General features: G+C 61.6%; 58 protein-coding genes and 2 other RNA genes (2 of these 60 only partly in view). 41 read left to right on the top strand and 19 right to left on the bottom strand.

Annotated features, from left to right (window positions below; all coding sequences use genetic code 11):
* The 6 genes from efp to IEV88_RS08545 all read right to left on the bottom strand — a co-directional run.
* Nucleotides 1–39, bottom strand: the 5' portion of a protein-coding gene (gene efp, locus IEV88_RS08570) for an elongation factor P (RefSeq protein WP_188158844.1). Its footprint begins 525 nt before the window's first position; the window shows 39 of its 564 coding nt (coding positions 1–39); it begins with the start codon at nt 37–39; the stop codon falls past the left edge of the window.
* A gap of 391 nt (nt 40–430) precedes the next feature.
* Nucleotides 431–1504 carry a GIN domain-containing protein gene (locus tag IEV88_RS08565; RefSeq protein WP_188158845.1) on the bottom strand — a complete coding sequence of 358 codons (1074 nt, stop codon included), beginning with the start codon at nt 1502–1504 and terminating at the stop codon, nt 431–433.
* A 139-nt stretch (nt 1505–1643) separates the two neighbouring features.
* The gene (locus IEV88_RS08560; protein ID WP_188158846.1) at nt 1644–2387 is read right to left on the bottom strand and encodes a YebC/PmpR family DNA-binding transcriptional regulator; all 744 of its coding nucleotides are present in this window, start codon (nt 2385–2387) and stop codon (nt 1644–1646) included.
* A 95-nt stretch (nt 2388–2482) separates the two neighbouring features.
* Nucleotides 2483–2842, bottom strand: coding sequence for a hypothetical protein (locus tag IEV88_RS08555; RefSeq protein WP_188158847.1), 360 nt, complete (start codon nt 2840–2842; stop codon nt 2483–2485).
* 80 nt (nt 2843–2922) lie between these two features.
* Nucleotides 2923–3879 carry a LysR family transcriptional regulator gene (locus IEV88_RS08550; RefSeq protein WP_188158848.1) on the bottom strand — a complete coding sequence of 319 codons (957 nt, stop codon included), beginning with the start codon at nt 3877–3879 and terminating at the stop codon, nt 2923–2925.
* A gap of 123 nt (nt 3880–4002) precedes the next feature.
* Nucleotides 4003–4827, bottom strand: a complete 825-nt coding sequence (locus IEV88_RS08545) for a TIGR00282 family metallophosphoesterase (RefSeq protein WP_188158849.1) — start codon at nt 4825–4827, stop codon at nt 4003–4005.
* A gap of 143 nt (nt 4828–4970) precedes the next feature.
* On the opposite strand from IEV88_RS08545, the gene IEV88_RS08540 reads away from it, so the two are divergent.
* Both IEV88_RS08540 and IEV88_RS08535 read left to right on the top strand, forming a co-directional pair.
* Nucleotides 4971–6746 carry a DUF885 domain-containing protein gene (locus IEV88_RS08540; protein ID WP_188158850.1) on the top strand — a complete coding sequence of 592 codons (1776 nt, stop codon included), beginning with the start codon at nt 4971–4973 and terminating at the stop codon, nt 6744–6746.
* A gap of 54 nt (nt 6747–6800) precedes the next feature.
* A complete protein-coding gene (locus tag IEV88_RS08535; protein WP_188158851.1) occupies nt 6801–8060 on the top strand; it encodes a TraB/GumN family protein in 1260 nt (419 codons plus the stop codon).
* Here the strand turns inward: IEV88_RS08535 and IEV88_RS08530 are convergent.
* The 4 genes from IEV88_RS08530 to IEV88_RS08515 form a co-directional block, all read right to left on the bottom strand.
* A complete protein-coding gene (locus tag IEV88_RS08530; protein WP_188158852.1) occupies nt 8057–8650 on the bottom strand; it encodes a 5-formyltetrahydrofolate cyclo-ligase in 594 nt (197 codons plus the stop codon). The genes IEV88_RS08535 and IEV88_RS08530 overlap by 4 nt on opposite strands.
* A gap of 15 nt (nt 8651–8665) precedes the next feature.
* Nucleotides 8666–8820: non-coding RNA, 6S RNA (gene ssrS / locus IEV88_RS08525), on the bottom strand.
* Nucleotides 8821–8826: 6 nt separating this feature from the next.
* Nucleotides 8827–9159, bottom strand: a complete 333-nt coding sequence (locus IEV88_RS08520) for a cell division protein ZapA (protein ID WP_188158853.1) — start codon at nt 9157–9159, stop codon at nt 8827–8829.
* Nucleotides 9159–9440, bottom strand: coding sequence for a hypothetical protein (locus tag IEV88_RS08515; protein WP_188158854.1), 282 nt, complete (start codon nt 9438–9440; stop codon nt 9159–9161). The genes IEV88_RS08520 and IEV88_RS08515 overlap by 1 nt, the downstream gene beginning before the upstream one ends.
* A 220-nt stretch (nt 9441–9660) precedes the next feature.
* Between IEV88_RS08515 and tkt the strand changes: the two genes are divergently transcribed.
* The 14 genes from tkt to IEV88_RS08445 all read left to right on the top strand — a co-directional run bounded on the left by tkt (nt 9661) and on the right by IEV88_RS08445 (nt 22309).
* Nucleotides 9661–11619, top strand: coding sequence for a transketolase (gene tkt, locus IEV88_RS08510; RefSeq protein WP_188159237.1), 1959 nt, complete (start codon nt 9661–9663; stop codon nt 11617–11619).
* Between the two features lie 11 nt (nt 11620–11630).
* The gene (gap, locus tag IEV88_RS08505; RefSeq protein WP_188158855.1) at nt 11631–12638 is read left to right on the top strand and encodes a type I glyceraldehyde-3-phosphate dehydrogenase; all 1008 of its coding nucleotides are present in this window, start codon (nt 11631–11633) and stop codon (nt 12636–12638) included.
* Between the two features lie 8 nt (nt 12639–12646).
* Nucleotides 12647–13165, top strand: a complete 519-nt coding sequence (locus IEV88_RS08500) for a hypothetical protein (RefSeq protein WP_188158856.1) — start codon at nt 12647–12649, stop codon at nt 13163–13165.
* A gap of 84 nt (nt 13166–13249) precedes the next feature.
* Nucleotides 13250–14086, top strand: coding sequence for an RraA family protein (locus IEV88_RS08495; RefSeq protein ID WP_188158857.1), 837 nt, complete (start codon nt 13250–13252; stop codon nt 14084–14086).
* Between the two features lie 147 nt (nt 14087–14233).
* Nucleotides 14234–15430 (top strand): phosphoglycerate kinase, encoded by a 1197-nt coding sequence (locus IEV88_RS08490; RefSeq protein WP_188158858.1) that lies wholly within the window; start codon nt 14234–14236, stop codon nt 15428–15430.
* Between the two features lie 289 nt (nt 15431–15719).
* Nucleotides 15720–16613 carry a fructose bisphosphate aldolase gene (locus tag IEV88_RS08485; protein WP_188158859.1) on the top strand — a complete coding sequence of 298 codons (894 nt, stop codon included), beginning with the start codon at nt 15720–15722 and terminating at the stop codon, nt 16611–16613.
* Between the two features lie 20 nt (nt 16614–16633).
* Nucleotides 16634–17032: an MAPEG family protein gene (locus tag IEV88_RS08480; protein WP_188158860.1), complete on the top strand. Its 399-nt coding sequence runs from the start codon at nt 16634–16636 to the stop codon at nt 17030–17032.
* A gap of 64 nt (nt 17033–17096) precedes the next feature.
* Nucleotides 17097–17744: a thiamine phosphate synthase gene (gene thiE, locus IEV88_RS08475; protein ID WP_188158861.1), complete on the top strand. Its 648-nt coding sequence runs from the start codon at nt 17097–17099 to the stop codon at nt 17742–17744.
* 91 nt (nt 17745–17835) lie between these two features.
* Nucleotides 17836–19053, top strand: coding sequence for a tetratricopeptide repeat protein (locus IEV88_RS08470; RefSeq protein WP_188158862.1), 1218 nt, complete (start codon nt 17836–17838; stop codon nt 19051–19053).
* A gap of 77 nt (nt 19054–19130) precedes the next feature.
* The gene (gene ruvC / locus IEV88_RS08465; RefSeq protein ID WP_188158863.1) at nt 19131–19649 is read left to right on the top strand and encodes a crossover junction endodeoxyribonuclease RuvC; all 519 of its coding nucleotides are present in this window, start codon (nt 19131–19133) and stop codon (nt 19647–19649) included.
* Entirely contained in the window at nt 19646–20305 is a 660-nt protein-coding gene (gene ruvA, locus IEV88_RS08460) for a Holliday junction branch migration protein RuvA (protein WP_188158864.1), read from the top strand. Before ruvC ends, ruvA begins: the two co-directional genes overlap by 4 nt.
* Nucleotides 20302–21348, top strand: coding sequence for a Holliday junction branch migration DNA helicase RuvB (gene ruvB / locus IEV88_RS08455; protein WP_188158865.1), 1047 nt, complete (start codon nt 20302–20304; stop codon nt 21346–21348). The genes ruvA and ruvB overlap by 4 nt, the downstream gene beginning before the upstream one ends.
* Before the next feature lie 53 nt (nt 21349–21401).
* Nucleotides 21402–21884: an HD domain-containing protein gene (locus tag IEV88_RS08450; protein ID WP_188158866.1), complete on the top strand. Its 483-nt coding sequence runs from the start codon at nt 21402–21404 to the stop codon at nt 21882–21884.
* Complete coding sequence (locus tag IEV88_RS08445; RefSeq protein WP_206711230.1) at nt 21881–22309, top strand: DUF3052 family protein; 429 nt, start codon at nt 21881–21883, stop codon at nt 22307–22309. Before IEV88_RS08450 ends, IEV88_RS08445 begins: the two co-directional genes overlap by 4 nt.
* Here the strand turns inward: IEV88_RS08445 and IEV88_RS08440 are convergent.
* A complete protein-coding gene (locus IEV88_RS08440) occupies nt 22306–22854 on the bottom strand; it encodes a PH domain-containing protein (RefSeq protein WP_188158867.1) in 549 nt (182 codons plus the stop codon). The two genes, IEV88_RS08445 and IEV88_RS08440, sit on opposite strands and share 4 nt — an antisense overlap.
* Nucleotides 22855–22955: 101 nt before the next feature.
* On the opposite strand from IEV88_RS08440, the gene ybgC reads away from it, so the two are divergent.
* The 16 genes from ybgC (at nt 22956) to IEV88_RS08360 (ending at nt 39086) form a co-directional block, all read left to right on the top strand.
* Nucleotides 22956–23381, top strand: a complete 426-nt coding sequence (ybgC, locus tag IEV88_RS08435) for a tol-pal system-associated acyl-CoA thioesterase (protein WP_194420139.1) — start codon at nt 22956–22958, stop codon at nt 23379–23381.
* A 174-nt stretch (nt 23382–23555) separates the two neighbouring features.
* A complete protein-coding gene (gene tolQ, locus IEV88_RS08430) occupies nt 23556–24275 on the top strand; it encodes a protein TolQ (protein ID WP_188158868.1) in 720 nt (239 codons plus the stop codon).
* Nucleotides 24276–24692 (top strand): ExbD/TolR family protein, encoded by a 417-nt coding sequence (locus IEV88_RS08425; protein ID WP_188158869.1) that lies wholly within the window; start codon nt 24276–24278, stop codon nt 24690–24692.
* A gap of 27 nt (nt 24693–24719) precedes the next feature.
* Entirely contained in the window at nt 24720–25628 is a 909-nt protein-coding gene (gene tolA, locus IEV88_RS08420; protein ID WP_188158870.1) for a cell envelope integrity protein TolA, read from the top strand.
* Nucleotides 25629–25748: 120 nt separating this feature from the next.
* On the top strand, nt 25749–27071 hold the full coding sequence (tolB, locus tag IEV88_RS08415) for a Tol-Pal system beta propeller repeat protein TolB (protein WP_229731439.1): 1323 nt from the start codon (nt 25749–25751) through the stop codon (nt 27069–27071).
* A 175-nt stretch (nt 27072–27246) separates the two neighbouring features.
* Nucleotides 27247–27774, top strand: a complete 528-nt coding sequence (gene pal / locus IEV88_RS08410) for a peptidoglycan-associated lipoprotein Pal (RefSeq protein ID WP_188158872.1) — start codon at nt 27247–27249, stop codon at nt 27772–27774.
* 163 nt (nt 27775–27937) lie between these two features.
* Entirely contained in the window at nt 27938–29032 is a 1095-nt protein-coding gene (ybgF, locus tag IEV88_RS08405; RefSeq protein ID WP_188158873.1) for a tol-pal system protein YbgF, read from the top strand.
* The gene (gene tilS / locus IEV88_RS08400; RefSeq protein ID WP_188158874.1) at nt 29026–30360 is read left to right on the top strand and encodes a tRNA lysidine(34) synthetase TilS; all 1335 of its coding nucleotides are present in this window, start codon (nt 29026–29028) and stop codon (nt 30358–30360) included. Before ybgF ends, tilS begins: the two co-directional genes overlap by 7 nt.
* A 65-nt stretch (nt 30361–30425) precedes the next feature.
* Nucleotides 30426–32357 carry an ATP-dependent zinc metalloprotease FtsH gene (gene ftsH, locus IEV88_RS08395; RefSeq protein ID WP_188158875.1) on the top strand — a complete coding sequence of 644 codons (1932 nt, stop codon included), beginning with the start codon at nt 30426–30428 and terminating at the stop codon, nt 32355–32357.
* Nucleotides 32358–32423: 66 nt separating this feature from the next.
* Entirely contained in the window at nt 32424–33224 is an 801-nt protein-coding gene (gene folP, locus IEV88_RS08390; protein WP_206711232.1) for a dihydropteroate synthase, read from the top strand.
* A gap of 192 nt (nt 33225–33416) precedes the next feature.
* Nucleotides 33417–34787: a phosphoglucosamine mutase gene (gene glmM / locus IEV88_RS08385; RefSeq protein WP_188158876.1), complete on the top strand. Its 1371-nt coding sequence runs from the start codon at nt 33417–33419 to the stop codon at nt 34785–34787.
* A gap of 45 nt (nt 34788–34832) precedes the next feature.
* Nucleotides 34833–35360 carry a hypothetical protein gene (locus IEV88_RS08380; protein WP_188158877.1) on the top strand — a complete coding sequence of 176 codons (528 nt, stop codon included), beginning with the start codon at nt 34833–34835 and terminating at the stop codon, nt 35358–35360.
* A complete protein-coding gene (gene thiD / locus IEV88_RS08375) occupies nt 35357–36163 on the top strand; it encodes a bifunctional hydroxymethylpyrimidine kinase/phosphomethylpyrimidine kinase (RefSeq protein WP_188158878.1) in 807 nt (268 codons plus the stop codon). The genes IEV88_RS08380 and thiD overlap by 4 nt, the downstream gene beginning before the upstream one ends.
* Nucleotides 36164–36212: 49 nt before the next feature.
* Nucleotides 36213–37508, top strand: coding sequence for an MFS transporter (locus tag IEV88_RS08370; RefSeq protein ID WP_188158879.1), 1296 nt, complete (start codon nt 36213–36215; stop codon nt 37506–37508).
* An 81-nt stretch (nt 37509–37589) separates the two neighbouring features.
* Nucleotides 37590–38852 carry an MFS transporter gene (locus tag IEV88_RS08365; protein WP_188158880.1) on the top strand — a complete coding sequence of 421 codons (1263 nt, stop codon included), beginning with the start codon at nt 37590–37592 and terminating at the stop codon, nt 38850–38852.
* 78 nt (nt 38853–38930) lie between these two features.
* Nucleotides 38931–39086, top strand: coding sequence for a hypothetical protein (locus IEV88_RS08360; protein ID WP_188158881.1), 156 nt, complete (start codon nt 38931–38933; stop codon nt 39084–39086).
* A gap of 2 nt (nt 39087–39088) precedes the next feature.
* Here IEV88_RS08360 and IEV88_RS08355 read toward each other — a convergent pair whose 3' ends face one another.
* The gene (locus IEV88_RS08355) at nt 39089–40513 is read right to left on the bottom strand and encodes a coniferyl aldehyde dehydrogenase (protein WP_188158882.1); all 1425 of its coding nucleotides are present in this window, start codon (nt 40511–40513) and stop codon (nt 39089–39091) included.
* On the bottom strand, nt 40510–41388 hold the full coding sequence (locus IEV88_RS08350) for a crotonase/enoyl-CoA hydratase family protein (RefSeq protein ID WP_188158883.1): 879 nt from the start codon (nt 41386–41388) through the stop codon (nt 40510–40512). The genes IEV88_RS08355 and IEV88_RS08350 overlap by 4 nt, the downstream gene beginning before the upstream one ends.
* Nucleotides 41389–41492: 104 nt before the next feature.
* Here IEV88_RS08350 and IEV88_RS08345 point away from each other — a divergent pair, with 104 nt between their 5' ends.
* Nucleotides 41493–42134: a lysoplasmalogenase gene (locus tag IEV88_RS08345; RefSeq protein ID WP_188158884.1), complete on the top strand. Its 642-nt coding sequence runs from the start codon at nt 41493–41495 to the stop codon at nt 42132–42134.
* A gap of 9 nt (nt 42135–42143) precedes the next feature.
* Here IEV88_RS08345 and IEV88_RS08340 read toward each other — a convergent pair whose 3' ends face one another.
* On the bottom strand, nt 42144–42671 hold the full coding sequence (locus IEV88_RS08340) for a dihydrofolate reductase (protein WP_188158885.1): 528 nt from the start codon (nt 42669–42671) through the stop codon (nt 42144–42146).
* Between the two features lie 41 nt (nt 42672–42712).
* Nucleotides 42713–43507 (bottom strand): thymidylate synthase, encoded by a 795-nt coding sequence (locus tag IEV88_RS08335; RefSeq protein ID WP_188159241.1) that lies wholly within the window; start codon nt 43505–43507, stop codon nt 42713–42715.
* Nucleotides 43508–43655: 148 nt separating this feature from the next.
* Here IEV88_RS08335 and IEV88_RS08330 point away from each other — a divergent pair, with 148 nt between their 5' ends.
* Nucleotides 43656–44744: a hypothetical protein gene (locus IEV88_RS08330; protein WP_188158886.1), complete on the top strand. Its 1089-nt coding sequence runs from the start codon at nt 43656–43658 to the stop codon at nt 44742–44744.
* Here IEV88_RS08330 and IEV88_RS08325 read toward each other — a convergent pair.
* The gene (locus tag IEV88_RS08325) at nt 44741–45049 is read right to left on the bottom strand and encodes a helix-turn-helix transcriptional regulator (RefSeq protein WP_188158887.1); all 309 of its coding nucleotides are present in this window, start codon (nt 45047–45049) and stop codon (nt 44741–44743) included. The genes IEV88_RS08330 and IEV88_RS08325 overlap by 4 nt on opposite strands.
* An 89-nt stretch (nt 45050–45138) precedes the next feature.
* On the opposite strand from IEV88_RS08325, the gene ssrA reads away from it, so the two are divergent.
* From ssrA to IEV88_RS08310, 3 genes are all read left to right on the top strand, one after another.
* Nucleotides 45139–45521, top strand: a transfer-messenger RNA (tmRNA) gene (gene ssrA / locus IEV88_RS08320).
* A 423-nt stretch (nt 45522–45944) separates the two neighbouring features.
* Entirely contained in the window at nt 45945–47543 is a 1599-nt protein-coding gene (locus IEV88_RS08315; RefSeq protein ID WP_188158888.1) for a vWA domain-containing protein, read from the top strand.
* A gap of 179 nt (nt 47544–47722) precedes the next feature.
* Entirely contained in the window at nt 47723–49783 is a 2061-nt protein-coding gene (locus IEV88_RS08310) for a glycoside hydrolase family 43 protein (protein ID WP_188158889.1), read from the top strand.
* Nucleotides 49784–49795: 12 nt separating this feature from the next.
* On the opposite strand, the gene IEV88_RS08305 is transcribed toward IEV88_RS08310, so the two are convergent.
* The 3 genes from IEV88_RS08305 to ald form a co-directional block, all read right to left on the bottom strand.
* The gene (locus IEV88_RS08305; RefSeq protein ID WP_188158890.1) at nt 49796–51034 is read right to left on the bottom strand and encodes an SGNH/GDSL hydrolase family protein; all 1239 of its coding nucleotides are present in this window, start codon (nt 51032–51034) and stop codon (nt 49796–49798) included.
* Nucleotides 51035–51118: 84 nt separating this feature from the next.
* Complete coding sequence (locus IEV88_RS08300) at nt 51119–51943, bottom strand: ferredoxin--NADP reductase (protein WP_188158891.1); 825 nt, start codon at nt 51941–51943, stop codon at nt 51119–51121.
* Between the two features lie 162 nt (nt 51944–52105).
* Nucleotides 52106–53218 (bottom strand): alanine dehydrogenase, encoded by a 1113-nt coding sequence (gene ald, locus IEV88_RS08295; RefSeq protein ID WP_188158892.1) that lies wholly within the window; start codon nt 53216–53218, stop codon nt 52106–52108.
* A gap of 271 nt (nt 53219–53489) precedes the next feature.
* On the opposite strand from ald, the gene IEV88_RS08290 reads away from it, so the two are divergent.
* The 4 genes in view from IEV88_RS08290 to IEV88_RS08275 are tightly spaced (at most 4 nt apart) and all read left to right on the top strand, a layout consistent with a single transcriptional unit that may run on beyond the window.
* Nucleotides 53490–55022: an MmgE/PrpD family protein gene (locus tag IEV88_RS08290; protein WP_188158893.1), complete on the top strand. Its 1533-nt coding sequence runs from the start codon at nt 53490–53492 to the stop codon at nt 55020–55022.
* Between the two features lie 4 nt (nt 55023–55026).
* On the top strand, nt 55027–55218 hold the full coding sequence (locus IEV88_RS08285; RefSeq protein ID WP_188158894.1) for a hypothetical protein: 192 nt from the start codon (nt 55027–55029) through the stop codon (nt 55216–55218).
* The gene (locus IEV88_RS08280) at nt 55215–55379 is read left to right on the top strand and encodes a hypothetical protein (protein ID WP_188158895.1); all 165 of its coding nucleotides are present in this window, start codon (nt 55215–55217) and stop codon (nt 55377–55379) included. The genes IEV88_RS08285 and IEV88_RS08280 overlap by 4 nt, the downstream gene beginning before the upstream one ends.
* Nucleotides 55376–55412, top strand: partial view of a hypothetical protein gene (locus IEV88_RS08275; protein ID WP_206711233.1) — the 5' portion only. It continues 200 nt past the right edge of the window; 37 of the gene's 237 nt are visible here — the first part of the coding sequence; it begins with the start codon at nt 55376–55378; its stop codon lies off the right edge, out of view. Before IEV88_RS08280 ends, IEV88_RS08275 begins: the two co-directional genes overlap by 4 nt.

The raw sequence follows: 55412 nt of genomic DNA, 5'->3' as shown, positions 1-55412 counted from the left end.
GACGTTGCCGGGACGTACTTCGTTGCCGTTGATCTTCATGCTTTTTCCTGCTGCTGTCGTGGTTTACGGACGGGCCAGGCTGATGCCGGCCATGCCTAAACGGTGCGCGTGCTTGTGGCATGTTGCCCATTTCCTTGCAACAGAAACAATCCGGTGCCCGCGCGCAGGGTTCGTTGCCATAATGTTGCAGAATTGTTGCATTGCAGCGACGATTCTGTCTTGTTTTTCATCCTGACATGGGGTGTATTGCCGTGACTAAAAACTGTCACATTATAACAATCAAGAAAGTGGCAGGCATATAAAGGGATGGGAAACGTCCACTAATCAGCCGGACCTGCAGCGACATCGCGCGGTCCGGCTTTTTCATTCGTGGCCACAAAAAACGCCGGGCAGGGCGCCCGGCTTTTTGGGGGATGATTCCGGGCGGCGATCAGTCGTCGATGACGATATTGCCGATGGTGATGTCCCCTGAGCCATTGGTCGAGACCTTGCCCGTATAATCGCGGATATAGACATCGCCGGACCCGCGGATCGACACGCTGGGATTGGAGGCGATGCCCCCGAAATCGAGATCGCCGGACCCGCTGATATTGACGCGCATATCGGCGGCATCGCCATCCTTGATGCTGACATCGCCATTGCCGACGATATCGACCTCCGTCGGGCCGTTGATGCTGCCGACGGAAATATCGCCCGACCCCCTGATCTTGACGGTCAGGCCGCCACTCACATCGCCGGCCTCGATATCGCCTGAGCCAGCGATGTCCAGATCCGCGCTCGCGCCGATTTCACCGAGGAAGACGTCGCCGGAGCCCCGGATATCGACTTCTGCCGGCCCGCTGACGCGGCGCACGGAGACATCGCCCGAGCCGGCGATGGCAATGGCCGCCGATCCTACGGTATCGAATTTCAGGCTGCCGGACCCGGCGATATTGCTGTTCATGCCGCCTGTCACATTCGCGAGCATCAGGTCCCCGGCACCGGAAATATTGATGTCGACATTGGCGAGGTTCCCGATCGTGCCTTCCATGTAAATCGTACTCTCGATCGTCAGGTCGCTGTCCAGATTACCAATGGTCACGAAGGCGGCGAGATCGTCGGCGACGAGATCGGTTCCGGCGGGCAGGGTGATCTGGATGACAGGATAATCAGTGAGGAAATTGCGGAAGGCCTTGCTGCCGTCGCGCTGCCAGTTCAACTGCCGCCAGATATCCTTGTGGTCAGGTTCGTCGCGGCTGTAGACCCGCACGGTCGCACCGTTCTTTTCGACGAGGACGGGCTCCTTGCCGCCGTTCCGGTCATCGATGGTGACGGACATGGCATCGCCGTCGCCAATCGTAACGCTGACGGTGCCGATGAAACCCTCCAGCATCACCCTGTCGAAACCGCTGAAGTCGCTGGTCTTCACCTCTGCCTGCGCGCATCCGATGCCGAGGACCGATACAAACAGGCCAGCGGAGATGGCCACCCTTGCCTGGCGGCCGATTGTTGGACGGTTAATCATTGCTCGCTCCTCCTTCGGAATATTTCCCCTCAGCAAACAGTATATAATCACCTTTTACCAGCAACTAAATATTTAGTAAATGAGGTTGCGGAAAAACCGGCCTGTCGGCGCTCGGCCGGCTTTGCCCAGAGACGTGAAATCAGGCGTATTTTTCGATGTCTTCGTCGGAGATGTCGAAATTGGCATACACGTTCTGAACGTCGTCGAGATCGTCCAGTGTGTTGACCAGCTTGAACACCGTGCCTGCCTTTTCGCCCTCGACCGGAACAAGGTTCTGCGGCCGCCAGATGAGCGCGGTGCCCTGGGCCTCGCCGAAGCGTTCTTCCAGAGCCCGCGAGACATCGTTGAGATCCTCGATGGCGGTATAGATTTCGTGGCCATCCCCGGAGGAGACGACATCGTCGGCACCGGCCTCGATCGCCGCTTCCATCATCTCGTCTTCGGTCGCGACATCGCCAGCATAGCGAATCTGGCCGACCCGGTCGAAGCCGAACGAAACCGCGCCGGTCTCGCCGAGATTGCCGCCATTCTTGGAGAAGGTCGAGCGCACGTCCGAGGCGGTGCGGTTGCGGTTGTCTGTCAGCGCCTCGACGATGATACCGACGCCCTCGGGCCCGAAGCCTTCATAGCGCACTTCTTCATAGTCATCGCCGCCGGCCTCGGCCGCCTTGTTGATGGCGCGCTCGATATTGTCCTTGGGCATGGACACTGCCTTGGCGTTGGCGACGGCAAGGCGCAGGCGCGGATTCATGTCCGGATCCGGCGTGCCCATCTTGGCAGCGACGGTGATTTCCTTCGACAATTTGGAGAACATCTTCGACCGCTTGGCGTCCTGGCGCCCCTTGCGATGCTGGATGTTTGCCCATTTAGAGTGACCGGCCATGACGATGTATCCTGCTGATGGCTGAAAGCTTCGACAAAAGTTTCAGCCATCTAGCGCGGCTTGGAGACCGGTTCAAGTGTGCGAGACCATATACCTTAGCGGCTGGCGATCGCCTTGATGAGGTAGACCGCAGAGACCAGGATGAAGAAGACGCACAGGTAACCGACCAGGGCCATACCGGTCAGGCCCATCAGATTGTTCCAGGCCAGGATCGTTTCCGATTCCCAGACGGTCACGTTGAAGCGACCGGGTGTCGACAGCCAGTTCCACAGATAGGTGACGATGGCGAGCAGCACGGTGCTCTCCATCACGGCACCGAAGACGTTGCCGTAATTGCCCATACGCAGGCCGGTGAAGACGCTGATCACCAGAACGGCGATCACCATGAAGATGTTGTTGAAGTCGAGCACCATGGAAATCGCGGTGCCAAGATCGTTCAGAATTTGAGACAGCATGATAATCCCCTCCTTGTTCCGCTCCCCTTACACGGCAGGTTAACCATACACTCCCGGCATTACCAGATATTCATAAAAAATTAACCAATTGCCCTCGAGCCGCCTTTGCTTTTCCCGGGCCTGGATTTTGCCGCGGGTCCGGTCTGGCAGTTCCTGGCCAGCGTATCGGCAAGATGGTCGATCAGGGCCCTCGTTCTGGCGGACAGGTGGCGCGTCGGCGGCCACAGGATATGCAACCCGACGCTGCCCCAGTCATGGTCCGAGAACAGCGAGATGAGCGAGCCGAACCGGAGGCTGTCCTCGACGATGAAGGAGGGCACCTTCAACAGGCCAAGACCCCGCGTCGATGCTTCGCGCATCAGGTCACCATTGTTGCAGAGCATCGATGGCTTGATGCGAAACCTGAAGTCCTCTCCGGAGGGGGACCGGCAGGACCAGTTCCCGGCGCTGGCATCGCCGGTATAGACGAACCCCGGCAGCCCATCGAGGTCGGCGGGTGAGGAAAGGGGCCCATATCTGTCGATAAAATCCGGGCTTGCCACCAATACGGTCTTGATACCGGTAATCTTGCGCCCGCGCAGGGAGGAGTCGGGCAGATTGCCGATACGGATGGCGAGGTCATAGCCCTCCTGCACCAGGTCGACACGACGGTCCGACAGGTCGATATCAAGGGTGATCTGGGGGTGCTTCCTCATGAAGTCGGAAAGATCGCCCGCCAGATGCGACAGGCCGAAGGACAGGGGCGCGGCGATGCGGATCGCGCCCGATAATTCGCCGCTGGCGCGGGTGATTTCGTTGTTGGCCTCCTCGACATCGCTGAGAATCCGCTCGGCATGGGCAAGATAGGCACGGCCGGTTTCCGTCAGCGCCATCTGTCGGGTGGTGCGGTTCATCAATTGCACGCCAAGACGGGCTTCGATATCCTTCAGGCGGCGGGAGACAGCGGACGGAGCAATGTTCAGGCGGTCGGCAGCATGGGTGATCCCGCCCGCACGAACGATCTCGGTGAAGATTTCCATATCTTCGAGCTGGCCCATGTCTGTTCTCCCAACGGCAATAAACGAGTGAAATCACACGTTATTCTTCGACTAATCCAAATCTAGTCGAGCTGCCGGAAAAAGAAACGCCTTATTTACCAAAACTGGCAAGACGCTGTCAGACTAACGTTCGACGGGTGCCGGTTGCTGTTCGATGAGGCGCCCGCCGACACGGATCGGCTCGGCATGGACCGCAAGCCCGGTCCGGTCATCGGTCACGACATAGACACCGCAGACAGTACCCTCGCCGGACGCGGGCTGCAGGCGGTTGCCCGGCAGCTTTGTCGTGAACCGGGCGACGGGTCCGTCCTTTTCCATGCCGATGACGCTGTCATAGTCGCCGCACATGCCCGCGTCGCACTGGAACGCCGTGCCGCGCGGGAAAATCTGGGTGTCGGCGGTAGGCACATGGGTGTGCGTGCCGACAACGAGGCTGACCCTGCCATCGAGGTACTGGCCCAGCGAATATTTCTCCGACGAGGCTTCGGCATGCATGTCGACGATGATGGCATCGGCCTCGCGGCCCAGCATCAGCCCTTCCATCTCGCGTTCCAGCGCCGGGACCGGGTCGTCCATCGGGTTCATGAAGCGCTGGCCATGCAGATGCACGACGAGAACGCTGCGTCCGTCGCCGGCTCCGTAAAGACCCGCGCCACGGCCGGGATTGGAGGCTGGAAAGTTCGCCGGGCGCAACAGGCGCCGCTCCCGGTCGAACATGTCGAGGCTGTCGCGCTGGTCATAGGCGTGGTTGCCGGTAGTGATGACATCGGCGCCAAGGTCGAAGATCTCCTCGCAAATTGCCTCGGTCACGCCAAAGCCGCCGGCGGCGTTTTCGGCGTTGACGACGATGAAATCGAGGGCGAGGCGGCGGCGCAGGCGTGGCAGGTGATCGGACAGGGCCTTGCGGCCGGAGCGGCCCATCACATCGCCGAAAAACGCTAGACGCATGAAAAGAAAATTCCTGCAGCTTGAGGTGAGCGCTATATGCGAGCGATCAGGGGCGAACGCAAGCGCCGTCTTTGGAAGCGGCCGCCCGCTTGACTTATGGCGGAGGGCATACGCACGATTACGCCTGAGTAGAGGAGAACCCAATGCAAATAGCCACCAGATCCCGTTCGCTAGCTCTGTCCCTTGGCGTTGCCGCCATCGCTTTGTGCGCTGCTGCGCCCGCGATTGCGCAGGAGGCTGATGAACGCTTCGAGCAGGTGATGGAGGCTCACTGGCAATGGTATCTGGAGCAGAACCCGGCCTATGCGACCATGCTGGGCGAGGATGTTGCCGGTGACGAGTTGGGCGATCCGTCCATCGCCGCCTATGATGCCGCCGTCGAGGACAGGAAGGCCTTTCTGGGCAAGCTTCAGGCGATCAACCCGGCCACGCTGAGCGACGACAATCAGCTGAATTACGCGCTGCTGACCCAGCAGCTGGAAGACGAGATCGAGGCGGGCGATTTTCCCGGCAAATATATCCTCATTTCCAATCGCGGCGGGCCGCATCTCGACATGACCGGCCTGCCGGACCTGCTGCCCTTCTTCGATGCCGATGATTTTGCGTCCTATGTCGCAAGGCTCGGCAAGATGGATGAGTATATCGAAACGGCGACAGAAACGATCCGTACCGGGATCGAAGGCGGCTGGACCCAGCCCTGCGCGTCGATGGAGGGCTATGAGGACTCCATCACGACCCATATCGTCGACGATGCCGCCGACAGCGTCTTCCTCGCCCCCTTCGCGGCCAAGCCAGCGACGATGGCGCAGGCGCGGTTCGACGAACTGAAGGCGCAGGCGAGCGATATTGTCGAGACCGAGATCATCCCGGCGCTGGAAGAGTTCGAGACCTTTTACCGGCAAGAATACCAGCCCGCCTGCCGCGAGATCGACGGGATCGGCTCGGTCGAAGGCGGGCAGGACTACTACGCCTATCTCGCCCGCAGCTTTACGACGACCGATGCGACGCCGGAGGAAATCCACCAGCGCGGTCTGTCGGAAGTCGCCCGTATTCGCGCCGAAATGGAGAAAGTGATCGAGGCGGCGGAGTTCGACGGCACGTTCGAGGAATGGCTCAATTTCCTGCGCACCGACCCGCAATTCTATCCGCAGACTGGCGACGAGCGCATGGTCGAGGCAGCCCGCATTGCCAAGAAGATGGATGGCGAAATGCCGAAACTCTTCGCGACGCTGCCAAGCCTGCCCTATGGTCTGAAGGAAATTCCCCTTGATATTGCGGAAAAGACGACCACGGCCTATTACCAGCCGGGGGCGGGCGACGGGACGCGGGCGGGCTTCTATTTCGTCAACACGACAAAGCTCGATACGCGGCCCCTCTATGAGCTGGAGGCGCTGACCCTGCACGAGGCAGTGCCGGGCCACCACCACCAGATCGCGCTGGCCCAACAGCTCGACATGCCGCCGTTCCGGCGCTTCACCTTCTTCACTGCTTTTGTGGAGGGCTGGGGGCTCTATGCCGAAAGTCTTGGCGAGGAGGCAGGCTTCTACGAAACGCCGTATACTAAGTTCGGCCAGCTCTCCTACGAGATGTGGCGCGCCTGCCGCCTCGTCGTTGACACCGGCATCCACGCCAAGGGCTGGACGCGCCAGCAGGCGATCGACTTCATGGCCGAGAACTCGGCCCTGTCGATGAACAACATCACCACCGAGGTCGACCGCTACATCACCTGGCCGGGTCAGGCGCTCGCCTACAAGACCGGCGAGCTGAAGATTAAGGAATTGCGGGCACTGGCCGAGGAAGAGCTGGGCGAGGATTTCGACATCCGCCTGTTCCATGACGCCGTGCTGGGAAATGGCGGCGTGCCGCTGTCAGTGCTGGAAGACCACATCAAGACCTGGATCGAGGAGCAAAAAAGCTAGCGACCGCGCACTGTTTAAGGCTTACTATAGGTTTGACGACAGTCTGAGGGGCATATGAAATTCATTCTCGGGGCCATCAAGTGGCTGTTCTTGGGCCTGCTTGGCCTGGTTGTCGTTCTGGCCGGCTGGCCCTGGATCGCGGTCCTTCAGGACAAGCTCAGCGAGGGCAGCGATGTCGCCTATCTCGAACGGAACGGGTTTTCGCTCGATCCATTGGCGGAGGCACCCGAATTCGCCTTCGACGACAGCTTCTACGATAACCGGCTGTTCCTGTTTGCCGAGATGCATGGCTATGGCGCGCCGCAGGATTTCGATTTCGCCCTGCTGCGTCATCTGAACGAGCGGGCAGGGGTGCGCTACTATCTTGCCGAACTGCCGCCCTCGGCGGCGTTTGCCTTCAACCACTATCTGGAAACCGGCGACGATGCGCAGGCACGACAGGTCTTCGACGATTTCGCCGCCCAGAAAGCCCAGTGGGGCAACAAGGAATTCTTCGCCAAGCTGGAGAAGATCAGGGCCCTGAACATGGCGCTGCCCGATGACCGGAAAATCTGGTTCATCGGCGTCGACTATCTCACCGAGACCGATTTCGCCGTCACGCAGGGCGACCTGCTGGCCGAGCAATTCGCCATGGCCGGTGAGGCGGGGTCATCATCGCGGCGCCTTGCCGTGATGGCGCTGCAGCAGGCCCTGCTGACCCAGACCATCGCGGCGAATGCACAGGGCGCCAGCCGGTATGGGGTCATTCTCGCCAATATCGAGACGGCCATGGCCAGTGACCTGCTGGCCGGTGAGAAGCTGTATGGCATGTGGGGGCTGTTTCACGGCATGGAAACAACCGTCAACGGATCTCGGCCCCTGGCGATGCGGCTGGCGGAATTGCCTGCCTTCCAGCCGGGCGTGGTCAGCCTGATGGCGCTTTATGCAGAGGGATCGTTAATGATGATGCCGTCGGCCTATCTGCCCGAACCGGCCCGCGGGCCGAACGGGGACGACTACGTGCTGCTGCCGGCAAACTACGACCAGACCTATCTGTACTATTTGCGCGGCATCCACCCGCTGAAAAAAGCCACCGGCGATGCGCCTGTAGGCGTTTTCAACCTCGATGGCGAGGGTACGCCCTATGCGCAAGGCGGCAAGCTGGTGCAGGCGCAAGGGATCATCACCATGATGACCGAGACCTTCGACATAGAGGGCAGCGCGAGCGAGGCGACCGATTACGCCGTCCTGTTTCAGGGGTCTGCGCCGCTGACACCGTGGGGCGGGACGGCCTATGATATTGCCGGGGCGCTTGAGCCGGCGCAGGCCGACTAACGCACCTTGATCGCTTCGCGTTCCGTGACGATCCAGTCAAGCGGCTGGTCGTGGCGGTCGACGGGGAATTTCTCCATCTCCTGATCGGCATAGGCATAGCCAACGGCAAGGACGTTCCGTTCACGGCGTAATTGATGTAGCGAGCGGTCGTAATAGCCACCGCCCATGCCGAGGCGCCCGCCATCGCGGCGGAAGGCCAGAAGCGGCACGATCAGCAGATCCGGATGGCACACCGGCGCCGCGGTGGAGGGCGCCATGATGCCGTACGGTCCTTTTTCGAGCGGCATTTCCGGCGTGTAGGTGCGGAAAATCAGCGGCTTGTTTGTATCGGTAACGACCGGCAGGCAGACGGTCTTGCCCTCCGCCTGCAACTCCTCGACCAGCGGCCAGGTATGAAGTTCAGTGCCCGCCGGATAATAGACGGCGATGCATTTGCGGGTGGCGAAGGGAACGGAAGCGATGAAATGGGCCGCGGCCTGGCGGGCGGCGTGGGGACGGCGGAGATGGGCATCCTCGCGCGCCTTCTTGGCGTTCAGGCGATAAATGTCCTTGCCGAACGGGTCCGGCAGAAAGTCAGTCAGCTTCGGCATTGGTCCCCGCTGAAATAAAGTGCCGCCCTGGCCGTTGGATTTGCGTTCGCCCTGGACCCGATGGACCAGGTGGGCGCCGCGTGCACCGGACCACGATCCGGGCAGAGGTAGCTCCCATTTGAGAATTTAAGGCCCCGGGGAAAGTATCCTGACGAGCCGGGCAGCGATCACGATATCTAGGCCGTTGTGGAGGGTTCTTCAAGCCTCTCCGCGATTTCATGTACGCGGTCTGTCACCGATTTAATGATCTCCGCCGCGCCCTTCTCGCTGGTAAGGCCGGATTCATCCTCCAGATCGCGGATCAGGAGCTGCGCTTCCTTCAACTCGTCGCAGACCGTCAGCCCGGCGAGGAGCATCAGGCGGGAGTCGGCGATATTGCCGATCTGGGCGGCGAGGCGGCTGACATGGCCGTCAAAATAATTGGCGAGTTCCTTCAGCCGCTCTTCCTGGCCATCATCGCAGGTGACATTGTAGTTCTGGCCATTGATCGCGATCGTCACCTGTCCCATTACGCATCCTCTTCGGGGTCACTGTTACTGTTACTGGAATCATCGGGGGCCTCGACCTGCTCGCTCTCGTCCTCGTCCAGAAGCGAGCGCAGGTCGTCGATGACCGAGGCTAGGTCAAGCGCTGCCTTGCCGGCATATTTCTGGGCGGAGCCCGCTTGATCGCGCATGTTGGACAGGGTTTCGGTCTGGTCGGCGAGGGTCAGTGAGCGCCGCTCCACCCGGGCGCTCAGATCATCGAGCGCCACTTTCAGATCGCGAACCGAACTTTCCAGTGTGGCCATGGGGTAAACCTCTTGTTTTCAGTGACCTTATCTGCCCGGTACGGCTTCTGTCCAGCATTGAACTCTGACACCGCTAACAATCGATTTCTGACCGGTTTAGCGCTAACATCAGGGTTGAAAATTCGCCCGGTCGGGTGCAAGAGAAGCGGCATCAGATAAGCCCGCCACATAGAGAGGGGACCCATCCGTGACCGATTTTTCTCCCGAACTGCAAAAACGCATGTCCGCCGCCATCGCCACCCTGTCGATGGATGCCGTCGAACAGGCCAATTCCGGTCACCCGGGCATGCCGATGGGCATGGCGGATGTCGCAACGACACTGTTCACCCGCTTCCTGAAATTCGACGCGTCCGCCCCGAACTGGCCGGACCGCGACCGCTTCGTCCTGTCCGCCGGCCATGGCTCGATGCTGATCTACTCGCTCAGCTATCTCAACGGCTATCAAGGCATGACCATCGATGACCTCAAGAATTTCCGGCAGCTGGGCTCGAAGACAGCCGGTCACCCGGAATACGGCCATGTACCGGGCGTGGAGACCACAACCGGTCCGCTCGGCCAGGGCTTCGGCAATGCGGTCGGCATGGCGATCGCCGAGGCGCATTGCCGCGCGCGCTATGGCGAGGATATCTGCAACCACTTCACCTACACGATCGCCGGCGATGGCTGCCTGATGGAAGGCATCAGCCAGGAAGCGCTGTCGCTCGCCGGTCACCTGAAGCTGAACAAGCTGATCGTGCTGTGGGACGACAACAACATCACCATCGACGGCGCCGTCTCCCTGGCCGACTCGACCGACCAGCTGAAGCGCTTCGAGGCGTCCGGCTGGGATGTCACCCGCGTCGATGGACACGACATGGAAGCGGTCGCCAAGGCCATCGAGGCCGCGCAGAAATCCGACACGCCGTCGCTGATCGCTTGCAAGACGGTCATCGGCAAGGGCGCCAACAAGAAGGCCGGCACCAAATCCGCCCATGGTGCCCCGCTGGGCGCCGAGGAAATCGCCTTCGCCCGCACCAGCCTCGACTGGACCCATGAGCCGTTCGACGTCCCGTCCGACGTGCTCGACGCCTGGCGCCAGACAGGCCAGAAGGGCGCTGCCGCCCGCGGCGAGTGGGATGCGCGCATGGCCAAATCCGACAAGGCTGCCGAATACAAGAAAGCGCTTTCCGGCGATGTGAAGGAAGACCTTCGCAACGCGATCTCGCAATACATCTCCGGCCTTATCGCCGACCCCAAGAAAGTTGCGACCCGCAAGGCGTCGGAAATGGCGCTGGAAGTGATCAACGAGGCAATCCCGTTCACCCTCGGCGGTTCCGCCGACCTGACCGGCTCGAACAATACCAAGACCTCGCAGACCGTGGCGCTGACGGCGGAAGACCCGACCGGTCGGTATATCCATTACGGCATTCGCGAGCATGGCATGGCCGCGATGATGAACGGCATGGCGCTGCATGGCGGGGTGATCCCGTATTCCGGCGGCTTCCTGATCTTTTCGGATTACTGCCGTCCGTCGCTGCGCCTCGCCGCGCTGATGGGCATCCGGGTCATCCATGTGCTGACCCATGATTCCATCGGCCTTGGTGAAGACGGCCCGACCCACCAGCCGGTCGAACACATGTCCGCGCTGCGGGCGATCCCGAACTTCTACATGTTCCGGCCGTGCGACGTGGTCGAAACGGCAGAGTGCTGGGAAGTGGCGCTGAACATGACCGACAAGCCGAGCGGCATCGCGCTGACGCGCCAGAACCTGACCCAGCTGCGCACCGAAATGGCTGAAGGCAATCCGTGCGAGAAGGGCGGCTATATCCTCTCCGGCGGCAAGAAGCGCGACGTGACACTGATCGCATCCGGCTCTGAGGTCGAACTGGCGATGGAAGCCAAGACAGAGCTGGAAAAGGATGGCGTCACGGCCGCCGTCGTCTCCGTGCCGTGCCTTGACCTGTTCATGGACCAGGATGACGCCTATATAGCGGATGTCTTGGGGGATGGTCCCCGCGTCGTTGCCGAGGCCGGCATCCAGCAGAGCTGGGACCGCATCATCTACACCGCGGGCAAGGGCAAGGGTGCCTTTGTCGGCATGACCGGCTTTGGCGCCAGCGGCAAGGGCGAGGAGCTGTTCGAGCATTTCGGCATCACCAGCGCCGCCATCGCCGCCAAGGCAAAAGAATTATTGTCATAAGGAGAGACAGAATGACCCTTCGTGTAGCCATCAATGGCTTCGGCCGTATCGGGCGCCTTGCGCTGCGTTCCATGATCGAGAACAAGCGCGACGGCATCGAAGTCGTCGCGATCAACGATCTCGGCCCTGTCGAGACCAACGCTCATTTGCTGCGCTATGATTCCGTGCACGGCATGTTCCCGGGCGAGGTCAGGACGACCGAGGACACGATCGACGCCGGTACCGGGCCGATCAAGGTCCTGTCCGAGCGCAACCCGGCCGACCTGCCCTGGGGCCAGATGGGCATCGACATTGTGTTCGAATGCACCGGCATCTTCACCGCCCGCGAAAAGGCGGCCCTGCACCTGGAAGCGGGTGCCAAGCGCGTGCTGGTTTCCGCCCCGGCATCCGGCGCCGACAAGACCATCGTCTATGGCGTCAACCACAACGTCCTGACCGAGACGGACATGATTGTCTCCAACGCGTCATGCACGACCAACTGCCTGGCGCCGATTGCCAAGGTGCTGCACGACACGGTCGGGATCGAACGCGGCTACATGACGACGATCCACTCCTATACCGGCGACCAGCCGACACTCGACACGATGCACAAGGATCTCTACCGCGCCCGCGCCGCCGGCCTGAACATGATTCCGACGTCGACCGGTGCCGCAAAGGCCGTCGGCCTCGTCCTGCCGGACCTCAATGGCAAGCTCGACGGTTCCTCGATCCGCGTCCCGACCCCGAACGTCTCGGTCGTCGACCTCGTCTGTACGCCGAAACGCGACACGACGGTCGAAGAGGTCAATGCCGCGATGAAGGAAGCCTCCGAAGGCGCGATGAAGGGCGTTCTCGGCTATACCGAGGCACCGCTGGTCTCGTCGGACTTTAACCACAACCCGCATTCCTCGACCTTCGCTGCGCCGCAGACGCAGATCCTGGAAGGCAAGCTCATCCGTGTGCTGAGCTGGTACGACAATGAGTGGGGCTTCTCGACCCGCATGACCGATACCGCTCTTGCCATGGGCAAGTTCCTGTAAAAAACACCATGAAACGCTTCCTCCCCTTCATCCTTCTGGCCCTTGCCGCCTGTGGCGGAGGGGAGGAGCCGTCATATTCGCCGGATAGTGCAGAAGAATACCCGGTGGAGGACATCCCGGCGGATGTGCCGCCTAATGAAGGCGACGCGGTGCCAGACCCTGAAGCTGACCCCGGCGGCAACCCTGCTTCTGGCGGCGTCCGTCCGGCCGATGGCGTCTATCCGTTCCAGGGCCTGTGGGCGAGCGACTTCACCGACTGCTCGCTGGAACCAGGCACGTCCATGGACGCACCGGTCCTGATCGAGGGCCGCACCATCACCGGCCTCGAAAATTCCTGCTACATGTTCGAGCTGTCGGCCATCGACGATGAGATGAGCCGCTACGAGGCCGGCCTGCGCTGCACCGGCGAGGGCGATCCCTATGAGGAGGTCGTCGAGATCGCGGTCGAAGGCGATACGCTGACCAAGACCTCCGCCCAGGGCACCGTTACATGGACGCGTTGTGCGATGGGACAACCGGGAGAATAATAGCTCGCCGTCAAACCGGCACCTTGCCGTTCCGCGTCTTCTCTGGTCCTATATTCCCAACCATAAAAAACGGGAGGATGGATCATGATCAGCCATTTCAGGACTCTGGCCGCTGCGGCCGCTTTTTTCAGCCCCTTGCTGACACCGGTATCGGCGCAGGAAGACTTGCGCGCGGGCAGGAGCTTCCTTGAGACGGAAGTCTATTCCGACGCCGAGGACCGTGAAATCCTGGCCGCATTTGAGGGGCTGCGCGTTGCCGATGTCTCCGACGGCATGGACTTCGTCGGCCTGTTCGATACCGGGCTGGTGGATCCGGAAATCCACGCCCTTTGGAAGGACACGGAGACCTTCAAGCATCGCTTCATCGGCATTGCCGTCACCGCCCGCTATGTGCCAACGCAAAAGCCGCTGCCGCAGCAGGGGCTGTCCTATGACGACTACCGCGCGTGGGAAGGCAATTGGTACAATGAATATTCCTCCGAACCCTTCGCCGAACTGATCCGCGAAGGCACTGCGCTGATCCTCGACGAAGCGCCGGACGCTGATGTCGGCTCGATCGGGTCCTACAATATCATGGCATGGCAGGAGGCCGGCGCCGTCGGTGTCGTCACCGATGCGACGGCCCGCGATACGGATGAAATCATTACCCAGGAAGTGCCGCTCTATCTGCGCAAGCCGGGCCGTGGTATCCGTCCGGGCCGCAACGAGATCGAATCCGTCAATATGCCTGTCGTGGTCGGTGGTGTGCTGGTCTATCCGGGCGATGTCATCGTCGCCGATGGCGACGGGGTGATCGTCGTGCCCCGTGCCGTGGCGCTCGACGTTGCCGGCTTCGCGCACAAGATCCTCGACTCCGACAAGGCCGGACGCCGCGATCTCTATGAGCGCATGGGACGTGATCTTGATCCGTCTGTCGAATAGGACGCAACATTCTTTCACCGGGATTGTTACCAAGGGCAGGGAGGGCCGCTGATCCCCTTAACGGGGGGTGCAACGGCCCTTTTATTCCGCCGCTGCCCGGTCTACATCATGGGCAACGTAACCCAACACCAGACCGGAGACGCGATCATGAGCTACAGGACCATCAGTGATTTCAAGGAACTAGCAGGCAAGCGCGTCCTCGTTCGGGTCGATTTCAACGTGCCGATGAACGACAAGGGCGAGATTACCGACGTCACCCGGATCGAGCGGGCGCTGCCGACGATCCGTGCCCTGATCGACCGCAGCGCCAAGGTCATCCTCTTGTCCCATTTCGGCCGTCCCAAGGGCGAGCGGGTCCAGTCGATGTCGCTGGAGCCGGTCGCCAAGAGACTGGAAGAGATCATGCGCGAGCGCGTCTATTTCGGTGCCGATTGCATCGGCAATCAAGCAAAGGCTGCCGTATCGGCTGCCGGATCGGGCGATATCGTTGTTCTGGAAAATACCCGCTTCCACAAGGGCGAAGAAGAGAATGACCCTGACTTCGCCAAGGCGCTTGCAGCCAATGGTGACCTTTACGTCAACGATGCTTTTTCCGCCGCGCACCGCGCCCATGCTTCGACAGAGGGGCTGGCGCATATCCTGCCCTCGGCTGCCGGCAAGGCGATGGAACGCGAACTCGATTACCTGACACAGGCGCTCGCAGATCCGAAACAGCCGATGATGGCCGTTGTCGGCGGTGCGAAGGTTTCCTCCAAACTCGACGTGCTGACCAATCTGATCGAAAAGGCGCAATATCTCGTTGTCGGGGGTGGCATGGCCAACACCTTCCTGCTCGCCATGGGCATGGATGTCGGCAAGTCTCTGGCGGAGCCGGACCTTGTCGGCACCGCGAATGAGATCATGGCGAAAGCCAGCGGTGCCGGCTGCCAGATCATCCTGCCGAAGGATGTCGTCGTCGCCAAGGAATTCAAGGCGGGCGCGAAATCCGAGGTCAAGGCCGCCGACAATGTCGCGGCTGACGAGATGGTGCTCGATCTTGGCCCCGACAGTGTCGATCATATCGCCGAGCTGCTCGAAAGCTGCCGGACGCTGGTGTGGAACGGGCCGCTCGGCGCGTTCGAGACGGAGCCTTTCCATGTCGCGACGGTCGAGGCTTCCAGATTTGCCGCGAAACTGGCCAGGGAAGGCAAACTTGTCGCCGTCGCCGGGGGCGGGGACACGGTCTCCGCGCTCAACATGGCAGGCGTCGTCGACGACTTCACCTATGTCTCGACCGCCGGCGGTGCCTTCCTGGAGTGGATGGAGGGCAAGGTACTACCAGGCGTGAAGGCGCTGGAGGTTTGAGCGCGCGCCGGGCTCCCCGACATTCCGTAGGCCACTGATATCAGAATAGCGCTAACATTGATCATTGTAGCGCTAACAACGAAATTTCTGCAGCCCGCACTATGGTGCACTGCACGCTCCTTGCCTATGAGGGTTTGTAAGCGGCCACGTCCTCACCGGCGAAAAGAGCTGCCCGGACCCGATAACTGGAGAGAGCGTATGGAGACGATCCTGCCCTGTGGCGCCCGGTGCGCCCTGCACGCGGTTGCGTGTCAACTTTCGACCAAGAAATCTGTATGCGGAGGCTGCCATGAACAAGATTGACATGGCGGCCCAGATGGCCGGCAAAGCCGGCTTCATTGCCGCGCTCGATCAGTCCGGCGGCTCGACGCCGAAAGCGCTGAAGGGCTATGGCCTCGACGAGACCGCCTGGAGCAATGACGAGGACATGTTTGCGCTGATGCACGAGATGCGGGCGCGGATCATCAAGTCGCCCGCCTTTACCGGCGAAAAGGTCATCGGCGCGATCCTGTTCGAAAGGACGATGGATGGCGAGATCGACGGCACGCCGAGTGCGCAGTATCTGTGGGAACAATGCGGCGTCGTGCCGTTTCTCAAGGTCGACAAGGGGCTGGAAGAGGCAAGGGACGGCGTCAAGCTGATGAAGCCCATCGGCGGACTCGATGCCCTGTGCGAGCGAGCGGTCGCCAAGGGCATTTTCGGCACCAAGATGCGCTCTGTTATCGACGTGGCGAACCGGGATGGCATTGCCGCTATCGTCGCCCAGCAATTCGAGGTTGGTGAGCAGATACGCCGCCACGGCCTGATGCCGATACTGGAGCCGGAGGTGACGATCACCATTGCCGACAAGGCGGACGCGGAAGACATTCTTCTCGAAGAGATATCAAACCATCTCAACAAGTTACCTGAAAACACTCAGGTGATGCTGAAGCTCTCGCTGCCGACAAGGGCCAACCACTACCGTCCGCTGATCGAGCATGAGAAGGTCATGCGGGTCGTTGCCCTGTCCGGCGGTTATGCCCGTGACGAGGCGAACGGGAAGCTGGCGCAGAATGCCGGCATGATCGCGTCTTTTTCCAGGGGGCTGACCGAGGGCCTGTCTGCGCAGCAATCGGACGAGGAGTTCAACGCGACACTCACGGCGGCGATTGACTCCATCTGTGAAGCCTCCAAGGCTGGCTGAGTGCTGACAACGAGGACCTGATGCTGATCCAGATAGACCGTGACCTGATCCTCTGGCCGGTGGCGGTCCATCTGGCACTGATCGTCTTTCTCTATGCCTGGCTCTCGCTGGTGCGAAAGCATCAGCGCGAGGGCCGCGACGTCAGGGCACTGGAGGCGCGGGTCAGCGCCACCCTTTCCAACCAGTTCGAGGCGCCTGTGCTGTTCTACGCGCTCGTCGCGATGGTGTGGGCGGGAGAGATGGTCAACAGCCTTTATTTTATCCTGGCGTGGGTCTTCATCGTCGGGCGGCTCTGGCACTTTTATGTCGCGACCTTGTCGGCGGACATCATCCGCCGCGGACTGGTCTTCACCATCAACTTCCTCGCCATTTTCGCGATGTGGGCCCTGTTCCTGTTCCAGCGTCTGATCTTGTCCTGAGGATAGACTCCCGTTCTGTGGGGTAACCCTTGCGCCGAGCGGCGATTGCGCCTTAATCAGCGCCATGACCGACTGTCAGCTCTATCTGATCACGCCACCGGCAATCGACAACCTCGATGGCTTTGCGCACCTCTATGCCGATGTTCTCACTGCCGGGGCCGATACGCCTGCGCAGGTTGCGTGCCTGCAATTGCGGCTCAAGGATGTGACGGAAGAGACGATCCTGCGCGCTGCAGAGGCGCTGCTGCCGCTGTGCCGGCGATTCGATGTGGCGCTGCTGATCAACGATCATCCGCACCTTGCGAGAAAGGCCGGCGCCGATGGCGTTCATATCGGCCAGAGCGACACGCCCTATGACGAAGCGCGGAAAATTCTGGGGCCCGACGCCAGCATCGGTGTGACCTGTCACAACTCGACCCATCTGGCGATGGAGGCCGGCGAGGCCGGGGCTGACTATGTCGCCTTTGGCGCCTTCTATCCGACGGAGACGAAGGACGTCGTGCACAGGGCCGATCCGGATATCCTCGATTTCTGGTCGAGGGCGACGACCGTACCCTGCGTCGCGATAGGCGGCATCACGCCGGACAATGCCGCGCCGCTGATCGAGGCTGGTGCGGATTTCATTGCCGTTTCCAGCGCGCTCTGGAATGCGTCCGATGGTCCGGTGGCGGCGATGGGCCGGTTCGCTGCGGTGCTGGGGCCAAGACCCTGACGGGGCGTTAGCGACCCGTTAACGCTTGAGGCATTGAGTGCCACTGTTTGGCTATTCTTTTGCCCCTGAATCATGAGCATGTGCAGCGGATATGCGTAAAAGCCTGATCTTTGTGGCCCTGCTGCCGTTCAGCCTCACCCTCGCGGTTCCTGCCGCGGGCGCCGTGCAGGCTGTTCCGGCGCAAGGTGCCGCACAGGCCAATTCCCTGCGCCCGGCGCTCGAGGCGTATCGTGCCAAAAACTACGAAGAGGCCCGCAGGCTCGCGGCGCCACTCGTTGCCATGGACGATCCGGACGCGCAATTCCTGATGGCGCAGCTGAACGAGAATGGCCTTGGCGGACCGCAGGATAAGCCTGCCGCCCGCACGCTCTATGTCAAATCAGCCATGGCCGGACACCCTTACGCGCAATATGCGCTGGGCGAGCTGGCCTTCAGGGGCGACGGCGTGCAACAGAACTACAACCGCGCCGCTGGCTGGTATGCCAAGGCGGCGGAGTCGGGTCACACCCTCGCCATGGTCAGGCTCGGCTATCTCTATTCCACCGGCCAGGGCGTGCCTGAAGACGCCAATCGTGCGGCCGAGCTGTTCGAACAGGCCGCCGACGCGGGCGAGCCCGCGGCGCAATATCATCTCGGTCTTGCCTACCTGACCGGCACGGGCAAGCCGCACAGCTATGCCCAGGCGGCAAACTGGTTCGAACAGGCCGCCGAGCAGGGCGATGCCGACAGTCAGTACAATCTCGCCCTGATCCTCGAAGCCGGGCTTGGTATCGAGAGCAATCCTGAACGCGCTGTCTATTGGCTCAAACAAGCAGCGGCGCAGGGCCTCCTGCCGGCCTATACCTCGCTCGGCCTGCTCGCCTATAACGGCAAGGGCATGCCGCAATCGTCCAAAGAGGCTGCCGACTGGTTCGAGAAGGCGGCCGAAGGCGGCGATGCGGAAGGGCAGTTTCTCTACGCTGTCGCGCTGGCCGAAGGAACAGGCCGGTCGCAGGACCTGACCAAGGCACTCGACTGGGCCGAGAAATCCGTCGCTTCCTCGGCAGGCGAGCCGCAGGAAGTGGTCGCCGAGCGTACCGGGCTGCGCGATCAGCTGGAGGAGATGCTGATCGCCCAGCGCACGGTTCGCCCTCAGCCCCGGAACGAACAAACGCTGCAGGCACCGCAGACCCTCGCTGCGCAAACACCTTCCGTCGAAACACCTGTCCGCGCCCAGCCGCAGGAAACCCGTGTCGCTTCCGTGGAGCCGGAAGAGGATGAGGACGCGGGAGAGGATGACAAGCCGAAGCGCCGCAAGCTGCGCGATTGATTGCCTGAAGTCCCTGCTTTTTGTAAAAGATCGCGCAAAGTGTTCGCCTTGTGTTCGAACTCCCCTATGCTGTCCAGATGAGTGAAATGATTCGAATTCTGGGCATCGACCCGGCGCTGCGCTCGGCCGGCTGGGGTGTGATCGAGGCCGATGCCGCCGGACGGCTCGCCTTCGTCGCGGCGGGGGAGATCAAGCCCGACGCCAAGCTCGACATGGGCGCGCGGCTTGCCTGCCTGCACGAGGCGCTGATGGCCGTGCTCGCCGAATTCCGCCCGGCGATGGCTGCGGTGGAGGAGACCTTCGTCAACGCCAATCCGCGCTCGGCCTTGCTGCTCGGACAGGCGCGCGGCGTCTGCCTGATGGCCCCGGCAAGCGCCGGTCTGCCGGTGGCGGAATATCCGGCCAATTCGATCAAGAAGGCGGTAACCGGCGTCGGCCATGCCGACAAGCGCCAGGTCCAGGCGATGATCCGGGTGCTGCTGCCCAAGGCCGGCAATCAGGGTTCGGACGCGGCCGACGCGCTCGCCGTCGCCATCTGCCATTCCCACCATGCTGGCGCAGCGCGCGTCGGCGCGCAGGCAAGGAGGTCGGCATGATCGGTCATCTAAAAGGTACTGTGCTGAGCGTCGCGACCGAGACGGCGATCATCGATGTCCATGGCGTCGGCTATGAGGTCAATGGCACGGCGCGGATGCTCGACCGGCTGCAGCCGGGCGAGGCGGCGAGCCTGTCGATCGACACGGTGGTGCGCGAGGATTTCATCCGGCTTTACGGGTTTGCGAACGAGGCCGAACGCCATTGTTTCCGCTTGTTGCAGACGGTCAGTGGCGTTGGCGCCAAGGCAGCGCTCGCGATCCTGCAGGTGCTCGACCCGGCGGGCCTGCTCGATGCGATCTCGGTCGGTGACGATGCCGCCATCGCGCGGGCGCAGGGCGTCGGCAAGAAGATCGCGACACGGATCGTCACCGAGCTTTCCGGTAAGGCGCCGGACCTGATGGCGGTGGTCGCGGGCAAGGCCGGTCTCGCCAAAGCGCTGGCGGGCAAGGGCGGCAAGGCGCCGGCGGATGTTGCCGATCCCGTTATGCCAGCCGCACCCACAGGCGCAAAGGCCGATGCGATCTCGGCGCTCGGCAATCTCGGCTATGATCCGACCGTGGCGCGTCAGGCGGTGACGCGGGCTGCCGCCGACAATCCGCAGGCGGATGTTCAGGCGCTGATCAAGGCCGCCCTGAAAGAGCTGGCTAGCGTATGAGTAGTACCGCGCCAGAAGACAGGATCATCGATGGCGAGCGCCGCCCGGAAGACGCCAGAGTGGACGCGGACGCAGCGCTGCGGCCCAAGCGCCTGTCGGACTTTGTCGGCCAGCGCCAGGCCAAGGACAATCTGTCGGTCTTCGTCGAGGCGGCGGCGCGGCGCGGCCAGGCGATGGACCACGTCCTGTTCCACGGGCCGCCCGGCCTCGGCAAGACGACGCTCGCCCATATCGTCGCCAACGAGCTGGGCGTGAATTTCCGTGCCACGTCGGGCCCGGTCATCACCAAGGCGGGCGACCTCGCCGCGCTGCTGACCAATCTTGAAGAAAAAGACGTGCTCTTCATCGATGAGATCCACCGGCTGAGCCCGGCGGTGGAGGAAGTGCTCTATCCGGCGATGGAGGATTTCGAGCTTGATCTCATGATCGGGGAGGGGCCGTCCGCCCGCTCGGTCAAGATCGACCTGCCGCGCTTCACCCTGATCGGCGCGACGACGCGCTCCGGGCTGTTGTCCAAGCCGCTGCTCGACCGCTTCGGCATTCCGGTGCGGCTTGATTTTTATGACGAGAACGAACTGACCCAGATCGTCACCCGCGGCGCCGGCAAGCTGGGCGCGGAGATGGCCGAGGGTGGCGCCCGGGAAATCGCCCGCCGCTCACGCGGCACGCCCCGCGTCGCCGGCCGCCTCTTGCGCCGGGTCTGCGATGTCGCACTGGTCGAGGATGCCGCCATCATCGACCGCGAGGTCGCCGACCGCGCCCTCACGCGCCTTGAAGTCGACACGCTCGGCCTCGACGTGCTCGACCGGCGCTATCTTCGTCTGATTGCAGAGCATTTCGGTGGCGGTCCGGTCGGGGTCGAGACCATCGCGGCGTCGCTGGCCGAGGCCCGCGATGCCGTGGAGGATGTCATCGAACCCTTCCTGCTGCAGCAGGGCCTGATCCAGCGCACCCCGCGCGGCCGCCTGCTCGCGCCCCGCGCATGGACCCATCTCGGCCTGCAGGCCCCGAACAATCCCGGTCAGGACCTGTTCGGGAAATAACAACCATTCTGGAATAACCGCCATTTGTGGTTTCTTCGGGATCAGGAGGATAGATGACAAAAGCAACTGCAAAAAAGATTGCCCGGGCCTATGAATTCGCTGCTGCAAACCATGGTAGTCAGAGGGACAAGGCGGGAAATCCTTATCTACATCACGTGCTGGACGTCGCGCGGAGAGTGAGATCCTTCGGACCTGAATACGAAATCGTCGCTGCTCTTCACGATTCAGTTGAAGACACGGAGGCGAGCCTTGAGGAGATAGAGGAATTGTTCGGCAAGGAGATCTGTCGCGGCGTAGAGGCAATGACTCATCGGCCGGACGAAGAGTATTTCGACGATTATATGGCCCGTGTATTGATGAATCCGATATCGCAAGTGGTCAAGTTTGCCGACTCCACTGACAATCTGGCGAAAGCCGCTCAGATCGAAGACCCGGTCAAACGTGCCAGAATGGAAGCGAAATACCGCAAGGCACTGGCAATGCTGGCGGACGTCTTGCCGGCCGAAACAGTGGAAGCGATCAGGAGCGTCTTTTGACCGAAGCAGGCTATTCCGGCACCCCCTTGCTGAGGAAGCTCGGCTATCGCCATGGCCAGCGGGCGCTGTTGATGAATGTGCCAGAGACCCTGCCGCAATTGTCCGGCTACGATGAATTCGCGGCGCGCAAGCTGGTCAAGACCTGGCGCGGCCTGTCCGGCGGGCCGTTCGACCTGATCCATGTCTTCGTCACCCGCGCCGACAAGCTGCAGGTCTATATGGCGATCATGCGCGACCAGCTGGCGCAGGACGGCATGATCTGGCTGAGCTGGCCAAAGAAAAAATCCGGCATGGAAACATCGGTCGATGAACATGTCGCGCGCAATTCGGCGCTGCAGAACGGGCTGGTCGACATCAAGAAATGCGCGCTCGACGAGGTCTGGTCCGGGCTGAAACTGGTGATCCCGGTCAAGGACAGGTATTAACGGCCATGGGCTGCCGGTTTCCGCCTGGTTTTCGGGCCCAGCGGAACAGTGATGCTATTGCTGGCGGTCTGGCCTTCGGCGCCCGCGCCGTGTGGCACGGTAAACTCCCCCTCATGGTCGATCTTCACCTTCGGGTTGCGGGCATGGAAAATCGCCTCCGACAGGACACGCCTGAAGGCCACGGGCCTGGCGATCGGAGGGCTGGTCAGCTCGCCTTCACCGGAGCCATGCATTTCCAGCGTGCCGAAATTGAAGATCTGGCCGATGAGACTCTGGCGCACCTCCACCTGTTCGACACTGGCGAGGCCCAGCTCCATCGTCCACTTGTTGAACAGGCCACGCTTGATCAGCACCCGTTGGGAGGTGACACCGACTTCGGTTACCGCGAAATGGATCTGCATCCGCGCCCAGATATAAATGCCGATCAGCACCCAGCCGAGTGTGAACAGCGCGATCCACGACAGCGCGTGATAGGGCCAGGGAAAATTGCCCTCGGCGAGCAGTTGCTCGTCATGGGTCAGACTCTGGCGCACATAGCTGGTCATTAGGCTTTGTCCCTCCCGGTCGGCCGCCGCTGGCGGCTTGCCATTCGCCGGCAAATGCCGGATCACAGGGGAAACAGATTTGCCGAAGGGCGGTTCCCATCATGCCATCGATCACCCCCTCCACAATCGAAGTCAGGGTCTATTATGAAGACACAGATTTCTCGGGCGTCGTCTATCACGCCAATTACCTGAAATTCTTCGAACGCGGCCGCACCGAAGCCCTGCGTGAAACCGGCATCGGTCATGCAGCGCTGCTGGAGGGGGAGGACAAGCTGGCCTTCACCGCGCGGCGCCTTACCGTCGAGTTTATCCGTCCCGCCCGCATCGATGACCTGTTGCAGGTGCGCAGCACGGTGACCGCCGCAAAGGGCGCAAGGCTCTGGTTTTCGCAGGAAATCTGGCGCGGCGCGGAGCAGCTGGCGAGCGCCGGGGTCGAGATCGCCTGTATCTCCCTCGATGGCAAACCGCGTCGTCTGCCGGCGGATCTGATGGCACGCCTTGCGCCTGAAGGCAGCGGCGAGGGCTGAGCTGCCGTTAACCGCTTATTCATCATGGATTAAATCATTGTCAGGCGGCCTGTTGAGGCTGCCGTTTGCCTTATTTTGTCCTACAAGTGTCGTACTAAATGCCGTCAGATGTGCTAGACGGGCATGATTACGGTTAACAGGCGCTGCAGCGCCGCAATTTTTGAGGGGTCTTCCATGCAGACTGAAGTGTCCACCACGACGGACGCCGCGCTGGGTCACGATTTCAGCATCTGGGGCATGTTCATGCAGGCCGATCCGCTGGTCAAAGCGGTCATGGTCATCCTGGTGCTGGCCTCCATCTGGTCGTGGGCGATCATGATCGACAAGTCGCTGCTGCTGGGCAAGCTGAAGAGCAAGTCGTCAAAGTTCGAGGATGCGTTCTGGTCTGGCAAGCCGCTCGACGAGATGTATATGAAGCAGCGCGACAAGGCCGATCACCCCATGGCCCGCGTCTTCGTCGCCGCCATGGGCGAGTGGGACCGCACCAAGTCTATGGTCAAATCCTCCGCTCTCGTCGTCAGCGCGCAGGACAGGATCGAGAAGGTGATGAACCTCACCATCAATCGCGAGCTGGAAAAGGCCGAGACCGGACTGTCGATACTCGCTACCATCGGGTCGGCCGCCGTGTTCATCGGCCTGTTCGGCACCGTCTGGGGCATCATGAACGCCTTCCAGGCAATCGCGCAGCAGGGCGACACTTCGCTGATTGCCGTTGCCCCCGGTATTGCCGAGGCGCTGTTCGCCACGGCCCTCGGCCTCGTCGCCGCCATCCCGGCGGTCATGGGCTACAACCATTATTCTTCGGCCTTGAATTCCTACGCCGTCAGGCTGCAGGGTTTTGCCGACGAGTTCGCCACCATCCTGTCGCGCCAGTTCGATGAAAGGGCCAAGTAGATGGGCATGAGCGTCGGCAACAACCGCAATGGCCGTGGCCGCAACAAGCCGGTCGCGGAAATCAACGTCACGCCCATGGTCGACGTGATGCTCGTGCTGCTGATCATCTTCATGGTCGCGGCGCCCCTGCTGACCGTCGGCATCGAAGTCGATGCCCCTGAAACCGAGGCGACGGCGATCAACAGCTCGGTCGAGCCGCTGACGATCACGATCCGTGCCGATGGCGCGATCTATGTGCAGGAAACGGCGATCGATTACGACAATCTCGTCCCGCATCTGCAGGCCGTGGCACAGGCAGGCTATCAGCAGGACATCTATATCCGGGCCGACAAGACCGTTGTGTATGACCGCGTTGCCAAGGTGATGGGGCGCATGAAAGCGGCCGGCTTCACCCGCATGGCGCTGGTTACCGAATAATCCGGCCCAGGAGGCAGTTTCCAGGCGATGCGTTTTGCCACCCTCATATCAGCCTTGCTGCATGTCGCGGCGGTCGGCGTCTGGTTCATCGTGCCGCCGAGCTGGCGGCCCGTGGCGCCATCGGATCCGATCGTGCCAATCGAGATCATCTCAGAGGCTGAGCTGTCAGACCGCCTGTCCGTCGTGGAAACCCGCAAGGAGCCGGAAGCCGAGGCGATAGAGCAGCCTGCACCGGAAGAGATCGAGGCGCAGCCCCCCGTTCCCACGACACAGCCTGAGCCGCAGCCGGAAGAACAACAGCCCGAACCGGAACCAGAGCCGGTACAGCTGCCGCCGGAAACCGAAGCACAGGAGCCGGAGCCAGAGCCAGAGCCGGAACCCGAGCCCGAGCCCGAGCAACCGAAAGAAGAGCCGAAAAAAGAAGAACCCAAAAAAGAAGAGCCAAAACAGGAGCCGAAGCCAAAGGAGCCTGAGCTTGACCTGTCTGCGCTGGAAAGTGCGCTGACCGACCTTGACCGCGAGGAGACCAATGCGCCGCGCGAAGCGCCGGCAGAGACCGGTCAGGCACAGCAGTCGGACCGCGACCGCAACCAGGTCGGCCTCGGTGACAAGCTGACGGCGAGCGAGGAGGCGATGTTCAAGTCGCGCATGCAGCCGTGCTGGAATATCAATGCGACCGCGGGGGCGCCTGAGCCAGAGAAGCTGCTGGTTCGCGTCCAGTTCGAGCTGACCTCCTCGGGCCAGCTGAAGAACGAGCCGAAGGTATTGAATGCCCTGCAGATCAGGACATCCGGTAATCCGTTCTGGGTCGTGGCGCAGCGCGAGGCCGTCTCTGCGGTGGTCAAATGCGCGCCCTATGATTTCCTCCCGCAGGAACGCTATTCCCAGACCTTCATTCTCAATTTCGACCCGTCGCAGATGGGCGGCGTCAACTAAACAAATCGGTGACGAGATTGTAAGTCGAGAAAAACGCTGTGAGAGTCTAACTTTGGCCACGCTTCTGGCGGAAGCTGGTGCAAACCGACCGGGATACGAGAGAAAAAGATGATCCGTAAAATGAATAAGTTTCTTGCCATGACTGCAGCGCTCCTCACCGGGGCCATGATTTCTGTCGCAGGGCCGGCGAGTGCCCAGGTCGAGATCGATATCACGCAAGGGACGGTCGATCCGATGCCGGTTGCAGTGCCGACCTATCTCTCGGCGGGATCGGAAACATCCGCCCTCGCGCAGGACCTGACCAATGTCATCATGGCCGACCTCGAGCGGTCCGGCCTGTTCTCGCCGATCGACCAGCGCGCCTATGTGCAGAAACTTGAGACCATTCACGAGCGTCCGCGCTTCGAGGATTGGCGCATCATCAATGCCCAGGTGCTGATCGCGGGCGAGGTGCTGCCGACCGATGACGGCCGCATCCAGGTCAACACCCGTCTGTGGGACGTCTATGGCAACCAGCAGCTTGCCTCCATCGCCTTCAAGACGCCGGCGGAAAACTGGCGCCGCGCCGCGCACAAGGTCGCCGACTTCACCTATGAACAGCTGACCGGCGAGAAGGGCTATTTCGATACCCGCGTCGTGTTCGTCGGCGAATCGGGTCCGAAGACCGACCGGGTCAAGCGGCTGATGATCATGGATCAGGACGGCGCCAACCCCGTGCCGCTTACCGACGGGCTCGACTATGACGTGCTGACGCCGCGCTTCTCGCCGACCCAGCAGCAGATTACCTATCTCGCCCTGTTCGATTACCGCCCGGCCCAGATCTACCTTTTCAATATCGAAACTGGTGAGCAAGAGGCGCTCGGCTCCTTCCGCGGCATGACTTTCGCCCCGCGCTTCTCGCCGGACGGCACCAAGGTAGTGCTCAGTTCCGAACGCAACGGCAATTCCGACATCTCGATCATGGACCTGCGCACCCGCCAGGCAACTCAGTTGACGGATAACCCGGCGATCGACACCTCGCCTTCGATGTCGCCGGATGGCTCGCAGATCGCGTTTTCGTCCGACCGCGGCGGTTCGGAGCAGATCTATATCATGAATGCCGATGGCTCCAACCAGCGCCGAATCACCTTCAAGGAAGGGCGTTATGGCACGCCGGTCTGGTCGCCCCGGGGTGATCTGATCGCCTTTACCCGCCAGCACCAGGGGCGCTTCTATATCGGCGTCGTGCGGCCGGATGGCACGGGCGAGCGGTTGCTGGCCGAAAGCTATCTCGCCGAAGGCCCGACCTGGGCGCCGAATGGCCGGGTCATCATGTTCTCGCGTGAATCAAATCCCGGCGGTCCGGTTTCGCTGTGGTCTGTCGATTTGACGGGGCAGAATCTGCGCCAGGTCACGACGCCGGGTGAAGCATCCGACCCTGCCTGGTCGCCGCTGCTGCCGTAAATGGGTGAAGTTTTAGCAACAATGTTCAGAGCTTATTGAAAAAAGCTGGAATAAGAGTAGATTCGTCGCGGTCAACAGGCTTATGGGGAGCCTAACCCTGCATTAAGGGGGCTTTAGAGGGATCTTCAACGCCTCAAACAGCCTTGCAGAACGCAAAGTGGAGCTGAAGTTTAAAATGCCTATTAAAAAATTTCTTATCAACACCGGTATCGTTGTAGCCCTCGCGGCCGTCGCTGCCTGTTCTTCTACGCCGGAAGAGACGGAAGTCGCTGACACGACACCGACCCGTGAAGTCGTCACACCGAGAGATACGGTTGAAACTTCCTCAGTCGTTCCTGGTTCGCAGGAAGACCTGGAAGAGAATGTCGGTCACCGCGTTTTCTTCGGGTACGACGAGTACAACCTGACCAGCGAAGCTCAGGCCCAGCTGGCCCGCCAGGCTGCCTGGCTCAAGCAATATCCGGAAGCGCGCGTGCGTATCGCCGGTAACTGCGACGAGCGCGGCACCCGTGAATACAACCTGGCACTCGGTGCCCGCCGTGCCAACTCTGCCAAGGCTTATCTGACGAGCCTCGGTGTCGATGGATCGCGCATCACCACCATTTCCTACGGCAAGGAACGCCCGATCGAGACTGGTTCAAATCCGCAGGCATGGGCCCAGAACCGTAACGCCACCACCATGCTGGTCACCACCGGCGCCTAAGGCGTCCCGTGATCGCCATTGTGGCTGAAATGAAATGCGCCAGACCTGCTCTGGCGCATTTTTTATGATGATGACGGCAAAACCGTCTGTCACAGTTTTACCATCGTTGCCTGACACGGTAACGCTGACTATTGTGAACCGCAGGAAACAGATGAGGTCGACCATGCCCCTGACGATGCCAAGTATCGGGTCTAACACCAGGCACTTTCGCCATGCCTTGAAAAAGGCCTGTGTGCTGACGGTTCTTGCCTTTTCAGGCATCGGGCTGTCCACCGCTGTGAGTGGCACGGCCAGCGCCCAGCAGCAGGGAGTGACGCCGGAACGGTTAAGCCGGATCGAGCGGGCGATTTCTGACCTGCAAGGCGTGGTCTATTCCGCCGAGGGCGTTCGTTTCGATCCATCCAGCGTCACGGGCCAGTCCGGCCTTCCGCAGGGGCCTGACAGTTCGGCGGCGTCGATGACCGTCCGGGTCAGCCAGATCGAACGCGAGCTGCAGACCCTGACCGGCGACGTCGAACGTCTGCGCTATGAGATCGACCAGAACAATCGCCGTATCGAGTCGCTGACGCAGGCCTTGTCGGTAATGGGCCAGCAACAGGCCGAGACAGGCTCGCAGGGCGGCTATGGTGACGGGCCCTATGATGACGGGTCCGGCCTTCTGTATGAAGACGATTCGTCGGCCCAATATGGCGGCGGTGCCACCGGCGGTCCCTCGGACCTTCGCGGCCGCGCGCCTGTGCGTCCTGCCGATGGCGGCAATGGCGGCACGATGAATAATGGCCAGAATTCCGGCCGGAACACTGGTGTGGAAACCGGGTTGCCGCCGGGTGTCGATAGTCCTTTTCCCGTCATCAACGACGCGGAAGACCGGCTGATGGACCCTGACGCCGCCTATGAAGGCGCCTTCGACGCGCTTCTCAGTGGCAATTATCAGGAGGCGGAAGAAGGCTTCTCGCAATTCCTTGCCGATTATCCGGACGACCCGCGCGCGGCCGATGCGCAGTACCGGCTGGGCGAGATCTATCTGGCGACCGGTGCCAATTCACGCGCGGCTGTCGCCTTTCTTGACCACATCAAGAAATGGCCTGATGACGCGAGGGCACCGGAAAGCTATCTCAAGCTCGGCATCTCCTATAACCGTCTGGGCAAGAATGCCGAGGCCTGCCAGATCTACTCGGTCATGGGCAGCAAATATCCCAACATGACGCCGGCCCTGCGGGACCGCATGGCGATCGAACGCGGCAAGGCCGGGTGCTGAGCGACGACGACGACACAAAGCTCATCGAGCAGGTGACCGAAGCGCTCACCCCCGACAGGGGCGAGCGTCTTGCTGTTGCGGTCTCGGGCGGCGCCGATTCCATGGCGCTGCTCTGGGCCGTGGCGCAAGCCGTTCCGAAAGACTGCATCCTCGCCCTGACCGTCGATCACGGCTTACGCGCCGGATCGGCTGGCGAAGCGGCAATGGTCGCCGAATGGTGCATGGCGCAGGGGATCGCACACGAGACATTGCAATGGACCGGCGACAAGCCCGTCACAGGCATCCAGGCGGCCGCGCGGGCCATGCGGTACGGGCTGCTTGCCCGAGCCTGCAACGAAAAAGGCGTGCGCGTGCTGATGACCGCCCACCATGCCGACGACCAGGCCGAAACCGTCTTTGCCCGGCTGGCGCGCGGCAGCGGCGTCGACGGGCTCGCAGCCATGCCGCGGGAGAGGCTGATCGCCGCAGGGGCGGGGCTGCCAGTCCGGCTGCTGCGTCCGCTCCTGTCATGGCGGCGGTCGGCCTTGCGCGGGATTGCCGCCGCCAACGGGCTGCCGGTCGCCGACGATCCGTCCAATGATGACCCGGCCTATGAGCGGGTGCGCCGCCGGGCCTTCCTCGCGGCCACCGGCGTTCAGGACTTTCTCGGCGTCGATGCGCTCAACCGCATGGCGGCATCGCTCGCGGACACCGTGGCTCTGCAGGAGTCGCAGCTGGCAGAGACCTTCCGCGCCTGCGGCGGATGGCTGACGGGCGCCGGTGCAATCGTCCTGTCGCGTAAACGGCTTGAGGGCCTGCCCGACCTGTTCGCCACCAGGCTGCTCGCCCGCTCGGTCGAGGCCGTCGGCGGCAGCGACATGCCCGTCGCCCCGGCCGAAATGCCTGGCGGCTGGCGCGAGACCGCCATGACCCTGGGCGGCGCATTGTGCGCGCCTGAGGGAGACGATTTGATTATCATGCGCGAGCCGGCGGCCCTCAATGGGCGCGCGGACGGCGCTGGCGGCGGGGCAGTGATCGAGATCGGACCAGACGCGCCGGACCGGCTCCTGTGGGACCGGCGGTTTATCGTCGCAATCCCCGCAAATACCCGGAATCAAAGCGGTTTTTCTCTCGCTCCCATCGCACTTTCAGCCAGCGGCCCGGTGACAAGAACCCGCCTTGCCTCTACGATGCCGGGACTGTGGCGAGATGGCCGGTTAATTGCAGTGCCGTCTTACGCAAAAACAATGCTTTGGCATGCGGCTGCGCCTTGGAACCAGGCCGGCGCCGACTTACATGTAGAAGCGTTAACCGAAGAACGACTTTTCCGCCGGATCATTCGCTTCTGAATGGCGCTGGCCAGAGCCAAAACCAAGACCCGAAACAAGACCCGAAGCAAGAACAGGATTTTTCAATGAATGGACGTAACTGGCTGATCTGGGCTGTGATGTTCCTCGTGCTCCTCTTGATGGTGCACTATGTTTCGTCCAGCGGTCCCAGCACCAGCGTCGACAGGCTGACCTATTCGCAGTTCTCCGAACAGCTCGATAGCGGCAACATCAGTTCCATCACTTTCGAAGGCGAGAAGGCTACGGGCACGACAGCCGGTGGCGATGCCTATATCGTTGCCGTGCCGCAGACGATCCAGCCTACCGTGGCGGACCGCGCCGAAGCGAGCGGCATCAATGTCGAGTTCAAGCCGGAAGAGGACATGCCGCTGCTCTTGTCCATCTTCATCAACCTTCTGCCCTTTGCGCTCCTGCTGGCGCTCCTGTTCTTCGCCATGCGGCAGATGCAAGGCGGTAATGGCAAAGCCATGGGCTTCGGCAAATCGCGCGCCAAGCTGCTGACCGAGCGCCATGGCCGGATCACCTTCGATGACGTCGCCGGTATCGACGAAGCCAAGGAAGAGCTCGAAGAGATCGTCGATTATCTGAAGGATCCGATGCGCTTCCAGCGCCTTGGCGGCAAGATTCCGAAAGGCGCACTTCTCGTCGGCCCGCCGGGTACCGGTAAGACGCTGCTTGCCCGCGCCATTGCGGGGGAGGCCAACGTGCCGTTCTTCACCATCTCCGGCTCGGACTTCGTTGAAATGTTCGTCGGCGTCGGTGCATCCCGGGTCCGCGACATGTTCGAGCAGGCCAAGAAAAACGCGCCCTGCATTATCTTCATTGACGAGATCGATGCGGTCGGCCGTTCCCGCGGCGCCGGCCTTGGCGGCGGCAATGACGAACGTGAGCAGACCCTGAACCAGCTGCTCGTCGAGATGGACGGTTTCGAGACCAATGAAGGCATCATCCTCATCGCCGCGACCAACCGGCCGGACGTTCTCGACCCGGCGCTGCTGCGCCCGGGCCGTTTCGACCGCCAGGTCGTCGTGCCGAACCCGGACCTTGTCGGGCGCGAGAAGATTCTCTCCGTTCATATCAAGAAAGTGCCGCTTGGTCCCGATGTGAATATCCGCACCATCGCGCGCGGCACGCCGGGCTTTTCCGGTGCCGATCTCGCCAACCTCGTCAACGAGGCTGCCCTGCTGGCGGCACGGCGCAACAAGCGTCTCGTCACCAACAAGGAATTCGAGGACGCCAAGGACAAGATCATGATGGGAGCGGAGCGCCGCTCCATGGTCATGAGCGAGAAGGAAAAGCGCAACACCGCTTATCACGAGGCCGGTCACGCCATCGTCGCGCTGACGGTGCCGGAATCCGATCCCGTGCATAAGGCAACCATCATCCCGCGCGGCCGGGCCCTCGGCCTTGTCATGCAGCTGCCGGAAGCGGATAAATACTCCATGAACTACGTCCAGATGACATCGCGTCTTGCGGTCATGATGGGCGGCCGTGTCGCCGAGGAATTACAGTTCGGCAAGGAGCAGGTCACCTCTGGTGCCGCCTCCGACATCGAACAGGCGACCAAGCTCGCTCGCCGCATGGTCACGCAATGGGGTTATTCCGACAAGCTCGGCTTCGTTGCCTATGGCGAGAACCAGGACGAGGTGTTCCTCGGCCATTCCGTGTCGCGTACACAGAATATCTCCGAGGAGACGGCCCAGCTGATCGATGAGGAGGTCAAGCGCCTCGTCAATGACGGCTATCTCGAAGCCAAGCGGATCCTCACAGAGCGACGCGATGGCTGGCAGGCAATCGCTGCAGCACTGCTGGAATACGAGACGCTGACCGGCGAGGAGATCAACCAGCTCCTGAATGGCGGCAAGATCGTGCGCGATGATCCGTTCGACAAGCCGCAGGATCCGCCATCCTCCGTCCCGAGCACCGGTGCACCGTCTTCGGACGGCAGCAAGGGCAAGGAAGGCGATGCGCCGGACGGCGAGCCGCAAAACGCCTGAAGGAATTGAACCAATCCCGAAAAAGCCGCATGTTCTCCGCATGCGGCTTTTTTGTTTGGAGGGCTTATGAGCAATTTCCGGATCATGGGGATCGTCAACGTCACCCCGGACAGCTTTTCCGATGGCGGGCGCTTTGCCGATGCGGCCCGCGCGATCGAGCATGGCTTGCAGCTCGTGGAGGAGGGGGCCCATATTCTCGATATTGGCGGGGAATCAACCCGTCCGGGCGCGGACGATGTTCCGGCCGATGAAGAGATCGCCCGCGTCGTGCCGGTGATCGAGGGGCTGGTGAGCCAGACAGATGCCAGCGTGTCCATCGACACCCGCAAGCCAGCCGTCGCCCGCGCCGCTCGCGCCGCCGGGGCGCATATCTGGAATGATGTCTCCGCCCTGACCTATGCCGAGGACAGCCTTGAGACGGCAGCGGACCTCGCCATCCCTATCGTCCTGATGCACGCCCAAGGCGATCCGAAGACCATGCAGCAGAACCCTGTTTATGGCGATGTCGTCGCGGAGGTGCGCGATTGGCTCGGCGGCCGGATCGAGGCGTGTGGGGCCGCTGGAATTGCGAAAGACCGACTCCTCGTCGATCCCGGCATCGGCTTTGGCAAGACCGTGCAGCACAATATCGCCTTGCTCGCGGGACTGGAGCATCTCGCCGCGCTTGGCTGCCCGGTGCTGCTTGGCGCCTCGCGCAAGCGGTTCATCTCCACGCTTGACCGGGACATGCCGGCCGACAAGCGTCTCGGCGGGTCGCTCGCTGCCGTGCTCGCGGGAGCAACCCGAGGGGCCAGCATCTTCCGTGTCCATGATGTCGCCGCCACGCGCCAGGCTCTCGCCATCTTTTCGGCGATAGAACGCCCCTGAAGCGTTTCCCGGTGAAGTGGAAACCGGTTCACCGTCAGGAAACGCGGCAAACAAGGAGTATGGATCGTTAACCGTTCGTCGTAATTTGTGATGTAGGATGCGCTCGAATTCGGGTGTGCCTCCTGCTAGACACGCCATGACCGCTTTTGCGAGGTCATTTTGGGTAAGAAGAAAAAACATAAAGAGAAAGCCATGCGCGGCGACGAAGCAAAGACACCGGAACGCGAAATCTTCGGCACGGATGGTGTGCGCGGACTGGCCAATGCCGGCGCCATGACGCCGGCCAATATATTGCGCATCGGCATGGCCGCGGGCCGCGTCTTTCGCCGGGGCGAGCATCGCCACCGGGTCGTCATCGGCAAGGATACGCGGCTCTCGGGTTACATGATCGAACCTGCGCTGACCGCCGGTTTCACCGCCGCCGGCATGGATGTCTTCCTGCTTGGCCCGCTGCCGACGCCGGCGATGGCGATGCTGACACGCTCCTTGCGTGCCGATATCGGCGTGATGATTTCCGCCTCCCATAATCCGTATCATGATAATGGTATCAAGTTTTTCGGCCCTGACGGCTACAAGCTGTCCGACGATGTCGAACTGGAGATCGAGCGCCTGATGGGCGATAGTCCTGACGTAGGCCTCGCCGAGGCGCAGGATCTTGGCCGGGCCAAGCGCATTGAAGATGCCGGTGCGCGCTATATCGAATTTGCCAAGGGCACGTTCCCGCGCCACCTGTCACTGGAAGGCCTGCGTGTCGTGCTCGATTGCGCCAATGGCGCCGCCTACAAGGTCGCCCCCAGCGTGCTGTGGGAACTCGGCGCGGATGTGAAGACCATCGGCGTTGCGCCGAACGGCTATAACATCAATCGCGGCGTCGGCTCCACGGCACCGAAAGCGATGCAGGAGGCGGTCGAGGAATACCGCGCCGATATCGGCATCGCCCTCGACGGCGACGCCGACCGCGTCATCATCTGCGACGAGAAGGGCCGTATCATCGATGGCGACCAGATGATGGCAACGGTCGCGGCCCATTGGCATGAGCGCGGGCGCCTGCGCGGCGGCAAGGTCATCTCCACCATCATGGCCAATATGGGGTTCGAAAAATATCTCGAAGGCCTCGGCCTTGGCCTGACACGGACGAAAGTCGGCGACCGCTATGTTGTCGAAGCGATGCGCGAGAGCGAAGCCAATATCGGCGGCGAACCGTCCGGCCACGTCATTCTGACAGACTACGCAACGACGGGCGACGGCCTCATCACGGCGCTGCAGGTGCTCGCCGTCGTCGCCGCGGAAGACAAGCCGGTCTCGGAAGTCTGCAACCGCTTCAAGCCATTTCCGAGCCTGCTGGAGAACGTCCATTACAAGGCCGGCGATCCGCTGGATGACAAGCAGGTCAAGAAAGCCATTGAAGAGGCCGAAGCCGCGTTCAACGGCAAGGGCCGCGTCGTCATCCGCAAATCCGGTACCGAGCCGGTCATCCGTGTCATGGCCGAAGGCGAGGACGAAACCCTGGTCAGGCGCGGCGTGAAGGATATCGTCGCGGCGCTCGAAGAAGCGATTGGCTAAGACAACCCTGACTTGCTAGGCTTTCCTCGACAAGAGGAGAGGCATATGGTCAAGGGTATAGCAGTCGTCCTGCTGCGCGTGCTGGCGGTCAGTTTCATCATCAATGCCATCTATACGATTTCCTGGGGTGTTTATCTGTCGACGACAAGCGATCCGTCGCAGAGCATCAGTTTGATCGTCTATGGAGCGGCAGGTCTTCTATTGGGTCTGGTGCTCATTGTCGTATCGGGTCCGTTCGGCCGATTGGTTGGAAAAGGGCTCGGCTCGGCAGAACAGGAACCAGTTAGCGAAGAAACGCTTATTACGGTTGGATCAGCTCTATTGGGAGTATATTTCATCGTATCGGCACTATCAGAATTTGCGCCGGAACTCTGGCGATGGGTATCGCTATACCTGTCGCAAATTCCTGATCTGGCCCGTAATCATGGCGCCGATATGCAGAAAACACCGCCTCTTTTTCCCGATACACTTATTGAATCCACGATATCTGCATTGGTGAAAGCCATTTTGGGAGTTGCACTCATATTTTTTCGTATACCGATAACCAATAAACTCAGGACGGATAAGAAATGAAAGGCCGTGTCCTGATCATTGCCGGGTCCGATCCCTCCGGCGGGGCGGGCATCCAGGCCGATATCAAGGCCGTGACGGCGCTTGGCGCCTATGCGGCGACGGCGATCACGGCGGTGACGGTGCAGAACACGCTGGGCGTCACCGGCATTCACGCGATCCCTCCCGACATTATCAGCGGCCAGATCGACGCCGTTCTGTCCGATATCGGCGCTGACGTGATCAAGATCGGCATGATCGGGTCGGTCTCGACAGCCGGGATCATCGAGGCAGTGCTGAAGGCCAACCCGGCCATCCCGGCGGTGCTCGATCCAGTGCTGGTGGCGACATCCGGCGATGCTCTTGGCGACAGCGATGTTGCTGCCTTCATTCAGGATAGGCTGTTGGCTCTCACAACGCTCGTCACACCCAACATGCCGGAGGCTGAAGCCTTGACCGGCCTGACCGTGACCGGCGAGGCGACCCAGAAGCTCGCCGGCCAGGCCCTGGTCCGGGCAGGGGCCCAGGCAGCCCTCGTCAAGGGCGGTCATGGCGGCGCCGACACGGTGACGGATGTTCTGTGTACGAGAGATCATCCGCCGCGCGCCTTCCTCAAGCCGCGTATCCGCTCGACCAATACCCACGGCACCGGTTGCACGCTCGCCTCGGCGATCGCGGCGGGGCTCGCCCAGGGGCTCGATATCGACCAGGCGGTGACCCGCGCGCTCGATTATGTCTGGATGGCGATCAAGACGGCGCCGGGGCTGGGTTCGGGTAATGGACCCCTGAACCATGCTCACTCCTTCAAAAGCCCTGAAAGCCAGTAATTCCGGCCCGAAAATTTGCATTTTGCGGTGCAGCATTTAGGTTTTTCCAATGAGAAAGACCCTGCTTCCTGTCCTGTCGCTGCTGATTGCCGCCGCCATCCTGCTCGGGGCCAATGGCCTGCAAAACACCCTCCTGTCGCTGCGCGCGAACATGGAAGGGTTCTCGCTGGCCTGGATCGGATTCCTGACCTCTGCCTTTTTCGGCGGCTTCATTGCCGGATGCCGCTTCGCGCCGCGCTTCATCATGAATGTCGGCCATGTCCGCGCCTTCACCGCCTTTGCCTCCATCGCCTCGGCGATCACGCTTCTCCACTCGATCCTGGTGGAGCCGGCGGTCTGGCTGGTCCTGCGCGTCATTGCCGGGTTCTGTTTTGCCGGGCTGCAGATGATCATAGAGAGCTGGCTGAACGAAAAGGCGTCGAATGCCAATCGCGGCCAGATCCTGTCGGTCTATCGCATTTCCGATTTCACGGCGGTGACGGCGGGCCAGTTCCTGCTCAACCTCGCCGATCCAAGCGGTTTCGTCCTGTTCATCATCGTGTCGGTCCTGATTTCTATCTCGCTGGTCCCTGTCGCCCTGACGACATCGGCCCAGCCGCGACCGATCAAATCGGCCCGGCTGGACCTTGGCAGGCTATGGCGGGTGTCGCCGCTGGCCGTTGCTGCCGTGCTGGGGTTCGGCATCGCCGGCAGTGCCTTCTGGGCACTCATTCCGGTCGTGATCCAGGATCTCGGCTATAGGGTCAGCACCGTCGCCCTGTTCATGAGCGCGCTGATCCTCGGCGGCGCCGTGTCGCAATGGCCGGTCGGCATGCTGTCTGACCGGCTCGACCGGCGGCTCGTCATCATCGCCATTGCCGGCGGGGCGGCGCTGGCAATGATCGCCATTGCCTTCCTTGCCACGGTTTCGCAGGGCCTGCTGGTCGCCGCCGGCTTTTTCATCGGTGCGTTCCACCTGCCGCTGTTCGGGCTTGGTATTGCCCATGCAAACGACTACGCCGAAGAAGACGATTTCGTGTCGATCAATGGCGGCCTGCTGCTGCTGTACGGGGTCGGGGCGGTGCTTGGCCCGATCCTCGCGCCCCTCGTGATGGGCGCCGGTGGGGCGCAGTCCCTGTTCTACTACTGCGCCACGGTCTATGCGCTAGTGGCCGGCTTCAGCCTCTACCGCATGACCCGCAGAAAATCCGTCCCCCAGGAAGATCGCGGCGATTATCGCAGCGTGCCGTCCGGGCCCGCGCCGGCGGTCTACGATGTCGGCCTGCGCCATGATGGCAAAGCCGAGGAGACGGGCGCAGAGGCGCAAGCCGACGGCGAAGCCATCAAGGATTCCGCTGTCATCTGACGGTGTTACCGGGGCTGGTCTGCATAAAAACATGATGGCCGGGTGGTTGCGCCGGGCCCGACATGGCATAGAAGGTGGACCATGAGAAATGCCATCCTCTCTGTGTTCTCCTTGCTGGTCGCCGCTGCCATTCTGCTTGGCGCCAATGGGCTGCAATCGACCCTGCTGTCGCTGCGGGCGAATATTGAGGGATTTCCGCTGTCGGCGATCGGCTTTCTCACCTCGGCCTATTTCGTCGGCTTCATCCTCGGCTGCCGCTACGCGCCGCGTTTCATCAAGAATGTCGGCCACATAAGGGCGTTCACCGCGCTCGCCTCGGTCGCGTCTGCGGCGACACTGGCGCATATCCTGTTCGTGGAGCCGGTCTCATGGCTGATCATGCGGGCGCTGGCCGGGTTCTGCTTTGCCGGGCTGCACATGATCATCGAAAGCTGGCTGAACGAGCGTGCGACCAACGAGAACCGTGGCACCGTCCTGTCAGTCTATCGCATCGCCGACTTCACCGCCGTCACCGCCGGGCAGTTCATGCTGAACGTCGCTGACCCCGCGGGGTTCGTCCTGTTCGTCGGCGTCTCGATCCTCATCTCCCTGTCGCTGGTGCCGGTGGCGCTCACAACCGCTGCTGCGCCAAGGCCGATCAAGTCGGCCAAGTTGAATATTCCCAAACTGTGGACCCTGTCGCCGCTCGCCTGCGGCGCAGTCGTCGCGGCGGGCGCCTCGGGCAGCGCCTTCTGGGCGCTGGCGCCGGTCTTCATCCAGGATATCGGCTACGACGTCAGCGTGGTCGCCCTGTTCATGAGCGCGATCATTTTCGGCGGCGCGATGGCGCAGTTTCCGATTGGCTGGCTGTCGGACCGGACCGACCGCCGCCGGGTGATCGTCGGCACCGCGTTCCTGGCCGGGGCGGGAGCCACGCTGATCAGCCTGTTCGGACCGGACTCGCAGAACCTGCTGATCGCCTTTGCCCTGATGCTCGGCATGTTCCACCTGCCGCTTTATGGTCTCGGCGTTGCCAATGCCAATGACTTCGCAGAGGCCGAGGATTTCGTCTCGATCAATGGCGGGCTGTTGCTGCTTTATGGCTTTGGCGCGGTGACGGGGCCAATCATCGCGCCCTTCGTGATGAAGGGGTTCGGACCGTCGTCCCTGTTTTTCTACAATGCTGTAGTCTATGGGCTGCTCACCATTTTCGGGCTGTATCGCCTGACCCAGCGCAAACCGGTGCCGGTGGAAGAGAAGACGGAAGATTTCGTCTCGGTTCCGGCAGGGGCAGCCCCGGCGGTCTTCGAGATCGACCCGCGCGCGACGGACGAAAATCCGGATGAGGCCGCCGCCAAGGCCTGATTTGCGTCATCTCCCCTGAACAGGGAAGGGACATACATCGGCTTGCAGGTATATTTTTCTCCGTCACAGGAGGTTCATATGCTCAGCTATTTTCGTACACTTTCGGGCCGACTTTTATTCGGCATTGCCGTCTTTGCCCTGTATTGCGCCGTACACGGTGCAGAAGCCAAGGATCAGGCCGCCTTCGAGCAGGAGTCAAGCGCGCTCGTTGTGGCACCTCAGTACAAGGATTAGGCCTATTTCCCGATCTGCCAATTGATGAACTTCTTCATCAGGCCTGAATAGGGCGGGGCGAGCAGCCCCGCCGGCAGCCAGCCGGGCAGGCGGAAGATCGAGCGTTCGTGCGAGAATTCCCTGAAGCCCCGCTCGCCGTGATAGGCGCCATAGCCGGATTTGCCGACCCCGCCAAAGGGCAGGTCCTCGACCGCAAGATGCAGTATCGTGCCATTGACGCAGACCCCGCCAGAGGTCGTCTTCGTCAACACCTCGTCGGCAGCGCGGCTGTCCTTTGAATAGACATAGAGCGCCAGCGGATGATCGCGGGCGGTGACGTAGTCGATCATGTCGGCTGTCGTGGGTTTTTCGATAATGGGCAGGATCGGCCCGAAGATTTCCTCCTGGAGGAGCGCGGCCTGTTCCGGCGGGTTGAGCACGATCGTCGGCGCCAGCTTGCGGGCGGCCTGCATCGCCTCTGCATCATGGGGCGGTTGTATGATGGTGGCGCCGCCCTGCCGCGCTTCCTCGATCATGCCGGTCAGGCGCTGGTAATGCTGGCCGGAGATGATGCCGGAATAGTCCGTGTCCGTGACAAGGTCCTCGAAGCTATCGGCGACGGCGCCCATCAGGGCATCGGCCCACGCCTTGCCCTTGCCCTCGGGCACCAAGAGGTAATCCGGCGCGACGCAGGTCTGGCCGGCATTGTAGAACTTGCCGAAGGACAGCGTGGTGGCCGACTTGGCCATGTCGGCATCGCGCAGCATGATAGCGGGTGATTTGCCGCCGAGCTCCAGCGTCACCGGCGTCAGGTTTTTCGCCGCAGCCATGGCGATCAGCCGCCCGACCCGGGTCGAGCCTGTATAGAACAGATGATCGAAGGGCAGGGCGGAGAAGGCTTCGCCGACATCCGGTCCGCCGGTGATCACGGCAACTTCTGTCTCGTCGAACATCTCCGCCAGCAGGCGCTTCATGAGGTCCGACGTGTTCGGCGTGATCTCGGATGGCTTGAGCAGCACACGGTTCCCGGCAGCGAGCGCGGTGATGAGCGGCACCATGGCCAGCTGGAACGGATAATTCCATGGCGAGATAATCCCGACCACGCCCTTGGGCTGGTATTGCAGCTGCGTCTTGCCGGGGATCGAGGAATGGTTCCAGACCGAGCGCGTCTTTGCCCAGCGATGGAGATTCTTGCGGATGTGCCTGGAGTTGGTGATCGTCAGCGCGACTTCCGACGAGAGTGTCTCGACCGACGACCGCGTGCCGAAATCGGCATTGATCGCCTCGACGATGCGGTCCTTGTACGATGCAATCAGGCTTTCCAGCTTTTTCAGCGCCTCCCGGCGCTGCGCGATCGAGGGTGCGCTGGCAAAGGAGAACGCTTCGCGCTGGCGCTGAAACAGCGCGTCGAGTTGGTCGACGGCGGCATCCGATGAAGCCTCCATCATGCCTCCCCGCCGGAGACTTTCTTTAGCGGCGGCAGTGGCGCGAACTTGCCCGGCTCGCCGGACTGTTTCACCATCATAGCCGTCATCACTTCTGATTGTTTCAGCATGGACGCGTTCCACAGCGCGATATAGTCCAGCGTCTCGTCGGTCTTGTGGTCGCGGGCATGGGTGATGATATTCTTGATCCCATGCACGGCCATCGGTGCCTTGGCGGCGATTTCCCGGGCCATTTCCATCACGCCGTCCATCATAGCGGCGTGGTCCGTGTACACCTTGTTGGCGAGGCCATAGCGGGCCGCTTCCTCAGCATCCATCTTGCGGCCGGTATAGGACAGCTCGCGCACCACGCCTTCAGGCAACAGGTTGAGCAGGCGCGGGAAGGTGCCGACATCGGCGGTCATGCCGATATTGATCTCGTAGACGGTGAAATAGGCGTCCTCGGTACAGAACCGCATGTCGCAGGCCGACACCATGTCGACACCGCCGCCGATACAGCCGCCCTGGATCGCGGCGATGACCGGCACACGGGCGGCTTCGAGCGCAGTGAAGGCCTGCTGCATGCGCCTGGCCATGGCGTAGAAATCGAGCCCGCGATTGGCCTCGCGGTGGATGTCGCTGTCGCCCGCGCCGAGATTGCCGGTCATGTCGGCAAAGCCGGTGAGGTCGATCCCGGCGGTGAAATGCGGTCCGGTGGATGAGATAACGATCACCCGCACGGTGCCGGACTTGTCCAGCATACGGATCGCTTCGGGCAATTCGTCCCAGAAGGCGCGGGTCATCGCATTGCGCTTTTCCGGGCGGTTGAGGGTGATATGGGCGATTCCGTGATCGTCGGTCGCGATCTCGAAGCAGTGCCAGTCGCGGGTCTCGCTCATGCGCGTCTCCATTTTCCTGTGCCACAGAATGGCCTATGCCTTTCTGCCAGACAATGATGAACAACAGCCCGGCATCATAGATCACTAACGGGCGCGGGGGATAAATGGCTGAGGTCCTGATACTCTATTGGCCGGCGCTTGTCTGCGTTGCCGCCGCTGCCGGGCTGACAATTGCCGAGATGCGTGGCTGGCACGCCGGGCAATGGGCGTTCAAGCCGCTCGCCTCGCTGATGTTCGTCACGCAAGCGGTACTGCTGGGCGCGTTCGGCTCACTCTATGGCAGTCTCGTCCTTGCCGCGCTGGTGCTGTGCCTCATCGGTGACGTGGTCCTGATCATCCGTGACCGCGAGGCGCTGTTCAAGGCCGGTATCGGCGTGTTCCTGCTCGGCCATATCGTCTATATCGCCGCCTTTGCCAGCGCCGGGCTGTCGCTGATGCCGATGGTGCCCGGGGCCCTTATCATGGCGGGGGTGACGTTCATATACTGGCGCTATATCAGCGCCCGGCTGGCGCCGGACTTCAAGGCGCAGGTCGGTGCCTATACCGCTGTCATCAATGTCATGGTGATCACTGCCTTTGGCGCGAGCACGCCGGGCGGCTGGACCGTGCCGCTGGCCGCGGTGATGTTCGCCCTGTCGGACATGATGGTCGGGCGCGACCGCTTCGTCGCCTCGGCGCCGGTCAATTTCCTGATCATCACGCCGCTCTATTTCGGTGCGCAGCTCTTGTTCGCCGCCTCCGTATAGTTTGGGACGTCAGGCCTTGCGGTCCAGCGTCAGCATGCGCGCGGCATACTGGTTGCGGTCGTCGGACGTGATCTCCTGCGCCACCGACCGGTCCCACTCATCCATGGAAAATGTCGGGAAGAAGGTGTCACCCTCGATATCCGCGTCGATCTCGGTCAGATAGAGGCGCGAGACATTGGGCAGCGCTTCGGCATAGATCTGCGCTCCGCCGATGATTGCGATCTCGTTCACGTCGCGGGCAATGGCGAAGGCCTCGGCGATGGCGATCGCGTCTTCCATGTCGCCGGCGACGGTCACATTCCCTTCCTGGAAGTCATTGTTCCGGCTAATGACGATATTGTCCCGCCCCGGCAACGCCTTGCCGATGGAGTCGAACGTCACCCGGCCCATGATGATCGGCTTGCCCATGGTCACCTGGCGGAACCATTTCAGGTCGTCGGGCAATTGCCAGGGCAGGCCGTCATCCTTGCCGATCACGTAATTGCGGGCCATGGCCACGACGATGGCAAGGCGGATATTCGTCTGTCTGTCGATCATGTGCTCTGTTCCTGCCCTCGGGTCCGCTTATTTTGCCTAAGCTAAACGGCAATCGGCGCCTTGATGGAGGGGTGCGCCTCATAGCCTTCGATCCTTATATCATCGAAAGTGAAGGCGAACAGGTCTTTTACGTCAGGGTTGAGTACCAGCCGGGGCAGGGGCAGCGGCGAGCGCGACAGCTGCTCATCCGCCTGTTCCAGATGGTTGAGATAGAGATGTGCGTCGCCCAGCGTATGGACGAAATCGCCTGCCTCCAGCCCGCAGACCTGCGCGATCATATGCGTCAGCAGCGCATAGGAGGCGATGTTGAACGGCACGCCGAGGAAGATGTCGGCAGAGCGCTGATAAAGCTGGCAGGACAGCTTGCCATCGGCGACATAGAACTGGAACAGACAGTGGCAGGGCGCCAGCGCCATCTCGTCAAGCTGCGCCGGGTTCCACGCCGACACGACGAGGCGGCGGGAATTCGGGTTGGTCCCGATCTCGCCCAGAAGCCACGCGATCTGGTCGATCGTGCCACCTTTATGGGAGGGCCAGGACCGCCATTGCGCGCCATAGACCGGGCCGAGATCGCCATTCTCGTCGGCCCACTCATCCCAGATCGTGACCTTGTTGTCCTTGAGATAGCCGATATTGGTCTCGCCGGAGAGAAACCACAGAAGCTCATGCACGATGGACCGGCTATGCAACTTCTTGGTCGTGACCATGGGAAAGCCGTCCGACAGGTCGAACCGCATCTGATAGCCGAAGACGGAGCGCGTGCCGGTGCCGGTGCGGTCGCCACGCTCAATGCCGTGGTCGCGCACATGGGCAAGAAGGTCGAGATATTGCTGCATGGCGCCAAACTCGCGGATTCGGCGCCGCTTGGCGAGGGAGAGTTTCTCACATTTTCTCCCGCGGCTGCGCCGATCCGGCATGTGCCAGGGCAGGTGACGCGCGCCCTCGGCTGCGATAGTATCGCCGCTGGAATGGGGTTTTGAGTACATGTTCGTCACGCGGGAAGAGCGCGAACCCTTGGGGGGAGTTTTCAGCTACTGGCTGCCGGTCAGCGCCGCCGGGGCGCTGGTACTGTTTGCGGCAGCGTCGGTTTTCTTTCCCGAGGCGACACCGACCTCTTCTGACCAGCGGGTCGGCATCGTGTTCTGGGCGGCCGGGGCTGCCGTCGCCGCGACCCTTTTCTTTCTCGGCGGGAAGGGGCGGTGGCGGAAATCCCTGATCGCGGCACTGACGATCGGGTCCCTGTGCGGCACCTGGGTCTGGCTTGGTCATGTGATGCTCGCGGGCCTCGTCTGGCTCCCGGCAGTCGCGCTCGCCGCGGGAATCGTCGACCAACGCGGCAAGACGAGCAGCCTTTGGCCTGACTGGCCGATTGTCTTTGCCCGCCTCGTCGCAATACCCGTGACAGTTTTGATGTTTGCGTTCATCGCCGCCCTGGTGACCATTCCGGCGCTCGCGATCATGGATATAGGCGATATCGAGATGCAGGAAGCGGCGGGCATCGGGATTGTGCTCGTCGCCGGAGGGCTGGCGGTTGCCGGGCTGTTGGCTGCCTTTGTCCGCCGCCAGCGCGTTCTGATCGGCGCCGTGCGCTATGCCCTGATCTGGGCCGCGCAATTCGTGCTGCCCGTTGCTCTCGTGATCAGCCTGGTGCTCATCGGCAATGTCGCCCTGAGTCCCACGGGAACGGGACCTTTTGGCATGGCGGCCCTCGGCTGGCTGCCACTCGTCATCGCTGTGTCTGCTTTGTTGATATATCAGACCGGCCACATGCGGGCGCCGGGCCTGTTCTTGCGTCTGATGATGAGTCTGACGCCCTTCATTCTCGGGGCGCTGCTTTATTGTTCATATTGGGTGGTTGCCGACCAAGGGGCCGGGCCGATTGGTGCCGGCACACTCAGCCTGTCCACGCTGGTGCTGATCGCGCTCTGCGTGTTCTTGCTGGCGGGTGTTCTGTCACAGCCCTTTTTCCGCAAGCAGTGGATGGCACCACTCGCGCCACTGCTGGTCGTGCTGACGGGCCTGTGTGCCGTCCTGCCATTGGTTGTCAGTGCTGTTGGCGTGCTGGCGAGCTAGTCGCCGTCGACGCCCTCATTGGCCTTTTCCAGCTCGCCAACGGTCAGCGGCACATCGGCCTTGGTCGGTTTCTCGTCCTTGTCGCGGCGGTGGACCTTGCGATGGGGACCGCGATAGTCCTCGACGCCCTCTGCCACGGCATAGCAGGCAAGGCGCACGGTCAGGGGGATGACGACCTTGTCGCCATTGCGTTCGCCCTTCTCGTAATACTGGATCATGCGTCGCTTCAGCCCAAGCGCGTGGGCGGCGTCCTTCTGCGACATATCAAGCGATTTACGCCACTTTTTGAAATCTGAAGATTCCATACTTTTCAACCTTACCCGGTTTTCATAAAGCGTTATACCGCGCATTTATTGCGCTATTGTTACAATATTGAAGTTTTCTTCTGCCGGAATGGCTTCAAATCGCGGCGGTTTACCCCTATATCTGTGTTTGCCGGGCAACCGGCTATGGCGATAAAAGGCGTTCATAATAAGCGGATCGGACCCGGGGGCGGTACCCGGCGGCTCCACCAGAGGACCTGATAGCTGATAGACATCAGTCATTTCGGGTCTTGCGGCGGGGCCGAAATAGGATCGACGAACGTGTAAAGGCTCTGCTTTCGCCCGGATGGCTTCCGTTATTGGGCCATTATTATAGTTGCAAATGACAACTACGATGAAGAGTTCGCACTCGCAGCGTAATGCAGCGCGTGTAACTCGCTTTTAAAAGCCCCACGCCTCTTATCAAGGCCTGGGCGGGGTTTCCCGGCGCACCTGGCAACAGAAGCGTCGGACTTAAATTTCTCCTGAATACTTCTTGAAGATGCTGCATGCTGAGACCCAGTAGGTGCGCCTTTTGATACAGTTAGCGGGCCGCAGGCCCGCGGGCACCTGGCAACAGAAGCGTCGGACTTAATTTCTCCTGAATACTTCTTGAAGATGCTGCATGCTGAGACCCAGTAGGTGCGCCTTTTGATACAGTTAGCGGGCCGCAGGCCCGCGGGCACCTGGCAACAGAAGCGTTGGAGGTTTCCCTCCGGATACTCTCAAGACGGGAAGCAAACGCCCGCTCACGCAAGTGAGTATTTGCTCTGTATGCTGTGTACTCGAAATCCGCAGTATTCGGCCCGTCTTCCCCTCAAAAACCCTCTTGCCGCCATAATCGGGTCATGATCAGACTGCCATCTGGGATCGGAACAAACCGGGAGAGGGATACCTCATGAAAAAGATATTACTGGCAACGGCATCGCTGGCCATCCTTGTGGCCTGTACCACCAGGGAAGAGGCGGAACTGGCCTATGCACCGACGGCACAGGAAGACGCGATCGTCGTGACCGGCGTGCGTATGTCCGAAGCACGGGCGATGATGGCGCCGCCGGCGGTGATGCCCGGCGAACCCATGAACACGGAACAATATGACAATGGCGAGGAGAACCCGGTAAAGCTGGTCCTCGAAGAGCCGGTCTCGACATTCTCCGCCGATGTTGACACCTCCTCCTATTCGCTCGTGCGCCGGGCGCTGAGCCAGGGCTATATGCCACCCTCCGAAGCCGTCCGGGTCGAGGAGATGGTCAACTATTTCGATTATGACTATGGCGACCCGAAAAGCGCCAACGAACCTTTCGCCGCGACGGTCTGGACCTATCCGACACCGTGGGACGATACCACCAAGCTGATGCAGATCGGCGTGAAGGGCTATGACGTCGAACCGGATGAAGAGCTGGCGACCAATGTCGTGCTGCTGCTCGATGTTTCCGGCTCGATGAGCGACGAGGACAAGTTACCGCTGCTAAAGAAGTCCCTTGGGCTTTTCGTCGACCAGATGGATGAGGATGATACCGTTTCGATCGTGGTCTATGCCGGTGCCGCCGGCGTGGTACTGGCGCCGACACCCGGCAACAGCAAGACGCAGATCATGCAGGCGATGGACAAGCTGTCCGCCGGCGGATCGACGGCGGGCGGGCAGGGCATCGAGCTTGCCTATTCCCTGGCCGAGGAGAACTTCGCAGAGGACAAGGTCAACCGCATCATCCTCGCGACCGATGGCGATTTCAATGTCGGGATCGCCGATCCGCAACGGCTGGAGGATTATGTCGCGCGCAAGCGGCAGGAGGGGATTTACCTCACGGTCCTCGGCTTCGGCGGCGGCAACTATAATGACGTGATGATGCAGAAGCTGGCCCAGTCCGGCAATGGCATCGCCGCCTATATCGACACCCTGGACGAGGCCCGCAAGGTGCTGGTGCGGGAGCTGAACTCGTCGATGTTCCCGATCGCCAACGACCTGAAATTCCAGGTCGAGTTCAATCCGATGACGGTCAAGGAATACCGCCTTATCGGCTACCAGACGCGCCTGTTGAACCGCGAAGACTTCAATGATGACAAGGTCGATGCCGGCGACATCGGGTCGGGCCACATGGTCACGGCAATGTATGAGATCACGCTGGCTGGCGACGAGGGCAGCATCGATCCGCTGCGCTATTCCACCAACGCTGAAATGCCGGCGAGCGGCGATGCCAGCGAGCTTGCCTTCCTGAAAATGCGCTACAAGCTGCCCGGCGAAAGCGAGAGCGTGCTGATCGAGCAGCCGGTTCTCGCCTCAGAAATGTATGGCAGCTTTAGCGCCGCGCCGGGCGATGCCCAGTTCGCCGCCATGGTCGCCGCCTTCGGCCAGCGCCTCGCCCGCGTCGCCGAGGTCGAGGATCTGCCATATGGCAGGATCGCCGACACGGCGACAAAGGTGAAGGGCGAGGATCGCTATGGCGAGCGGGCCGAATTCGTCAAGCTCGTCGATATCGCCGGAAACATGGAGAAATAGCGTCGTCCATTCCGGGGCGCGGGACGGGTCCGGTTTCCGGGCCCGTTTTTTTTGTGTCCGCAGTCGCGGGTGGCTCCGATGGCGACAGCAAACGATTGTAGCGCGAGCATGCGCTGACTATGCGCTGCCCCTAGGGTAGGTTGATCCCATAAAAGACGCGGCGACCGGGAGGCATGATCATGATTGGAAAATTCGCTGGTGGCCTGGCGGGGGCTGTTCTTGGTTTTGCCTGCATCGGTGCGTCTGTCGCGCAGGATGAACGCCCCCTGCGAGAGAGCTGGAGTGCGGACAATGGTAACGGCACCTATACGAACCCGCTGTTCTATGACGAGTTTTCAGACCCCGACATGATCCGTGTCGGGGATGACTACTACCTCACCGGCACGACCATGCATTCCATGCCGGGCTTGCCGGTGCTGCACTCGACAGATCTCGTCAACTGGGAGTTCCTCTCCTATGCGATGGACCGGCTGGACCTGGGCCCGGCTTTCCGGCTGGAGGGGGATGGCGAGGAATATGGTCAGGGCCTGTGGGCGCCGACATTCCGCCATTACGACGGCACGTTCTATATCTTCAGCAATGTGAACCGCCACAAGACGCAGATCTTTACGGCAACCGACCCGTGCGGGCCGTGGACCCATTCGGAGATGGATGAAAGTTTCCACGACCTCTCCATCCTGTTCGATGATGATGGCAAGGCCTATATCGTCTGGGGCTATCAGCAGATCCGTGTTGCCGAGCTGAACGAAGACCTGACCAATATCATTCCCGGTACGGAGCAGGTGGTGCTGGAAGCTGGCTCCGGCCTCGGCGAGGGTATTCATTTCTATAAGTTTGACGGCACTTACTTTCTTATCAGCGCGGAGTATCGCGATTCCATGCGCATGCCGGCGGCGCGGGCGCCATCGCCCTACGGCCCGTGGGAGGTGATCCGCGCGATTTCGGAGCATGAGGATTTCGGCCTGATGAAGGGCAGGGGTATCGCCACCAGCGACATCTTCCTGACCGGGCAGGAACCGCCTTTCGCCCTGACGCCTGCAGACCCGGCCTCACGCGACCGGCTGTCCCTGCATCAGGGCGGCATTGTCGAGACGCCGGAAGGCGAGTGGTGGGGCTTTTCGATGTATGACGCCAATTCTATCGGCAGGCTGACGGCCCTCTCGCCGGTCACGTGGAAAGATGGCTGGCCATGGTTCGGCCTGCCGGGTAATCTCGAACGCACACCGCGCACCTGGGTCAAGCCCGCCACCGGTCCAGTGCAATCGCCGAAAGCGCCTTATGCACGCAATGGTGACTTCGACGGTCCGGGCCTCGCCAATGTCTGGCAGTGGAACCATGTGCCGGTCGAGGAAGACTGGTCTCTGACGGAGCGGCCCGGCTATCTGCGGCTCAAGGCAGATGCTGCGGAGAACCTGCTGCGCGCCAGAACGACGCTGACCCAGCGCGCAATCGGCCCGCGGTCCGTGCCGACGGCCATCCTCGACACAACGGGGATGGCGGAGGGTGACCGCGCCGGGCTCGCCCTCTTCAACCGGCCCTATGGCTATATCGCGGTGGAGAGGACGGCTGACGGTTTCGATATTATCCGCGTCAATGAGAATGAGGGTGGGGTCACCGACCGCGTCAGCGTCGATGCCACCCGGGTCTGGCTGCGCGCCGATGCCGATTTCATGAGCGAGGAAGCGCAGTTCAGCTGGTCCGTGGACGGAGAGACGTTTGAGGAAATCGGCGAGCCGTTTTTCACCGTCTACCAGCTCTACACCTTCCAGGGCGTGCGCTATGCGCTGTTTGCGTTCAACCCGGAGGGCGAGACCGGCGGACAGGCCGATTTCGATTCTTTCAAGGTCCATGAACCGGCACCCTATGGCCTTGCGCCGATCCCCTTTGGCCGGTCCATCGATCTGACCGTGACCATGCTCGACGATGCACCGCAGGCGGACATTCTGGAACACGCTTTCGATGTTGTCGATGTCGGGCAGGGGCGTGTCCGCTTGGAGCGTGAGGGCCGGGCACTGACCGTTGCGAAGGATGGCGAGGTCAGCCTTGCGAAAGCGGGTCGCGATAGTCAGCATTTCCAGTGGAGCGAGACACCGACCGGTGAGATCGTGCTGATGTCGCTCGTCACCAATCGCTTTCTCCGCGTCGTGCCGGAGACAGGCGCGCTGCTGGCCAACAGTCCCGGGCCGGACCCTGACGGTCAGGACGGCGTCCGGTTCACCTGGGTCCTTGCGAAGGAGTAAAACCCTGCCGCCTCACTCGGTGTTCGTCTCGAAAAGCTCGAGTGTTACGGCCGCGGCCAACGCTTTGTACCCTTCAACGGAGGGGTGCAGGTGGTCATTGTCATATTCCGGCCTCAGGCGTTGCGGGTCTGCCGGATCGCGCAGGATTGCATCGAAGTCGAGAACGGCATCGAACGCCCCTGAATTACGGATCCAGTCATTGATCTGCTGGCGCGCCCTCTCGGTATTCTCGTTGAAGGGGTAGTAGTCGCCACCCTTGAACGGGGTGATCGTGGCGCCATATGCCTTGATATCGTGCGCATGGGCACGGGCGATCAGCTGTTCGTAGACGGCGATGATGTCACCCACCATCGCGTCATGGGCTTGCCTGTCATCGGGCGCAGTGCGGGCAAGGCCGCCGAGATCGTTGATGCCTTCAAAGATAATCACATGACCGATATTCGGATGGGCGATGACGTCACGCTCGATGCGCGAGGCGACATTGGGGCCGAGGCAGTTACGGGTCACGCAATTGCCGCCAAAGCCCATATTCAGCACAGAGATGTTTTGCGTGTCCGGGTTGGCCTGCAGGCGGCGGGCAAAGACGTCGGTCCAGCGGTCATTGCCATCGGTGGTCGAGCCATAGCCGTCGGTGATGGAATCACCGATCACCGCGATGGAGGCATGGTCGGCCGGGGCCAATACGTCGATACCGGCGATGTAATACCAGCGGGGCTGGTTGCGGGAGTTTTCCGTAATACCTTCTTCTTTCGCGGCGAACCATGTCGTCGTGCGTGAGCCCGGATGGCCGGTCTGGTTTTCCGGCGCCTCGCCAATGGTCATGGTAATCGCGATATCGTCGAAGGGAGTGACCGTGAAATCGACCGGGTCCGAATACCATGCCGCGCCTTGGGGTATGGTGATGCCTGGCGCGCCAGAGAAGGTGAGGGGCACGGTACTGCCTTGCTCGACCGCGATGCTGCCAGCGGCGGTGGCGTCAGCGATGACAACTCTCTCGATCTCCAGCGGGCCATCGCCGAACTCGTTGGAAAGGCGCACCCGGATCCGTTCGCCGGCAAGCGTCGGGCTCACGGTCTGGTGGATTGTCACATCGTCGGTGAAGCCGTCGGGCAGCTCATTGCGCTCCTCGACCAATTGCTGGCCCGTCGCCCATGACCCGACCCACTCGAGATCGTCAGTCTGCGCTGTGGCAATTGAAGTCAGCGCGAGGGCTGCCGCCGTAACGCAGAAGAAAAGCCTGCCGATCACCATTTTTATCCTCCCGATCTTTCGGGAGACTATGCAATGACCGGCCGGTCAGGTCCAGAGCGCGATTTTATCTCTGGAGCCAATTGATCAGCCCACGAACGCCTTTTCGATGACGAATTGCGACGGCGCGGCGTTGGATCCTTCATCGAGGCCGGCCTTTTCGACCAGCGCCTTGGTGTCATTGATCATCTCCATGGACCCGCAGATCATCACCCGGTCGGTTTTCGGGTTCAGCGGCGGTACGTTGAGGTGCTCGAACAGGGCGCCGGTCTCGATCAGGTCGGTGATACGGCCCATATGCTTGAATTCCTCGCGGGTGACCGAGGGGAAGTATTTCAGCTTGTCGCCGACGAACTCGCCGATCAGCGGGTCGTTCGGCAGGCTTTCCACGATCTTTTGCGAATAGGCGAGCTCGGCGACCTCGCGGCAGGTATGGGTGACGATGACCTCGTCGAATTTTTCATAGGTTTCCGGATCGCGGATGACGCTGGCGAAGGGCGCAAAGCCGGTGCCGGTGGAGAACATGTAGAGCCGCTTGCCCGGCGTCAGCGCGTCATGGACCAGCGTGCCGACCGGCTTGCGGCCGAGCAGCACCGTGTCGCCCGGCTGGATTTTCTGCAGGCGGGAGGTCAGCGGCCCGTCCTCAACCTTGATCGAGAAGAATTCCAGTTCCTCGTCCCAGGATGGGGAGGCGACTGAATAGGCGCGCAGGATCGGTTTCGGCTTTTCCGCGCCGGGCTCTGCCGGCAGGCCGATCATGACGAATTCGCCGGAACGGAAGCGGAAGCTCATCGGGCGGGAGATGCGGAAGGAAAACAGCCGGTCGGTGTAGTGCTCGACCGAGAGGACTTTTTCCTCGGTCGGGGCGTTCGGGTTCGCCGGTTTCGGTGCTGCGATCGCCGTCTCTGACATGAGCCTGCCTCATTCATTAGAAAAACTGATGCGGCTGCCGTCCGTCAGGGCAGGCAGCCGCGTATTCGAGCTAAATATAGCCGGGCACCGGTTTTTGCAACGCGATAATCGCCCACAAACGCGTCAGCCTGGCGATTTATTCGAGGCTCTGTAATAGAAAAACTAAAGAAAGCTCTCCGCCTCTTTCATTTTCATGCCCAGAGCCTCCGCGACGGCTTCGTGCGTGATCCAGCCATCGGCGACGTTCAGGCCGTTGCGCAAATGGCGGTCGGCCTTCATCGCCTTTTTCGGCCCCATATTGGCGATATTGACCACATGCGGAATGGTGCGGTTGTTGAGCGCAAAGGTCGAGGTGCGGGCCACGGCGCCCGGCATGTTGGCGACGCAATAATGGACGATGCCATCGACCTCATAGGTCGGGTTGTCGTGGGTGGTTGCCTTGGAGGTCTCAAAGCAGCCGCCCTGGTCGATGGCGATGTCGACAAGGACAGCGCCTTTTTTCATGGTCGAGAGCATGTCGCGGGTAATCAGCTTCGGGGCGGACCCGCCCGGCACCAGCACGGCGCCGATGACGAGATCGGCGTCCTTGACTGCTTCGGCGATGGCGCCGGTCGTGGAATAGACCGTCTGGACGCGGTTGCCGAAATGGTTGTCCAGCTCTTCCAGCCGGTTCAGGGATCTGTCGAAGATCGTCACGTCAGCATGCATGCCGACGGCCATCTGCGCAGCATGGAAGCCGGAGACGCCCCCGCCGAGGATCATGACATTGGCGGCCGAGACACCCGGCACGCCGCCGAGCAGCACGCCGCGCCCGCCCGATGCCATCTGCAGCGCATTGGCGCCGACCTGGATCGACATGCGCCCGGCCACCTCGGACATCGGTTTGAGCAGCGGCAGCCCGCCCTGATCGCTCGTCACCGTCTCATAGGCTATGGCCATGCAGCCGGATTCGACCAGTGCCTCGGCCTGTGGTTTGTCGGCGGCGAGGTGCAGATAGGTGAACAGGGTCTGGCCTTCCGACAGCATCGCGCATTCGTTGAGCTGCGGTTCCTTGACCTTCACGATCAGCTCGGCCTTCTCGAAAATCTCTTCCGGCGTGTCGACGATGCTGGCCCCGGCGGCGCGGTATTCATGGTCGCTGAAGTCGATGGCGCTGCCGGCATTGGTCTCGATCATCACCTCGTGGCCGGCGCGGGTCAGCTCCAGCACGCTGTCGGGTGTCAGGCCGACGCGGTATTCGCGGGTCTTGATTTCCTTCGGGCAGCCAACGCGCATGGGGGTCTCCTATGATTTACCAGGGGTATTTCTGGAACTGATTCTGCTTGCGGCCTTTTCTCTTAAAACCCCGGACGTGAAAAGAGCCCCGCGACAACTCGCTATGATGTTGCGCGAAATTGCCGCGCGGCCAGTCCGGCGTGCCGTTTGTCCGGCGGGGCTTGGACGCTTATGCTCATGCTGGGTGCGGCAGTTGCCAGCCTGCCGGGTTTGAGCCATGTAACGTCAAAGAGTAACGCTCAAGAACTCATACAATTTCAAGAGGATGCCCATGATCGATCATGAAGTCAGAGCCCACCCGTCAAAGGATGAGCTGAAACGCGAAGACCAGCTGGCCTGGAAGATGGCCGAGGTTGCCGCCGACCCCGTCGCCATCGATGACGACGTCGCCGACATGATCATCAACCGCATCATCGACAATGCCTCCGTCGCCATAGCCTCGCTCAACCGCGGGCCGATCAGGACGGCGCGGGCGCAGGCCCTGACGCACCCGCGCGAGGTCGGCGCCAGCCTGTTCGGCCTCGGCATCGGCGCCCATGTCTCTGCGGAATGGGCGGCCTGGGCCAATGGCACGGCGGTGCGCGAGCTCGATTATCACGACACCTTCCTTGCCGCCGACTATTCCCACCCGGGCGACAATATCCCGCCGCTGCTCGCCGTCGCCCAGCAAATGGGCAAGGATGGCAATCAGCTGATGCGCGCCATCGCGACGGGCTATGAAATCCAGGTCAATCTCGTCAAAGGCATCTGCCTGCACGAGCACAAGATCGACCACATCGCCCATATCGGCCCGTCGGTCGCCGCCGGTCTCGGCACGCTGCTCGATCTTGGCAAGGAAATCACCTACCAGTCGATCCAGCAGGCGCTGCACTGCACGGTCACGACGCGCCAGTCGCGCAAGGGCGAGATTTCCTCGTGGAAAGCCTTTGCCCCTGCCTATGCCGGCAAGACCGCGATCGAGGCCGTCGACCGCTGCATGCGCGGCGAGGGCGCGCCGTCGCCGATCTATGAAGGTGAGGATTCCATCATCTCCTTCATCCTCAATGGCCGCACGGCGCGGGACAAGGGCGACAGCCCCTACGGCCCGACCTATATCGTGCCGCTGCCGGGCAAGGGCGAGGCCAAACGCGCCATCATGGACACGTATACGAAGGAACATTCCGCCGAGTACCAGTCCCAGGCGCTGATCGACCTCGCCTTCCGCATGGGCAAGCAGATCGACGATTTCGACAAGGTCAAGTCCATCGTTCTGCACACGTCGCATCATACGCACTATGTCATCGGCACTGGCTCCGGCGACCCACAGAAGATGGACCCGAAGGCGAGCCGCGAAACGCTCGACCATTCGATCATGTATATCTTCGCCGTCGCCCTGCAGGATGGCGAATGGCACCACGAGAAATCCTATGCCCCCGAACGCGCCCGGCGCGAGGACACGGTGCGCCTGTGGCACAAGATTTCCACGACCGAAGACCCGGAATGGACACGCCGCTATCACAGCCATGACCCGAACGAGAAGGCCTTCGGCGCCCGCGTCGTCATCACCATGGAAGACGGATCGACCATCGAGGACGAGCTGGGCGTCGCCAATGCCCACCCGTTCGGCGCGCGCCCCTTCGTGCGCGAGCACTACATCCAGAAATTCTGCACCCTGACCGATGGCATCCTCGACAAGGAAGAAAGCGACCGTTTCCTCGACCTCGTCCAGCGCCTGCCGGAACTGACCGCCGCTGATGTGCGCGCCCTCAACCCCGCCGCGCCGCGCGAATATCTCGAGACGAATGAGCTGAAGGGGATCTTCTAGCGATATGGCAAGAAACAAACCCCGCCCCATTACCTATGGCATGGCGATCGGTCTGACTTTCGGGCTGCTCGTTCTGCTCGCCCTGCAGGTCCTGTGGATCGCGGTGCTGGTCGGCGTGGGGTCCGGTCTCGTCATCGGCATCGGCCTCCTGGTCAATTACCGCAACATCAAAGGCAAGAAAGGACGCAAACCATGAAGCTGTTCGGTCTTGCCTTGCTCGCTGCGTTGGTCGTCGGTGCGCTGATCGTTCTGCTGGTCGAGATCATCTGGATCGCGGTCATGGCGGTGGTGATCATGGTGCTCGCCGGCGCGATTTTCGCCCTGTGGAAGGGGCGCATCTCAGGGGGCGATGAGTGACGGCTGAGAAACCGGAAAAGCCGAACCCAGAGA

It is taken from the genome of Aquisalinus flavus (genome assembly GCF_014640095.1).
Taxonomy (GTDB): domain Bacteria; phylum Pseudomonadota; class Alphaproteobacteria; order Caulobacterales; family Parvularculaceae; genus Aquisalinus; species Aquisalinus flavus.
Note: the sequence above shows the minus strand (reverse complement) of the source record. Positions and strands in the feature narration are given on the sequence as shown.

What these genes read in the sequence shown, in the direction of transcription:
- IEV88_RS08355 (WP_188158882.1), bottom strand. Translation starts at nt 40,513, where the DNA reads ATGATGGAGGCTTCATCGGATGCCGCCGTCGACCAACTCGACGCGCTG.
- IEV88_RS08310 (WP_188158889.1), top strand. Translation starts at nt 47,723, where the DNA reads ATGATTGGAAAATTCGCTGGTGGCCTGGCGGGGGCTGTTCTTGGTTTT.
- folP (WP_206711232.1), top strand. Translation starts at nt 32,424, where the DNA reads ATGAGCAATTTCCGGATCATGGGGATCGTCAACGTCACCCCGGACAGC.
- thiD (WP_188158878.1), top strand. Translation starts at nt 35,357, where the DNA reads ATGAAAGGCCGTGTCCTGATCATTGCCGGGTCCGATCCCTCCGGCGGG.
- gap (WP_188158855.1), top strand. Translation starts at nt 11,631, where the DNA reads ATGACCCTTCGTGTAGCCATCAATGGCTTCGGCCGTATCGGGCGCCTT.
- tolQ (WP_188158868.1), top strand. Translation starts at nt 23,556, where the DNA reads ATGCAGACTGAAGTGTCCACCACGACGGACGCCGCGCTGGGTCACGAT.
- IEV88_RS08285 (WP_188158894.1), top strand. Translation starts at nt 55,027, where the DNA reads ATGGCAAGAAACAAACCCCGCCCCATTACCTATGGCATGGCGATCGGT.
- IEV88_RS08550 (WP_188158848.1), bottom strand. Translation starts at nt 3,879, where the DNA reads ATGGGCCAGCTCGAAGATATGGAAATCTTCACCGAGATCGTTCGTGCG.
- IEV88_RS08485 (WP_188158859.1), top strand. Translation starts at nt 15,720, where the DNA reads ATGAACAAGATTGACATGGCGGCCCAGATGGCCGGCAAAGCCGGCTTC.
- IEV88_RS08350 (WP_188158883.1), bottom strand. Translation starts at nt 41,388, where the DNA reads ATGAGCGAGACCCGCGACTGGCACTGCTTCGAGATCGCGACCGACGAT.
- IEV88_RS08335 (WP_188159241.1), bottom strand. Translation starts at nt 43,507, where the DNA reads ATGCAGCAATATCTCGACCTTCTTGCCCATGTGCGCGACCACGGCATT.
- IEV88_RS08300 (WP_188158891.1), bottom strand. Translation starts at nt 51,943, where the DNA reads ATGTCAGAGACGGCGATCGCAGCACCGAAACCGGCGAACCCGAACGCC.
- tolA (WP_188158870.1), top strand. Translation starts at nt 24,720, where the DNA reads ATGCGTTTTGCCACCCTCATATCAGCCTTGCTGCATGTCGCGGCGGTC.
- IEV88_RS08290 (WP_188158893.1), top strand. Translation starts at nt 53,490, where the DNA reads ATGATCGATCATGAAGTCAGAGCCCACCCGTCAAAGGATGAGCTGAAA.
- IEV88_RS08470 (WP_188158862.1), top strand. Translation starts at nt 17,836, where the DNA reads ATGCGTAAAAGCCTGATCTTTGTGGCCCTGCTGCCGTTCAGCCTCACC.
- IEV88_RS08530 (WP_188158852.1), bottom strand. Translation starts at nt 8,650, where the DNA reads ATGCCGAAGCTGACTGACTTTCTGCCGGACCCGTTCGGCAAGGACATT.
- IEV88_RS08565 (WP_188158845.1), bottom strand. Translation starts at nt 1,504, where the DNA reads ATGATTAACCGTCCAACAATCGGCCGCCAGGCAAGGGTGGCCATCTCC.
- pal (WP_188158872.1), top strand. Translation starts at nt 27,247, where the DNA reads ATGCCTATTAAAAAATTTCTTATCAACACCGGTATCGTTGTAGCCCTC.
- IEV88_RS08360 (WP_188158881.1), top strand. Translation starts at nt 38,931, where the DNA reads ATGCTCAGCTATTTTCGTACACTTTCGGGCCGACTTTTATTCGGCATT.
- IEV88_RS08440 (WP_188158867.1), bottom strand. Translation starts at nt 22,854, where the DNA reads ATGACCAGCTATGTGCGCCAGAGTCTGACCCATGACGAGCAACTGCTC.
- IEV88_RS08515 (WP_188158854.1), bottom strand. Translation starts at nt 9,440, where the DNA reads ATGGCCACACTGGAAAGTTCGGTTCGCGATCTGAAAGTGGCGCTCGAT.
- ruvB (WP_188158865.1), top strand. Translation starts at nt 20,302, where the DNA reads ATGAGTAGTACCGCGCCAGAAGACAGGATCATCGATGGCGAGCGCCGC.
- IEV88_RS08560 (WP_188158846.1), bottom strand. Translation starts at nt 2,387, where the DNA reads ATGGCCGGTCACTCTAAATGGGCAAACATCCAGCATCGCAAGGGGCGC.
- glmM (WP_188158876.1), top strand. Translation starts at nt 33,417, where the DNA reads ATGCGCGGCGACGAAGCAAAGACACCGGAACGCGAAATCTTCGGCACG.
- IEV88_RS08325 (WP_188158887.1), bottom strand. Translation starts at nt 45,049, where the DNA reads ATGGAATCTTCAGATTTCAAAAAGTGGCGTAAATCGCTTGATATGTCG.
- IEV88_RS08450 (WP_188158866.1), top strand. Translation starts at nt 21,402, where the DNA reads ATGACAAAAGCAACTGCAAAAAAGATTGCCCGGGCCTATGAATTCGCT.
- ruvC (WP_188158863.1), top strand. Translation starts at nt 19,131, where the DNA reads ATGAGTGAAATGATTCGAATTCTGGGCATCGACCCGGCGCTGCGCTCG.
- tkt (WP_188159237.1), top strand. Translation starts at nt 9,661, where the DNA reads ATGTCCGCCGCCATCGCCACCCTGTCGATGGATGCCGTCGAACAGGCC.
- IEV88_RS08555 (WP_188158847.1), bottom strand. Translation starts at nt 2,842, where the DNA reads ATGCTGTCTCAAATTCTGAACGATCTTGGCACCGCGATTTCCATGGTG.
- IEV88_RS08490 (WP_188158858.1), top strand. Translation starts at nt 14,234, where the DNA reads ATGAGCTACAGGACCATCAGTGATTTCAAGGAACTAGCAGGCAAGCGC.
- ftsH (WP_188158875.1), top strand. Translation starts at nt 30,426, where the DNA reads ATGAATGGACGTAACTGGCTGATCTGGGCTGTGATGTTCCTCGTGCTC.
- IEV88_RS08370 (WP_188158879.1), top strand. Translation starts at nt 36,213, where the DNA reads ATGAGAAAGACCCTGCTTCCTGTCCTGTCGCTGCTGATTGCCGCCGCC.
- IEV88_RS08280 (WP_188158895.1), top strand. Translation starts at nt 55,215, where the DNA reads ATGAAGCTGTTCGGTCTTGCCTTGCTCGCTGCGTTGGTCGTCGGTGCG.
- IEV88_RS08480 (WP_188158860.1), top strand. Translation starts at nt 16,634, where the DNA reads ATGCTGATCCAGATAGACCGTGACCTGATCCTCTGGCCGGTGGCGGTC.
- IEV88_RS08380 (WP_188158877.1), top strand. Translation starts at nt 34,833, where the DNA reads ATGGTCAAGGGTATAGCAGTCGTCCTGCTGCGCGTGCTGGCGGTCAGT.
- ruvA (WP_188158864.1), top strand. Translation starts at nt 19,646, where the DNA reads ATGATCGGTCATCTAAAAGGTACTGTGCTGAGCGTCGCGACCGAGACG.
- IEV88_RS08425 (WP_188158869.1), top strand. Translation starts at nt 24,276, where the DNA reads ATGGGCATGAGCGTCGGCAACAACCGCAATGGCCGTGGCCGCAACAAG.
- IEV88_RS08495 (WP_188158857.1), top strand. Translation starts at nt 13,250, where the DNA reads ATGATCAGCCATTTCAGGACTCTGGCCGCTGCGGCCGCTTTTTTCAGC.
- IEV88_RS08535 (WP_188158851.1), top strand. Translation starts at nt 6,801, where the DNA reads ATGAAATTCATTCTCGGGGCCATCAAGTGGCTGTTCTTGGGCCTGCTT.
- IEV88_RS08330 (WP_188158886.1), top strand. Translation starts at nt 43,656, where the DNA reads ATGTTCGTCACGCGGGAAGAGCGCGAACCCTTGGGGGGAGTTTTCAGC.
- thiE (WP_188158861.1), top strand. Translation starts at nt 17,097, where the DNA reads ATGACCGACTGTCAGCTCTATCTGATCACGCCACCGGCAATCGACAAC.
- tolB (WP_229731439.1), top strand. Translation starts at nt 25,749, where the DNA reads ATGAATAAGTTTCTTGCCATGACTGCAGCGCTCCTCACCGGGGCCATG.
- IEV88_RS08315 (WP_188158888.1), top strand. Translation starts at nt 45,945, where the DNA reads ATGAAAAAGATATTACTGGCAACGGCATCGCTGGCCATCCTTGTGGCC.
- IEV88_RS08340 (WP_188158885.1), bottom strand. Translation starts at nt 42,671, where the DNA reads ATGATCGACAGACAGACGAATATCCGCCTTGCCATCGTCGTGGCCATG.
- IEV88_RS08500 (WP_188158856.1), top strand. Translation starts at nt 12,647, where the DNA reads ATGAAACGCTTCCTCCCCTTCATCCTTCTGGCCCTTGCCGCCTGTGGC.
- IEV88_RS08345 (WP_188158884.1), top strand. Translation starts at nt 41,493, where the DNA reads ATGGCTGAGGTCCTGATACTCTATTGGCCGGCGCTTGTCTGCGTTGCC.
- IEV88_RS08365 (WP_188158880.1), top strand. Translation starts at nt 37,590, where the DNA reads ATGAGAAATGCCATCCTCTCTGTGTTCTCCTTGCTGGTCGCCGCTGCC.
- ybgF (WP_188158873.1), top strand. Translation starts at nt 27,938, where the DNA reads ATGCCCCTGACGATGCCAAGTATCGGGTCTAACACCAGGCACTTTCGC.
- IEV88_RS08545 (WP_188158849.1), bottom strand. Translation starts at nt 4,827, where the DNA reads ATGCGTCTAGCGTTTTTCGGCGATGTGATGGGCCGCTCCGGCCGCAAG.
- ald (WP_188158892.1), bottom strand. Translation starts at nt 53,218, where the DNA reads ATGCGCGTTGGCTGCCCGAAGGAAATCAAGACCCGCGAATACCGCGTC.
- IEV88_RS08305 (WP_188158890.1), bottom strand. Translation starts at nt 51,034, where the DNA reads ATGGTGATCGGCAGGCTTTTCTTCTGCGTTACGGCGGCAGCCCTCGCG.
- IEV88_RS08540 (WP_188158850.1), top strand. Translation starts at nt 4,971, where the DNA reads ATGCAAATAGCCACCAGATCCCGTTCGCTAGCTCTGTCCCTTGGCGTT.
- IEV88_RS08520 (WP_188158853.1), bottom strand. Translation starts at nt 9,159, where the DNA reads ATGGGACAGGTGACGATCGCGATCAATGGCCAGAACTACAATGTCACC.
- ybgC (WP_194420139.1), top strand. Translation starts at nt 22,956, where the DNA reads ATGCCATCGATCACCCCCTCCACAATCGAAGTCAGGGTCTATTATGAA.